This window comes from Streptomyces sp. NPDC002640 (genome assembly GCF_053592575.1).
On record NZ_JBSFVZ010000024.1, the window covers coordinates 1 to 53,396 of the forward strand.

Below are 53,396 nucleotides of genomic sequence, written 5' to 3' on the forward strand. Positions count from 1 at the left end.
CCGCTACGAGCGCAAGGCCGAGCACTTCCTGGCCTTCGTCGGTATCGCCGCGGCCCTCATCGGCTACCGCCGACTTACCAAGTGAAACGACGTCTTAGGGGAGGGGGAAACAGTGATAGAGCCATGACCGAATGTCAGCACACTGGAGGGCGTCAGTCACCGGTACGGCGGAACTTTCACGTTTCCGTCCAGGCGTCTCACGAGCTGTCGCCCTCCTCCTCCAGAGCCGCAGCAATTTTGGCGTTGGCCGCTTCCTCGTTGCCGTCGATGCAGCCGTGGTAACGGCGGTGGATCACTTCGGGCGAGTTGCCAACTCGTCTGACCACTTCGGCAATTGGCACCCCTGCGTTCGACCATCGGGTAATGCAGGCATGGCGGAGGTCATACGGACGGCCCGCCAGCGGCGAGGTGACCCGGCTGGGCGGGAGCACGTACTCCCGAGCTTCCTCCCACACCCGCCAGTAGGTGGACGATCCGACTACGCCACCGCGCTCGTTTCCGAACACCCGGCCTTCCCTGGCTGTCCCGAAGGTCTGCAAGTGGGTTCGAAGGATGGCGACCAAGACGGGCGGGATGGGCACTGGCCGGTCGCTGTTGGCCTCACGAGCCTGCAACCCTCGGCGATCGTGCCGCTCACCGGAATCGGTCCATTGCTTCCCCGAGACGGGACGCGTCTCCCTCAGGGTCAGCGCCCCCCAGCCGGACGCCGGAAGGTGGCAGTCGACGTGCGTGAGCCCCACCGCCTCAGCGGGGCGCAGGCCGGCGTAGTACAGGACCGCGTAGAAGGCCACCAGGCGCCGCCCTCGGCAACGATCCCACGATCCGACGTAGGAAACGGCCGTGAGCAACTGGCGGGCCTGTGTGGCGTTTACCAGGACGCGACGGTCGACTGTGTCGCTCGACCCGGCCTGCCGCCGCATGGTGCGCTGGAGGGGATTGTCCGGGAGCCCTCCTTCCTCACAGCCCTTGCACTACACGCCGGACGGTGGCCACGACTACAGTCCGTATCTAAGCACGGCTCGCGCCACGCACGGTAGCCGCTACATGCCGCCCATCCGCTACAGGAAACGCATCCCTGACCTGCGGTGTAGCGGATGTAGCGGATGTAGCGGCCTCTGGAGGGAGGAGAGGCCGGGTACGCCGCCCGTGACGCACAGCAATGACGACCGGCCCAGCGGTAGCCGCTACCGCTACCCGTTCCCGCTACCCCGATCAGGCCCCCTGACCTGCACGGTAGCGGCAGTAGCGGAAGTAGCGGCCCTCAGAGGGTGCCCCCGACTCCCGCGCCCGCAACCGCCCACAGTGGGGAGCTGCCCACCTCACCCCACACGGCACAAACGGAATGACCGCACCGGCTGTTCAGGGAGGCACGGACATGCCGTTCTCGATGCACCCAGAAGGGGTCTCCGGGGGGTCTGACCTGTATGCCTCCCCGCCTCCCTAGACCGTGATCTACGCAGGTCAGATACGGGGAGGCACGCAGGGAGAACTCCCTGCCTCCCCGGCACCTCCCTGCGCGCCTCCCCGTACAAGCGGAGCGTCTCCGACCTGTCGACGGCTGGACGCGCTCCCGCGACGCGGCCCACCCGCCGACAGGTTGGGAGCTCCCGCGCACTCGCACCTGTCGGGCGGAATAGGAGGTCGCAGTCAAGGGGGCGCTAACAGCTAACACCCTGGTCACCGCCAGTGCTGGACGCTAGCGGGGCCGCTAACGTTAGCGGGCCCTGCTGCTATCGGCTTCGGCAGCGCGCGGGCACGGCGACCGACCACAGCGTGCAGTGGCCACCGGCCAGCCGTCGAGTGGCCACACAGCCCCGCAGTCAACGTCGGTCCTGACAGCGAAGCGGGGGCGCAGTCGACCGCGCCGGCTCCTGCGCCCCATCTGCGATACAGCTACGCTCCGCGTCTCACTCGCGGTGGAAGAAACTGCTGCTCAGCGCCCGATCAGAGACCGAATACCGGACGGCCTCCGGAGCCGTGTGCGCAGGTTCGAAACCTGCCGGGGGCACCTTGCAGAAGGTGCCTAAGACCCCGCCATCAGCGCCAACGCTGAGGACGGGGTCTTTGCGTATGTGCAGATAGGTGCCGCCGGGAGCGGCTGTTACGGAGACCGGCTGTCTGACGAGCTGAGTCGAGCACCACCGAGTCCCCCCGGCCCGCTACCCAGAAACCCCGGTAGCGGGCGAGGATGCCTACCCGTACTCGTGGAGCACGTCTGCGATGCACCGATGCGCGATGCCCTGCTGTTCGGCGAGGCACTCCGCGCGGCAGGTCAGCGGGACTGCGGCGCTGTCGCCAGCGCGCTCGGCTACTTGGGTCCGGATGATGCCGACGTTGCGCCGTGTCGCCGGCGCCTCACGTCCCCGGGTCATTCTGTTCGATGACTGCTGGTCGCGATCGGGCCAGGCGCGGGCGTGCTGCCCACCCTCCCCTGCTGCAGCGCCCGAACGAGGCGCACGTACTTCGGCGGCTCCGCTTCATACGCACGAGCGCGGCCTAACAAGATCGGCCAAGTCAACAGGTAAGCAGCCTGGAGGCACTTCCCCGTGAGCAATGGGCGAGGGGCAGCTGTCCATCACGCCGGCCAGGCATCAGCGACCACGAAGGAGACGACCGTTCCGCCGAGGTGGCTGGGCCCGCAGTGCCAGGAGTCCGCGATGGAGTCGACCAGGAGCAGCCCTCGCCCGTGGGCCTCGTCCGCCTCTGGGTACCGCAGCCGCACGTTCGCCGGGAAGCCCGGGTTGTGCACGTCGACACGGAGCGAGTTTCCCTCGCGATACCACTCGACCCGCACCAGCCACGGATCATCCGCCTTCCCGTAGCAGATAGCGTTGGTCACCAGCTCCGAGATCATCAGCGTGCAGTCGTCGATGGAGCAGACCGGGCTGTACGGGGCGATGAACCTCCGAAACCAGCGCCGCGCACGAGAAACGGACTCAGGCTCCGGATGCAAGGTCATCGCTCCCAGCCGCGGCGCGTCCTCACAGGGGAAGCGGTCAATCGTGTAGGCCATACGTGCTCACTCCTCGCCGCTGCCGTCACGGTCGAGGCAGCACTGCTCCACGGCACGGTCACGGCCATTGGCTGCGGAGGGCGGCAGCCCCAGTCGGCAGCCGACGTGCTTCCATCCGCGTCTCCACCACCCGCAGCAAGCCGGCCGCGCAGCATGCATCGGCCGCCGAGTCGCCGCAACGTGCCCCTTTTCCAAGTGGCCTTAGCCACTTACTGGATGGTGGCATTAGCCACTTCGGGAAGCAAGCGGTTCGCTGGAACTGGCGAGTCGCCCTCAGGTGAGCGGGTAGCCCTGTTCGAACGCCCAGCGGTGCGGCGGGTAGGTGGCTTCGGCGAACTCCAGGGGCCGGTCCTGGAGATCAAAGACGACGTGATGCACGACGAGCACTGCGGCCCCCGGCTCCAGCCGCAGGTCGTCCGCCTCCTCGTCCGTGGCAGCCCGAGCACACATCCGGTCTTCCGCGTAACTGCCTTGGCGCCCCGTCATACGCTCGACGTACATGAGGGTCCCTTCCTGGATCCGCTCGGGGTCCAGGAGCTTCGGCGCCCGCTGCCCTACATCCGCGGCGAACCACGACGTGGACAAGTTGATCGGACCGTCCTGGTTGTTCGTCACCCGTCGGCGGTGCACGGCTCGGCGATCCTTCACCAGCCCCAGCGCCTCGGCGACGTAGTCCGGAGCCTCCAGCCAGCCGGTCGATGTGATCACCGCATACTCTCCGGGCGTGTAGATCTTCCCGGTCTGCCGTGCGCGTCCGTACAACTCGCGGGCCCGTCGGTTCACTTCGAGGCTGCGCACGTACGTCCCCGAGCCCTGACGCTTCTCCACCAGGCCCTGGTGGCTCAATGCCTCCAAGGACCGCGCAGCCGTGGGGCGGGACACCTTCCAGTCCGCGGCGAGCTGCCGTTCCGAGGGAACCTCGTCCCCCGGTCGCAGGTCACCCCGAAGAATCTGATCACGGATGTAGTGGGCGATCTGGAGATACTTCGGCTGGGCTTCTTCGATGTGCGGCATCTCCCCTCCCTTCCTCGTCCAAGTGGCTATGGCCTTTGGCCACTATAGGGTGAGTGGCCAACACGTGAATCCGTACTCTGAGCGCATGACGCGGTTGATCGTCGCAGCAGGAGGAGGGGGCGACGCAGTCGCCGCCGCCATGCTTCATGCCGCCCTCTACGGCGACGCGGGCCAGGCCGTGATCCTCACGTACGCATGGGATCGCCTCCTGGTCGACCCCCTCCCAGGACCGCGAGGAGCCGGCAGCTTCACGCGACTCGAACGCGTCACTCAATCCGTCTGGTCGGTGCCGGCCGAGGCGCAGCCGATGGCCCCGGCGGGCTCCACACTCCCCCGACTCGCGGCAGAGCTCCCGCACACACTGGCTCTGCTCGACCCGCACCACGGCGCCGAGGGCATCACCCGCCAGATCGAAGAGCTGGTGTCCCAACTGGCGCCGGCCTCGGTCGATCTGCTCGACGTCGGCGGTGACATCCTCGCCCAGGGTGGCGAACCCACCCTCAAGAGCCCACTCGCCGACGCCCTCACCCTCGCCGCCTGCTGCCAGGCCAACACCCCGATCCGCCTCCTGGTCGCAGGCCCCGGACTGGACGGTGAAATCTCCCCCGCCGACCTGCGCCCCCTGTTCGGCACTCCCGTCCACACCTTCACGGCCGAGGACGTGGAGGCGATCGGCAGCATCCTGGAATGGCACCCCTCAGAGGCCACTGCCATGCTCGCCGCAACAGCCAGAGGTGCCCGCGGGATCTGCGAGGTGCGCGACGCCGGCCTTCCCGTGCCCCTCACCGACGAAGGACCCACGGTCCACGAAGTCGATTTGGACGAGGCGGTCAGCCGCAACACTCTGGCCCGCGCCATCATGACAACCGCCACCCTGGACGAGGCCGAGGCACACAGCCGCGAGATCTGCGGCTTCTCGGAGATCGACTACGAACGCGACAAGGCAGCACGGCTCACCGAGCGGCCGCCGACGAAGCTGGACCCCGACGACGTACTGGCTCGACTCGACCAGTTCCAGAGGGAGGCGCGAGCCCGCGGAGTCACCCATACGACGTTCCGCCACATCACCGAGGCCCTGAACCTCAGCGGCTCCCACAGGGACGCCCTACGTCAACTGCTCATCAGCAGACGCCCGGAGCAGTACGCAGATCCCCTGTGGCGCGTCCCTTCCGACGACTGAGTTACAACCTTTTTCACGAGTTCGCGCCCGGCGGCGCTCCGCTACGCCGAAGCGCCCTCGATGGACTGGGTCATGGACAGCCCCTCCGGCATCCGCGCCCAGCGGCTCCCGGCCGAGGGCATCGAGGAACCGGTGCTCCTGAGTGGAGTGGTGGGCGTGCGACCCGGAGAGCAGCACGCAGGTTGGCGAAACTTTCGAGAAGTCCGAACACATTCTCGCCTCGCGTGGCACGGAATGCCACCTAGCGGAGATGCGGGGACGGTCGATTCTTTGCCTAAGCTGGGGTGATGCCGGTTCAGGGCATTGCGGCCGCGCTGGATACGTTTCCGAAAGAATGTCGAAAGCGTTGACAGGTCCATGCGGCTCTACGAAAACTGTGGCCCGCCGACGACCGAGGTCCGTCGTCCCGCTCGCCGCGTCGGGTGAGCGGGGACGCCTGTCGGTCGGTACCGCACGACGGCGGGTGCCCCCGCCACGTTCCACGCAAGGCCGCCGGGCGGCAACAGTCGTCCGGTCCCCCACCTGCCTTCATCCGGAGGACAGCATGCGCAAGGACGACGGCACGCAGCAGCAGGACCAGAGCCGGCAGAGCATCCTTCCCCCCGGCCTGAGCCGACGGGGCTTCCTCGGCGGTGGCGCCGCCGCACTCGCCACCGCCTCGGGGCTCCTGCTGCCCGGCACGGCCCACGCCGCCACCACCATCACCACCAACCAGACCGGCTACGACGGCATGTACTACACGTTCTGGACCGACGGCGGCGGCTCCGTCTCCATGACGCTCAACGGTGGCGGCAGCTACAGCACCCGGTGGACCAACTGCGGCAACTTCGTGGCCGGCAAGGGCTGGAACACGGGTGGCCGCAGGACGGTCCGCTACACCGGCTACTTCAACCCGTCGGGCAACGGCTACGGCTGCCTCTACGGCTGGACCTCGAACCCGCTGGTGGAGTACTACATCGTCGACAACTGGGGCAGCTACCGGCCCACCGGCACCCACAAGGGGACGGTCTACAGCGACGGCGGCACGTACGACATCTACCAGACGACCCGGTACAACGCCCCGTCCGTGGAGGGCACCAAGACGTTCCAGCAGTACTGGAGCGTCCGGCAGTCGAAGGTGACCAGCGGCTCCGGCACCATCACCACCGGGAACCACTTCGACGCCTGGGCCCGCGCGGGGATGAGCCTCGGCCAGTTCAAGTACTACATGGTCATGGCGACCGAGGGTTACCAGAGCAGCGGCAGCTCGACCATCACGGTCAGCGGCTGACGTCTGCCGGGTGATCGCACGCAGGGGCCGCGGGTCCCGTCCTGAGGGGGACGGGACCCGCGGTCCTTCGAGGGGTCCGACGACCGCCTCGCCGGCCCTCTTCTAAGCTGCTGCTCGGGGACGATCATCAGACTTGGGGGGGGTGGCCGTATGAGCCGGACGGCGGAGGTGTTCCAGCCGTTGAGGGCGGAGGACCCGGCAACGGTGGCCGGTTTCCGGCTGGCGGCGCGGCTCGGGGCGGGCGGCATGGGCGTGGTCTACCTGTCCCACACGCAGGGCGGGCGGCCGGTGGCGATCAAGGTCGTACGCCCCGAACTGGCGGACGACCCGGACTTCCGGCGCCGGTTCGGCCGGGAGATCAAGGCGGCCCGGCGCGTGCGGGGCGCGTACACCGCGGAACTGATCGACGGGGACGCCGACGGCACGCCGCCCTGGCTGGCCACCCTGTACGTGCCCGGGCCCTCGCTCACGGAGGCGGTCGCCCGGCGTGGGCCGCTGCCGGTGACGGCGGTGCTGTGGCTGATGGCGGGGGTGGCCGAGGCCCTCCAGGCCATCCACGGTGCGGGCATCGTGCACCGCGACCTGAAGCCGTCGAACGTGCTGCTGGCCGCCGACGGGCCCCGGGTGATCGACTTCGGCATCGCGATGGCCGCCGACGGCACCGCGTACACGGCCACGGGCGGCGCCATCGGGACGCCCACCTTCATGGCCCCGGAGCAGGCGGTCGGCGGGGAGGTCACGGCGGCGACGGACGTCTTCGCGCTGGGGCAGACGGCGGCGTTCGCGGCGCTGGGCAGACCGCTGTACGGCGAAGGGTCGGCCGTCAACCTGCTGTACCGCATCGTGCACTCGGAACCCGACCTGTCCCAGCTGCCCGAGCCGCTGCGCCCGTTGCTGGCGCGCTGCCTGGCCACGGATCCGGCGGAGCGGCCCACCCCGGCAGAGGTCGTGGAGTGGTGCCGGGAACGGCTGGACGCCGAGGACGCCGACGGTGCGGACGGCGCCGACGGCGTGGACGGCGGCGTCACGGCCGGGGCCGGGGCGCCCCTCGCCTGGCGGGAGATCGCCGGACCCGAGGTCGCCGTGCCGGCGCCCGCGTCCGAGCGGGTGCCGCTGGTCGCCACGCAGCGGCTGGACGGCTTTCCCCAGCCGACGGTGGCGTGGCCCGGACCCCCGCCGGGGTGGCAGCCGCCCCGTCGGCGCCGCTCCGCGCTGCTCACCGGTGTCGGTGTGACGGTGGGCGCGCTGCTGGTGGCCGCCCTGGCGTGGAAGGTCGTGGACGTGAGCGGCGGGTGGGGTCGCCTGGCCGTCGGGGAGGCCGCGGACTCGGGGGACGGGCGCGTCGAGGCGCGGGAGTCGGGGTCGCCGGAGGACGCGGCGGGTTCGGGCGGTTCGGCGGGATCGGCGGCCGACTCCGCGGCGGAGGGCGGCTCGAAGGCGGCCGACGGCAAGACCGTGGAGGGCGCCGGCGACGGCGCGGGCGACGGCTCGGGTTCCTTGCCGGGGACGCCGGAGAAGCCCGTAGCGACGCCGTACGCCCAGGTGTGGGTGGACGCCGAGAAGTCGGTCGACCTCGAAGACCCGAAGGAGCAACTGCCGGGTGACAAGGGCGAGATCCGGTTCGGCTGCAAGGAGGTCGGTTGTGAGCTGAAGAGCGACTCCGCGGTGTTCAGTTGGCTTCCGGGCGATCCTGGCCAGGGCAGCTTCGACACGTGCAGCATGATGCTGGAGCACGCGAAGGCCCGCACGCTCCCGCTGGCCGCGATGGCCAAGGGCTCCGAGATCTGCGTCAAGAACTCCGACGGAGACATCGCTTTGATGGTGATCCAGGTCAAGTCGACCGCGATGCCGGACCTCGCCTTCCTCACGGCGGACATGACCGTCTGGCGGAAGGCGGCCTGAGGCGGACTGAGGCGGCCGCCGCCGCTCCGGCTTCCGTTTCCGTCGCCCTAGGATCGGGCCATGGAGTACCGATGGTGACCGCGACGGTCCGCGAATGGCGTGACGAAGAGGGATGGGGCGTGCTCGACTCGCCGGAGACGCCGGGGGGTTGCTGGGGCCACTACTCGCACATCGAGCAGCCCGGCTTCCGGACACTGTCGCCGGGTCAGGTGGTGCTGCTCCGGTGGGAGGCCCCCGGTTTCCTGCAGGACGGGTACGAGTACCGGGCGCTGCGGATCGTTCCGCAGGCCGGGTGATGTGCGGGCCGGCCGGGCCGCTCTCGCGGACCCGACCGGTTCCCGTCGGCCGGGGCGGGCGTCAGACGCCCGCGGCGACCCCGGCCTCCGCCGCCGCGATCGCCGCCTCCGGGCGCTGGCCGGGGATGTGGTCGTCCACCACCAGCTTGCCCATCGCCGCGGCGATGTGTTCCTGCGGCACCTTCCGCCGGGCCTCGAAGAAGGCGTCGAAGTCGTCGCACCGGATCAGTTCCGGCTCGGCGAGGTGGGTCCGATGCGCACAACGCCTGCGGGGGCGCTCGGTCACCGGATCGGGGGTAACGGGCCGTCCGGGTCTCGCGGGTAGCCTGCTCGGCATGTCGGACCGTTCCGTTCCTCCCTGCCCCGAGTGCGGTGAGCCGCTCAAGGTCGGCGCCATGGCGCTCTGTCTGCGTAAGGAGGACGGTCGACGGGTGTGCCGTGCGGTATGGGGGTGCGCCCGTCGGCATGTCTGGTGGAAGTGGTCGGACCGTCCGGACGATCCGCTGGAGCCCTGCCCGTACCCGCAGTTGCTGTGACCGCCGGGTGGTGGGGCCTCGTGCTGGGTCAGCCGCGGCCCTTGCCGTTGCCGTTGTCCTTGCCGGCGCTGTTGCCCTTGCCGGCGCTGTCGCCGGGCTGGGCGGGCTTGTTCTCGGAGGTGTGTGGGCGGCGGGCTTCGGCGTCGCGCGTTTCACGGGCTGCCGGTGCCGCCGCTCGGGCGTCGGGGCCGCGTTCCACGGCCGGGGCGGCGCGGTGGGTTCGGGCGGTCCGGTCGGGGGTGTCGGGGGTGGCCTCGCCCGCGGTGGCGGAGGCGGGGCGGATACGGGGTGTCGGTGGGGCGGACACCGGGCTGCTTTCGGGGTCGGCGCCGGGTGAGGAGCGGCGCTCCGGGGCGGCGGCGGCCGAGGTGGGGTCCTCGGTGGTGCCACTGGTGCCCGGGGCGACGGCGACGGTGGTCCCCAGGGCCACGGTGAGGGCGGCGAGGACGGTGCCCACGGCCAGGCGGCGGTGGTGACGGGGGCCTCCGAGGCGGGAGCGCCGGGTGATCGCGTGCTCGGCGTCCGGGGCGGCCGCCCGCGGCGCATGCGCGAGCGGGGGCGATGCGGGCGGGGGCGATGCGAGCGCGGGCGCTGCGGACGGCGGCGATGCGAGTGCGGGCTCCGCGAGAGGGGGCGATGCGGGCGCGGGCGCCGCGAACGCGGGTGGCGCGAGCACCCCGGCCGCCGCGGCGGTCGGCGCGGGCGTCCCCGTCGGCGCGGGCGACGCGGTCGGTGCGGGCGACGCGGCAGGCGACGGGTGCGGGTCGGGTGCGGCCGTCAGGGCCGCGAGGGTCCGCGCGCACGCGTCGGCGTCGGGGCGGGCCGCGGGGTCCTGGGCGGTCATGGCCTGGAGGAGGGCCACGAGGTCGGCCGGGAGCCGGTCGGGGATGGCGGGCGGGCGGTGGAGGCGGGCGATGGCCGCCTCCAGCGGGGTGCCCGTGTACTCCGCCTTCCCCTTCAGGCACTCCAGCAGGACCAGGCCCAGCGCGTACACGTCCGCGGCGGGGCCGATGCGTCCGCCCTCGACCTGCTCGGGCGCCAGGTAGGCGGCGGTGCCGGTCAGCACGTCGGGGGCCGTGTGCTGGGTGGTGTCCACCAGGCGGGCGATGCCGAAGTCGGCGAGGTGCGGGGCGCCGTCCCGGTCGAGCAGCACGTTGGACGGCTTGACGTCACGGTGGACGATGCCGGACCGGTGCACGTGGGCCAGGGCCCGGGCGAGGGCCGCGCCGAGGGCGGTCACGCGTGCCCGGGGCAGGGCGCCGCCGGCCAGGAGGCCGCCCAGGGTGGGGCCGTCGACCAGCTCCATGACCAGGTAGGTGCGGTCGTCGCGGCGGCCGATGTCGTAGAGGGTGACCAGGCCGGGGCCGTGCAACTGGGCGAGGAGGACGGCCTCTTCGGCGAGCCGGTCCTCCGTCTGCGGCTGCGGGCCGGGGCGGAAGACCTTGACGGCGACGGGCCGTTGGAGGCGTGTGTCGACGCCTTCGTAGACGTCGGCCATGCCTCCCGCACCGATCTTCGCGCCCAGCCGGTACCGGTGGGAGAGGACGTGGTCGGCCCACGGATCCGCCGGAACCGGCGCGAGCGGCAGGTCTGCTGGGCGGCGGTCCTTCATCTGGATCTCCGTTGCTGTGGCCGCGTACCGGACTCGGCTCTGCGCCGTGGCGAGCGGGTACCCCGGGGTCCCGTCGAATATCCGGACGAAATCGACGCCACCTCAGGACCTTCACGAGACGGACGAACGGCTTCCGGGTCCGCGCCGCCGTCAGGACGCGCCCCGGCGTGGCCGCGGCGTGGCGGGCCCGGCGTGGCGGGCCCGGCGTTCTTGCGCGGAGGGCGTGCCGTCTCTCTAGCGTGGACGCCACGACGGGAACGGGGCGTGCGCGGCTCGCGGCGTCCCGATCGGACGAATGCCACGGAGGTATGGCACGGTGACTCTCGACAAGGTTCGCCTCGGCCCGGACGGCAGCGGCCCGGAGGTCGGTGTCCAGGGGCTGGGGTGCATGGGCATGAGCTTCGCGTACGGGCCGACGGACGTCGGCGAGGCGCGGGCGACGCTGGAGCGTGCGCTGGAACTGGGCGTGACGCTGTACGACACCGCGGACATGTACGGGATGGGGGAGAACGAGAGGTTCATCGCGCCGTTCGTCGCCGCGCACCGCGACGAGGTCACCGTGGCGACGAAGTTCGCGATCCAGCTCGACCCGGAGCGGCCCTCCTGGCGCGGGATCCGCAACGACCCGCCGTACATCCGGGAGGCGGTGGAGGGCAGCCTGCGCAGGCTCGGGGTCGAGGTGATCGACCTGTACTACATGCACCGGCGCGATCCCGCCGTGCCGATCGAGGAGTCGGTCGGGGCGATGGCGGAGCTCGTGCGGGAGGGCAAGGTCAGGCAGCTCGGCCTCAGTGAGGTCACCGGGCCGGAGCTGCGGGCGGCGCACGCGGTGCACCCGATCGCGGCGCTGCAGTCGGAGTGGTCGGTGTTCAGCCGGGACGTGGAGCGGTCCGCGGTGCCGGCGGCGGCCGAGCTCGGGGTGACGCTGGTGCCGTACTCGCCGCTGGGGCGCGGCTTCCTCACCGGCTCGTTCGCGTCGGCCGACGAACTGTCGGCCGACGACTTCCGGCGCACGCTCCCCCGCTTCACCTCGGAGAACGCGGCGCGGAACGCCGAACTGCTCGCCCCCGTGCGGGAGATCGCGGAGGCCCGCTCGCTCACCCTCGGGCAGGTGGCACTGGCCTGGGTGCACACGCAGGCGGAGGCGCACGGGGTGACCGCCGTGCCGATCCCGGGGACGCGCCGGCCCTCGCGGGTGGAGGAGAACACGGCGGCGGCCTCGGTGCGGCTGGACGCGGAGGAGCTGAAGCTGCTGGAGCCGGTGGCGGGGCGGGTCTCCGGGGACCGGTACCCGGGCATGAGCTCCACCTCGGCGGAACGGGAGGAGCGGGGGTAGTCACCGCGGCGGGACGAGGGGGACGGGCGCGAGGGCTGAGGCCGCTCCGGGCCCGGGGTCACCGCGGCGGGACCGGGCCCACGTCGGAGCGCCGGCCCGGGCGGGCGGCGGCGTGGCGTTGGCCGGGGCCGAGGCCGTCGCGGGCGGCGAGGGCGTCGGCGACGGCGCCGGTGGTGAAGGCGTAGACGGCCTTGTGGAGGAGGTCGACGGCGAGTTCCCGGCGGGGCCAGGTGGTGGGCGGGGCGCCCACGCCGGTCGCGTTCTCCAGGATCTGGTCCGTGGTGAGGCGCAGGACGGCGAACTGGGCGGAGGCGAGCGGTCCGCGCAGGCCTGCCTGGGACATGACCGAGCGCAGGACGCCCAGGAGGGCGGCCTGGCCGTGGTGCATGGCCCAGTTCGCCGCGAGCGACCGGGTGGGGGTGGGGTGTGCGGGCCGGCCGGTGAGGCGCTGGAGGACGCGGGCGGGGACGTACGAGTCGGGGCGGCCGGTGAGGGTCTGCTCGGCCTTCTCGCCGAGGGTCATCACGACAGCTCCGGCGGTGCCGGCGACCAGGCCCTGCCACAGTGCGCGCTGGATCATGGCGGGCGAGTACCCGTCGCCGGGGACCTCACCCACCACCGGGCACGGCGGCGGGGACGGCACCGGGGACAGCGGCGGTCCCGGCCGCCGCCCCCGCGCCGCACGGCCCCCGGGCGACCGGCCCCCGGGCGACCGGTCCGCGCCGCCCGTGCCCCGCGCCGCCCGTGCCCCGCCCCGGGCGGACGTCCCGGGCGGACGCCCCGCACGGGCGCCCCGCGCGTCAGTCCTCGGCCGCGGTCCCCGCCGGGACCTCGCCCGCGGTCGCTCCCGGCGCGTCGTCCCACTGCCGCAGGGCGATCTCGACATGGCCGTCGACGACGCGGGTGTCGAAGGCGGGCTGCGGTGCGGTGGCCGGGCCGCGGACGTTCCAGCCGTCGGAGAGACGGAAGACGCTGCCGTGCCAGGGGCACTCCACGCAGCCGTCGGCGACCGTGCCGCTGGCGAGGGGGCCCGCGAGGTGGCTGCACCGGTCGGAGAGGGCGTGGATCTGCCCGCCCGGCTCGCGGACGACGAGGACCGGCACGTCGTCGACCATCCGCCGCACCGCCCGGCCGACGGGGAGGTCCGCCACCGCGCCGACGCGGTGCCAGCCCGCGCCGATCAGGTGCGGGACCTCCTCCGCGTGGTTGGCGCCGGAGGCCTGGCGGTAGGCGAGGTGGCCGCCGAGCATGCCGCCGATCCCGACGGCGGTCAGGCCCAGGAAGCCGAGGACGCGGCCCGCGGTGCTCCGCCGCCCCGCGCCGTCCTTGGCCCGGCAGGCGTAGGAGGCGGCGTACAGGGCGACGGCCGCGTTGTTGGCCCAGGCGTGGACCAGGCCGACGCGCTGCTGCTGACGGTGCAGCTCGGCCCAGTCGACGGCGCCGGCGAGGGCGGCGGGGACGGCCGTGGCCAGGCCGACGCCGATCAGGAGGCGCGCGTCGCGGGAGCGGCCGGGGAAGAGGTCCAGGACGGCGGCGGACATCCAGCTGCCGATCGGCAGCTGCACCATCAGCGGGTGCACCGGGTGGCCCAGCCACCTGCCGTGCAGGGCGTCCCGGCCGCTGCCCAGCGGGAGTGCCTTGACGTTTCCGCGGATCTTCTCGATCAGCTGGTCCGCCCTGGGGTCGCGCTCCACGCGGTCCAGCAGCCACAGGATCCGGTTCTGCCGCAGCCTGCGGCGACGGGGGGTGGTCGTCATGGACCGGCGGGTCCCCTCCGGAACGTGCGGCAAACGGCGGCGGCGGGTGCGCCGGGCGGTCCGGCGGAGCCGCTCGCGGCCGCTCGGAAACGCCGTTTCCGGTGAGGTGGCCCATAGGGTCCAGGTCACGTACTAAGCGGCTTAGGGGACGGCTCGGCGGGCGGGAGCGGGCCGGGGCCGGGCGGGACACCCGCGATTTCCGGGGCTCGACCTGCGGGTTTCCGTTTTCTTCGCTTTTGACTGCTTATGCCCCTCTTCCCGAGTGTAGAGGCTGATTAACGAAGGAACGTAGTAGATCACACCTTTGTCAAGCCGCCGACCCCCCGGTTACCAATGAACCCGTCGCCGGGCACCGTCCTGGTTCACCGGCGGCAGTCCCGATCTCCGAGCCAAAGGGTTCCGCATGTTCCAGCGCGTCTCGCTCCGCTCCACCGGTACCTCCGCCCTCCGCACCCGCGCCGCGGTCGTCGCGGCCGGCCTGGGAGCCTCGGTCGTACTCGGCGCCGGAGTGGCGACGGCGGCCGGCGCCCCCGAGGCGGCCGCCCCGGCGGCCGGCACCCACGCGGTCGCCACGGCCAAGAAGGACGTGAAGCCGACCTGGGTCGACCCGGTCCAGCACTACAAGCTGTCCGCCAGCTTCGCCCAGAACGGTGGCATGTGGGCGTCGAAGCACTCCGGCCAGGACTTCGCCGTCCCGACCGGCACCAAGGTCTTCGCCACCCACGCCGGCACCGTCGTCAAGGCGGGTGGCTGGGGCGCCGGTGACGGCCCCGCCTACGGCAACGCCATCGTCATCAAGCACGGCAACGGCACCTACTCGCAGTACGCCCACCTGTCCAAGGTCCAGGTGAACGTGGGCGACACCGTGAAGACGGGCGAGCAGATCGCCCTCTCCGGCAACACCGGCAACTCCAGCGGTCCTCACCTGCACTTCGAGATCCGCACCACCGCCAACTACGGCTCGGCCATCGACCCGGCGAAGTTCCTCGCCTCCAAGGGCGTCAAGATCTGACGACCGCGGACCGGCGACGGGACGACCATGCACGGTCGGGCGGCGGGACGCCCCGCGGCATGTGAAACGAGGCCCTCCGGCACCACGCCGGGGGGCCTCGCGCATCTCACAGGGCGTAGGGGCTGCCGGGCGGGCCGGGACAGGCGCATACTGGCGGCAATGACTAAGTCAGCTGCACCCAAGCGCCATCTGCCGACCAGCCCCTTCAAGGCCCCGGCCGCGCCACCCCTGAAGCACTTCGCCGTCGGCGACCGCGTCACCCATGACCTGTACGGTCTCGGCCGGGTCGTCGGGATCGAGGACGGGATCGCCGCGCTCGTGGACTTCGGTCCCACGCAGGAGCGGATCCTGAGCCCCTACTCCAAGATGAGCAAGCTCTGAAGCCGTAGGCCCCTCGCCACCCTCGTCCTCCTCACCGCCGCAGTGCCCGGCCACGGCACCCGGGCCCGCGTCCGTGCGCGCCCGCCCACGAACGGGAGTCCCCTCATCGAATCGTCCTCGCTGTTCTCCGCCCCGGACGGGGCGGACCGGCGCCACACCGTCTCACCCTCGCCCCGCCCGGCGACCCAGCCGTTCCAGGCCCCGGACTTCGGGGAGGACGAGACGGCGTGGGACGAGGAGGCGCAGGTCTTCACGCCGGAGGCCTGGGCCACGCCCCAGCGGTCCGTGGAGCGCTAGGGCCGTCGCCCCGGCGCTACCAGTACATGCCCGCGGCCATGCTGTCGAAGAGGCGGACCCATTCGCTCTCCTCGTGGGCGAAGGGCAGCGGGTCGACGGCCTCGACGGTGGCCCGGCCCTGGTCCGACAGGGCGTTCCAGCGCTCGACCTCGTCGGGCAGGCGGGAGACCGCCGCGCATGCCCGGCCCGTCTCCGCGGCGACGACGATGGTCCGCAGGAACGAGGACAGGTCGGCGTGGATGCGCAACGGGACCGGCTCGGCCTCGGCGAGCTGGTACACCTCGCCGGTACGGGGGTCGACGACGACGTGGTCGGTCGGGAAGTAGCCGACGGAGACCCACGTGTCGGCCTCGGGGCCCACCTCCCACCCGTCCTCCCGCAGTTCCTCCGCCTTGTTCACCCACTCGGGGTCGAACTCCTCGGGGAGCTCGAACCGCAGCCCGTAGCGGTGGAGTTCCGGGATGCCGACCTCGGTGAGGAGCCGGGCCGTCTCCCCGGAGAAGCCGTAGCGGCGCGCCACGTCCGGGGAGAGGCGGTGGACACGGGTGTCGGCTGCCTGCTCGACGTCCTCGCGGGTGACCGGGAACAACATGGTGACGGGTCCTTCCTCTGCCCTGGCGTGCGGTCCGGCCCGGTGGGCGCGGAACGCAGCCGGATCCTTTCATGGCTGTGCGAGGGTGCGGATGCCACCCACGACGTGTTACGGCGGCGGCCCCGGGCGGGCCGGCCCCCTGCCGGCGGGGCGCGCGCTCACCGGGGGGCGAGGCAGAGCAGGGCCTGGTCCGTGCCCACCAGCACCGCTCCCCCGGGCGTACCCGCCAGGGCGCCGACCGGCGCGCCGACGTGCAGCGAGCGGTCGCCCCGGGAGGACGGCTCGATCAGGTCCACCCTGCCGTCGCCCCAGGCGACCACCGGCGCGGGACCGGCCGGGCCGAGGACCACGGTCAAGGCGGTGACGGGGCAGGGGCGGCGGGCGACCGGAGTGGCCAGGACGTCCACGCCCGGGGCCCAGGCCCGCACCTGGCCGTCCACGCCGCCGCTGTACAGCAGGGCCGCGGGGGACGGACCGCCGTCACCGCCGTCCGCGGCGGTGTCCAGCGGCAGCAGGGCCAGGGCGGTGACGGCGCCGGAGTGGAGCGCCTCCTGGTGGACCGCGGTTCCTTCCGCGGCTTCCCCGGCCCTTCCGGCGTGCCCGGTCTCCCTGGTCCCACCGGCCCCCTCGGCTTCCTCGGCTTCTTCGGCCCCTTGCAGGGGCAACGCCCTGACCGTGCCGTCCTCGAGCCCTACCGCGAGCAGGTTCCCGACGGCGTCCAGCGCGGTGACGTGCGCGGCGGGCAGGTGCCGTTCCAGTGCCCGCGCCGCCCGTTCGAACGGGCCGGACCGGTCCGCTCCCCGCAGGCCGTCGAGACCCGAACTCCGCTGCCGAGCCGCTTCCCGGGGGATGCCCCGCAGCCTGCCGGCGGTGTCGAGGGCCCAGAGGCCCCCGTCCGGCAGGCAGGCCACGGCCGCGGGCTGCGGCTCGACGCGTTGGGCGAGACGTCCCGCAGGTGATCCGTCGGCCAGGGAGACCAGCCGCAGCACTCCCTCGTGATCGGCGACCACGGCGTGTGCGTCCCACGCGCCGGTGCCCGTGCCGAGGGCGAAGGCGGGACCGGGCCAGGGCGGCAGCGCGTCGCCCCGCACCCGTCGCCACAGCAGCCGCCAGGGCGCGTCCGCGGCCAGGCGTTCCAGTGCGGGCGCCAGGCGCGGGTCGGCCTCGTCGCCCAGGGAGCAGAGCAGCGTCAGCGCCCGCTCCGCCGGTGTCTGTTCCCGCAGCAGCGCGCGCCCGGCACGCAGCCAGGCGGTCCGCAGTCCGCCCCGCGGGTCGGGGTCCGCCTCGTAGACGGACGTGACCGCGTAGGGATCCGCGAGGCAGACGGCCTCGGGGTCGTCGGTGCGGGGTGGCGGGGCGGTGCGGGGAGAAGGGGCGGCGGTTCCCTGCCCCGCCCGCCCGGCCGGCCCCGCCTGCTGTGTCTGCCCGGTCTGCTCCTCGAGCCACGCCGCGTGGCGGGCGGCGTCCCGCCAGACGGCGTCGTCGAGGTCCATCACGGCCGCGGGCCGCACCCGCAGCACCTCGGACGCCGGTGTCCCGGGACGGGCCTCGGCGACGACGCGGACACAGCTCACCTCGGCCAGGGCCGCGACCAGGCCGGCCACCCGTGCCGGGTCCTGAGCCGCGTGGACGTCCGGCAGGACGAGAACCGTCCGCCGCCCGTCGGCCTCGAGCGCGGCGACGAGTTCCGCCGGCGTGCGCGCGGCGAGCAGCAACTGCTCGGCCAGCGCCCACGTGACGGCGTACTCCCCCAGCCCTTCCAGCGGCACGACGGCGTGCACCCCGCGTTCGGCCGGAGCGTCGGCACGGGTGCCGTTGGACGCCAGCCAGGCGAGGAGCAGCGACTTCCCGCTGTCGGCGCCGCCCGTCACCACGCACAGACGCGGCGCCCTGGGGTCGGCGAGCCAGCTCAGCAGCGCGGTGGCGGCCGGTTCCAGTCCGGCGCCCGGGCGCGGCCACGCTCCTCCGGCGGTCACAGGCGGCCCGCCTTGCGCGCGGCTTCGGTGATCATCTCCTTCATCCCCGCCTCACGGGACTCGGCGTCCTCCCCGTAGTCGTGGCTGTGGGTGAACTCGGCGTGCGGGAAGAGCGTCTGCATCCACACCGCGCAGTAGTGCCCGGGCATCATGCACGGCTCGAGTTCGCAGTACACACGCCGGACGCGCTCGGGCTCGACACCCGCGGCGGCCAGCTTCTCCCAGATCAGTTCCTCGGGGTGCGCCTTGCCCGGGCCGGTGGCGTCCGTCACGACCTGCTTGGCGCCCTGGGCGTCCAGGTACTCGAAGGCGGCGGAGAAGGGGAAGTTGAGCGTGTGGCGCACGTCGTCCAGGACGCGGGGGAACCAGCCCTCGCGCTGCGCGAAGGCCTCCGCGTCGATCCGCCGGAGGTCGGCGTTGAGTTCGCGGAACGCCGCGGCGGCGAGGGAGAGTTCGTTCGCCGCGGCGATGACGGGCAACCGCCGGTCCAGCGCGGCGAGGGCGGCGGCGAAGCCGCTCACGTGGGAGGCGACGAACAGGTCGTCGGCGTCCCCGTCCGGGAAGACCGCCTGCACCGCACCGTCCGGACGTACGCAGAGGTGACCGAGTCCGTCGCCACCGAGGCGGAGCCAGGAGTCCCGGTCGTCCTCCGCACGCGACAGGCCGTGGTGCGTGAGCCAGGGGCCGAGGGTCAGCGCCTCGTCCTGGGCGGAGGCGAGGAAGTAGCGCGACACCCGTCGGGGGATGCCGGTCTCCGCCAGTGCGGCCCTGGCGGACTCCGGCAGACGCAGGTCGAAGGCCCCGGCCGTCCTGATGCGGCGTAGCCCGTCCTGCCCGAACTGAGCGACGAGCGGGTCCGGTTCTGCGGCGGACATGGAAGAACCTCACAGAGATCGGCGGCCTGACGGTACGACGATAGTCCGTCACTCCGTGACCGGGACAGGAGCGACGAGGCGACCGCGGGCCGCGGCAATCCCTCCCCGCGACGGCGGGCGTACGGCACAGGTCTGACACAGCAACCGCCCGCGCAGGTACGTAGTTGACGAACAGTCATGCGATGCAGCAGCGTGAAAGGACAGTTGACACGCCATCGCACGGGAGAGGCGCGCCACGTGGGGATCATGCTGCCCGACGAACTGGTGAAGGTCCTGGACATCATCGGCGTCGCCTGGCCGGACATCGACGAGGACGAGATCCGTTCCTCCGCCGACGACTACCGGGCTCTCGCCACCGGGCTGAGGGACGCCGTCAAGGACGGCAACACCGCCCACTCGCACCTGGTCGGCGGCCGGAGCAAGGGCAAGGCCGTCAGCGCCATCGACGCGAGATGGACCAAGCTCGCCGGCAAGGACCTGGGCCCCTTCGCCGACGCCCTGGACACGCTCGCCGGAGCCCTGGACGAGTGCGCGGGACTGATCGAGGGCTGCAAGTACGTCTGCATCGCCGAACTCACCGCGACGGCCGCGACCGCCACCGCGGGCATCGTCGGCGCGGTCTTCACCCTGGGCGCCAGCGCCGCCCTCAGCGCCGCGGCGGTGGCCGCGTGCCGGCTCGCCGTGAAGGAGGCGATCAGTTACGCGATCGGCATGATCACCGACATCGTCACCGAGAAGATCGAGGCGAAGGTGCTCGCCGAGCTGGAGCGGATCCTCGTCGAGCAGGTCGGCCCGCAGGCCCAGGACGGGATGCGGCTCAACGGGACGGACCCCGAGCCGGCGGCCGACGGCGGTCCTGACGACGAACTGTCCCTGGTCGAGGAGGAGTTCGATCTCGCGGCGGGTGATCTGGAGAAGGCGCGCGACGACTTCGACGGCAAGAAGAAGAACCACCGCACCGGCGGAGGCAAGCGACGCGGGTCGGTCAAGAAGGACAGCCGATTCCACAAGCTGGCCACGGTGATCGACAAGTGCGAGGACCTCGTCGACAAGAAGATCGACGACGTCTTCGACGCGGTCGAGAAGCACGGCAAGGACATCAAGCGCGCCAAGAAGGACCAGAAGGACCGGGACCTCGACACCAAGGAGGAGATCGACCGGCTGCGCACCCCCGAGCAGCGGATGTACCTCCTCAACGCCGACGGCTCGGTGGTCGAGCTGTACGACAACGGCACGACGTCCAAGCCGATCTCGAAGAGCGAGCCGCTGGTCGGGCAGATCCTCCAGGACGACGGGACCTACTGGAGGCCCACGGGCCGCCGGAACCGGAACTTCACCCTGCCCCGGTCGCACAAGGACAAGGTGCGGTCCCGCAAGCTGCCTCCGGGGAAGTACAACCCGCTCGCCCACGCCACCCAGCTGGCCCGGTACGCACGCAAGGACTACAACGGCGGAAACTACGCGGCGGCCCAGTACGTCGACGACAAGGGCAACCGCGTCATCCTGGTCGGCGACAGCGGCTCCGGCCCGCACTCGGAGCGCGTCCTGGGTTACCCCATCCTGCACAACGACAGACAACGGCAGGTCCAAGCGGTCTACACGGAGAGGGAGCCCTGTCAGAAGTCACCGCGCTGCGAGGGATGGCTGGACAAGTTCTTCGAGAACGACCCGAAGGTGATGCACCACGCCAGATACGACCAGGAGCACACCCCCTCGGGCGGCAAGGTCGACGACAGCCAGCACCGGACGTACCGGCGGGAGCTGGAGAAGTGGCACGCGAAGCACGGGCCGGGCGGCGGATCGATACCCATGATGAGCAGCTGGTGACCCCTGCGCCCTTGTTCACCGTGACCCGCGCGGAGGTCGAGCGGGCGGCCGGGGTCGACGGGACGGTGCACCGGATGCCCGCCGGGGTGGCCGAGCGGTACGGGTTCCACGGCGCCGACGTGGAGCTTCTCGCCACCGTGGGGGTGCCCGGGGTCGAGGAGTACGGCTTGGAGTTCCGGGTCCCCGTCGCTTACGACCCGGAACTCACCGGCGACTACGAAGAGTTGGCGGCGGCCGGCTGGGAGGTCGGGCCCGAGGTCGACGACTGGGTGCCGTTGGGGCACTTCTCCGTCAACACGGTGTGGGCCGACCCGCGTTCCGGCAAGGTCTACCAGTTCACCGAGGGCCCGCTGCGGCCCCTGCTCCTCCACGCCGACCTGTCGTCCTTCGTCAGGACGGTCGTCGTCGCCGTCGAGACCGCCCGCGCCTGTGAACCGGTCGTCGGGCGGCCCGACGAGGAGGAACGGCTGGCCGCGCTCGTCGAGGCCGGAAAGGCCCGCGTCCGGAACGTCGACCCGCTGCCCTTCGCCGACGAGCACAGCGAGTGGCACGAGGTCTTCGGCTGCATGGAGAACGCCGTGTACTGGTGACGCGGCGGGCGGAATTCGGACGCGGCTGTCGGCGACTCGGTCTAGTGTTCCCCCAGTTCGGGAGCCCGGAAGGGCGGATGGGGGGAAGACCCAGGTGAGTCAGAGTTTCCGCGTGGATCTCCGCGGGATCGTCGATCTGCTGAGCCACCACCTGTACACCAGCCCGCAGGTGTACGCGCGGGAGCTGCTGCAGAACGCGGTGGACGCCATCACGGCCGCGCACGGCGCCGACGCCGGGGAGCGGGGCGTGGGCCGGATCGCGCTGGAGTCGGCGGACAGCACGGGGGACGGTTCGCTGACCGTCACGGACAACGGCGTCGGCCTGTCCGAGACGCAGGTGCACGAGCTGCTCGCGACCATCGGCCGCAGCTCCAAGCGGGACGAACTCGGCTTCGCGCGGCACGAGTTCCTCGGCCAGTTCGGCATCGGGCTGCTGTCCTGCTTCATGGTGTCGGACGCCGTCGAGGTCACCACCCGCCGCGAGGGCGAGCCGACCGTGCTCTGGCACGGCAGGTCCGACGGCAGCTACACCGTCCGCACCGCCGGCCCCGGCGAGGAGCGCGCGGAGACCGGCACCACGGTCACCCTGCGCCCCCGGCACGGCAGCGAGCACCTGCTGACCCGCGCATCGGTGACCGAGCTGGTGACCCGCTTCGGCGGACGGCTGCCGCACGCGGTCACCGTGGACGGCGAGGCGGTCACCGGCGGCCCCGCGCCGTGGGACCGTCCCGCCGACGAGCCGCCCGCGCGGCGCCGGGACCGGCTGGAGGCCTACTGCCAGGAGGTCTTCGGCTTCACCCCGTTCGACGTGGTGGACCTGGAGACCGCCGAGGCCGGTCTGCGCGGCGTGGCGTTCGTGCTGCCGATGCCCGCCAACCCGTCGGTGCCGGCGGCCCACCGGGTGTACCTGAAGCAGATGCTGCTGTCGGAGCGCGCGGAACGGCTGCTGCCGGAGTGGGCGTTCTTCGTCCGCTGCGTGGTGGACACCGCCGAACTGCGCCCCACCGCCAGCCGGGAGGCCCTGTACGAGGACACCCTGCTGGAGTCCACCCGCGACGCCCTGGGCGACGTGCTGCGCGCCTGGCTGGTGCGGCTCAGCCGCCAGGACCCGGCGCGGCTGCGGGAGTTCCTGCGGGTGCACCACCTCGGCGTGAAGGCGCTGGCGCTGCACGACGACGACATGCTGCGCCTGGTCGCCGACTTCTGGCCGATGGAGACCAACGTCGGCCCGCACACCCTCACCGAGTTCCGCGAGCGGTACGGACTGGTCCGCTGGACTCCGCTGGTGGACGAGTTCCGCCAGCTCGCCCCGGTCGCCGCGGCCCAGGGACTGGCCGTCGTCAACGCGGGCTACGTGTACGACGCGCAGATCCTCGAACGGCTCGCCGCCCTGGAGCCCGCCCTGGAGACGGAGGTGCTGCGGGCCGGCGACCTCACCACGCACCTGGAGCGGCTGGAGGCCGAGGAGGAGAAGGCGCTGGCGCCCGCACTGGCGGCGGCCGAACAGGTACTGGCGAAGCTCGGCTGCGACCTGCTGGTCCGGTCGTTCCAGCCCTCCGGTCTGCCCGCCCTCTACCTCCTGGACGACGACACGGCGTTCCAGATGGACCTGCGGGAGACGAAGAGCCAGGTCGACGACGTGTGGGCGTCCATCCTGGGCAGCCTGGAGGACTCCGCCGAGCCCCGGCCGCGGCTGGTGCTCAACCACCGCAACCCGCTGGCCCGGCAGGTGCTCACCCTCGTCGACCCCGAACTGCGGGCCACCTGCCTGGAGGGGCTGTACGTGCAGGCCCTGCTGCTGGGCCACCACCCGCTGCGGCCGGCCGACACCGCCGTGCTCAACCAGTCCTTCCTCGGCCTGATCGGCCGGGCCGTGTCCGCGTCCGCCACGTCCCCGGGGGAGGACCGATGAGCCGTACCGAGCAGGAGGTCCGGCAGCTCTACGCCGACACGCACCGGATGCCCGCCGGGCCCGCGAAGTTCGCGGCACTGGAACAGGTGGCGCGGCACGCCGACGCCCTGGGGCTGGTCGAGTTCGCCTTCGACGTCCGGATGCACTCGACCTCGGTGTTCCACAACAACGGGGCGGCGCAGAAGGCGCTGGTGGCCTTCTCCTGGTGCCGGGCGGCCTACGACCGCGAGCCGCAGCGCTTCGGCGGCGGCCACGAGCGGAGCCTGCTCTGGAACATGAAGTGGATGATCTACAACGTCCACCAGTTCCCTGAGATCCCCCTGGAGCGGGCCCACGACCTGCTGGAGGACATGGAGCGCCGCTACCGGCTCGGCGGGCACAGCCTGCACGCCGTCCTCCAGCACCGGGGGCTGATCGCCGAGAGCGTGGGCGAGCTGGAGGCGGCCCAGGCCCACTACGAGCGGATGGCCCGCACCCCGCGCGACCACCTCTCCGACTGCTCGGGCTGCGTGCCGAGCAGCCAGACCCGCACCCTGGTGGCGCTCGGCCGCGACGAGGAGGCCATCGCGGTCGGGGAGCCGGCCCGCACCTCCTGGTGCACCGACCAGCCGCAGTGGATCAACTCCGAGCTGCTGCTGCCGTACCTGCGCACCGGGCAGCCCCACAAGGCGCTGGAGGCGCACCGCACCGCCTACCGGCTGCTGCGCGAGAAGCCGTACCACCTGGCGGAGCTGGGGCTGCACCTGATGTTCTGCCTGCACACCGGCAACCCCGAACGCGGCTTCGACCTGGTCGAACGCCACCTGCACTGGCTGGACCGGCCGCGCACGCCGCTCGCCGAGGCCGACTTCGCGGCGGCCGCGGTGGCGGTGCTGCGGACCCTGGAGGAGCGCGGCGAGGGCGACCGCCCGGTGCGCCCGCGCACCGCCGCGGAGCGGGGCGGGGGCCCGGTCACGGTGGCCTCGCTCGCCGCCGGGCTGCGGGAGCGGGTGCTGCGCCTGGCCGACCGCTTCGACGCCCGCAACGGCAACGGCTACCAGGGCGAACGCCTCCGGGAGCGGATGGCGGCGGGCCCGCTCGGTGAGCCGCTGCCGCTCGAGGTGTTCCACCCCGCCACGCACGCCGCCGCCGATCCGCGGGCACGGCGGATCAGGAAGCTGGTGGAGGACGTGGCCGCGCTGACCGCCGCCGGCGACGGCCCGGCCGCGGCCCTGGCCCGCCTGGAGGCCACCGAGGAACTGCTGGACGCCGACCGGTACGCCGAGGCGGCGGAGGCCGCCGAGGAGGCGGCCCGCGAGGTCGACCGGCTCGGCCTGGCCGACCAGGCACCGCGCGCCGCCTGGCTGCTCTTCCGCGCCCACCGGGCGGACGGCGACCCCGCCCGCGCGGCCGCCGCCCTGCGCGGCCTGCTGGAGGGCTCCGACGACGGGTTCCCCGGCCTGCCGCCCCGGCCCCGGCTGGAGGAGGAACTGGGCCGCGCGGAGACGACCCCCGCCGCGCGCCACCGCTGGTTCCTGTCCGCCTCCCGCCGGTACGCGGCCGAGGGCAGCACCGACCAGCGGCTCCAGGCCCTGCTCATGGCCGCGCACAACGCCGAGGGCCCGAAGGCGCTGACCGCGCTGACCGCGGAGGTCACGGCGGCCCTCGCCGAGCCCGGCGTGGACGCCGCGCGGGCCGCCGTCATGCGCCTCAGGATCGCCCACGTCCTGTACCGCGCCGGACGGTACGAGCAGGCCGCCGCGTACGTCGAGGCGGTGCCCGGGGCGTCCCCCGACGCCGACCCCGACGAGCGGGTCCGGTACGCCCGCGCCCTGGCCCTCCTCGCCAAGGCGCGGTACCGGCTGGGCGAGCGCGCGGCCGCGGAGGAGGCCGCCCGCGCGTCGCTCGCCCTCGGCTCCGAGGACGACTGGGAGGTGGCCGTGGCCCTGGTCCTCACCCTGCGCGCCCGGGGCGCCGCCGAGGAGGCCGCGAAGGTCATGGCCGCCCACGACCTGGACGAGGAAGACATCGACGACGACTACCTGGACGACTGACGGAGACGAGGCCGGCCCTTCCCGAAGCCACCGCCCCGCCCCGCCGGCACCGCGCGCCCCGACGGGGCGGGGCCGCCGTCGCCCGGGCGGGGCTCCGCTGACACCATCGGGGGGTGGGCGCGCGGGTGTCGCGCGCCCGGCTGACGTGGACGGAGGGCCGGCCGATGCCGCATGTGATCATCAAGCACTTCCCCCAGGACCTCGACGAGGAGACCCGGGCGCGGCTCGCGGCCCGGGTCTCGGAGGCCGTGCGGGAGGCGTTCGGGGTACGGGAGGGTGCCGTGTCCATCGGACTGGAGCCGGTGGAACGGGAGGAGTGGGACGCGGAGGTGTACCAGCCGGACATCGCCGGGGCGCGGGACCGGCTGATCCAGTTCCCGGACTACTGACCGAGGGGCCGCAGCCGGGCCCGCGGGCCCGTCAGCCCCTCGTTTCGCTCTCCTCGCACGGCAGGAACGCCTCGAGGACACGGCGGTCCCGGCGGACCTGGTAGGCCGTGGAGACGGCGATCAGCAGCAGGGCGGGGGCGACGGGGATCAGGTAGGGGGCCATCCGGTGCTCCTTTCGGTCACGGTCGTACGCGGGCGGGGTGTGCGGGGTGCGGGACCCGCGGACGACAGGTGTGTCCGGCGGCTCACCACGCGGGGCAGAGGCGGTCCAGGTGCAGCCTGGCACGTGCCTCCGACAGTGCGCCGACTTGAGGACGGCGCCCGTGGGCCCCGGTCCGGACACGGGCCGCACTGCCGGTGTCCGGAACCGGAGCCGTCCGTGGCGCTCCCTCCGGCCCCATCATGAACTCCGCGCCCGCGGCGCCGCATTGCCGGTTTCCGGCAGTGTTGGTTAGGGTCTGCCTGCCGGAGCGGCGTCAAGAACACGTCAAGACGCGGGGGTCGAACGATGTCGTCAGCAGGCGCGGAGCCCGCGGGGTACCTGGACGGCTTCGGCGGCATCCTCGTCGAGGTGGCCTCCACCGGACGCCGCCTGACCCGCGAGGAGTTGGAGTCCCGCCGCGACCTGGGCGAGCGGGCGGCGGAGGCCGGGCTGGGGCTCCGCCGGATGGTGAGCGCCCATCTCGCCGCGGCCCGCGACGCCTGGCCCGCCTCCCCCAACACCGGTTCCCGGAGCACGAATTCGGCCGACTGCGCGCTGGCGGCGGTGCAGCAGGCGGTCGACGCGTTCGCCGAGGGGTACGAGCGGGCGCAGCGCCAGGCCATCCGCCAGGAGGAGGCGGCGCGGCGGGAGTTCATCGACGACCTGCTGCTGGGCCGCAGCGACCTGGGCCGGCTGGCCGAGCGCGCCGGGCGGTTCGGGCTGCGGCTGGCCCGGGCGCACGCGGTGGCGGTGGCCGCGGGGCCCGCCGCCTACGACGAGGGCGACCCGGTGCCGCGGCAGGTGGCGCGGGCGGTGACCGCGCGGTTCGACAGCCGGCGGATCCTGGTCACCACCAAGGACGGGCGCCTGCTGTGCGTCGCGCCCGGGGACCAGGAGGAGGTCCTCACCTGGTTCGCCAAGCAGGCGTACGCGGCGACGGACGGCGGGCAGGTCGCGGTGGGGCGGGCCCATCCGGGGCCGGGCGGCGTCGTCCAGTCCTACGAGGAGGCGCTGAGCACGCTGGAGATGGCGGAGCGGCTGGGCTTCACGGGGCCGGTGCTGAAGGCGGCGGACCTGCTGGTCTACCCGGTGCTGGCACGTGACCGGCAGGCGCTGGCGGACCTGGTGGTGAGCGCGCTGGGGCCGCTGCGGGGCGCGCGGGGCGGGGCCCGGCCGCTGCTGGACACGCTGACGGCGTACTTCGACTCCGGGTGCGTGGCGGCCGAGGCGGCGCGGCGGCTCTCGCTGAGCGTGCGGGCGCTGACGTACCGGCTGGAGCGGATCCGGAAGCTGACCGGCGCGGACCCGTCCGACCCCGCGCAGCGGTACATGCTCCAGACCGCCGCCATCGGGGCCCGGCTCCTCGACTGGCCCGCCCAGGAGCTCTGACCCCACGGCCCACGGCCCACGGCCCACGGCCCACGCAGCCACGGCGGTCGGCAGCCACGGCGGCGCGGGAAGCGGGGGCGGAGGCGGGGGAGGCGCCTCAGGCGGAGCGCTTGCGCGAGGTGGCCTTCTTGGCCGGGGCCTTCTTCGCGGCGGTCTTCTTCGCCGTCGTGGACTTCTTCGTGGAGCCGGTTCCGGAACCGGAACCCGAACCCGAGCCCGAACCCGAGCCTCCGCGGGAGCCCGAGCCGCCGCCGGAGGACGCCGTCTTCTTCCCCGCGGTCTTCTTCGCCGTGGAGGTGGACTTCTTGCCGGAGGTGTCCTTCGGGTTCGTGCGGGAGCGGCCCATCGGACGGACCTCGCCGGCGCCCTCGCCCTCCCCGTCCCCCTCTCCCCGCGACTGCTGCGCCGCCCGCACGCTGTTCTCCAGTGCCGCCATGAGGTCCAGCACCTTCCCGCCGCCGGCCGGCGCCTCCGGCAGCGCGGGCGCCTCCTGGCCCGCCGCCTTGGCCGCGACCATCTCCTCGACGGCCTCCCGGTACTCGTCGTGCAGGTCGTCCATGTCGACCTCGCCCAGCGTGTCCATCAGCGCGTCCGCCAGGTCCAGCTCCTGGTCCCGGATCCGGACGTCGCCCTCCGGCGCGACCCCCTCCGGCCGGCGGATCTCGTCCGGCCAGAGGAGGCCGTGCATGACGATCGCCTCGTCCACGACCCGCAGCATCCCCAGCCTCTCCCGTCCCCGGAGCGCGAACTTGGCGATGGCGACCTTGTTGCTGCGCTTGAGCGCCTCCCGCAGCAGCGTGTACGGCTTGGCGGCCTGCGCGCCGCCGGCGGCGAGGTAGTAGGCGGACTCCATCTGCAGGGGGTCGATCCGCTCGTTCGGCACGAAGGCGACGATCTCGATGGTCTTGGCCGTGGGGATCGGGAGCTGCTGGAGGTCCTCCTCGGTGATCGGGATCATCGAGCCGTCCGACTCCTCGTACGCCTTGCCGATCTCCGACTGGCTGACCTCCTTGTCCTCCAGTTCGCAGACCTTGCGGTAGCGGATCCGGCCGCCGTCCTCGGTGTGGATCTGCCGGAAGGAGACGTTGTGGTTCTCGGTCGCGTTCACCAGCTTGATCGGGATGCTGACCAGGCCGAAGGAGATGGCGCCGTTCCAGATCGATCGCACGTTCAGCACCCTTTCGCCGGACTTCCACCGCTATGCCCATGATGCGTGGGATTCTTATCGTATGACGCCGATCACAGAGGTGGAGGGGCGAAGGATCCCGCTCTCCAACCTGGAGAAGGTGATCCATCCGGAGGACGGCTTCACCAAGGGGGAGCTGCTGCACTACTACGCCATGGCCGCCGGGGCGCTGCTGCCGCACCTGCGGGACCGCCCGGTGTCCTTCCTGCGGTATCCGGACGGACCCCACGGCCAGGTCTTCTTCGCCAAGAACGTGCCTCCGGGTACGCCCGACTGGGTCACCACGGCGGAGGTCCCCCGGTCGGAGGGGCCGTCCCGGATGGTGATGGTGCAGGACCTGCCCTCGCTGATGTGGGCGGCCAACCTGGTCACCGAGTTCCACACCCACCAGTGGCTCGCCCAGGACCCCGGGGAGGCGGACCGGCTGGTGTTCGACCTGGACCCGGGGCCGCCGGCCGGGCTCGCCGAGTGCTGCGAGGTGGCGCTCTGGCTGCGGGACCGGCTCGCCGGGGACGGGATCGAGGCGTACCCGAAGACCTCGGGCTCCAAGGGGCTGCACCTGCTGGCGGCGGTGCGGGGCGCGTCGTCGGAGCGGACCAGCGCCTACGCCAAGGCGCTGGCGGTCGAGGCGGAGGCGGCGATGCCGCGGCTGGTGGTGCACCGGATGACGCGGAGCCTGCGGCCGGGGAAGGTCTTCGTCGACTGGAGCCAGAACGCGGGACGGAAGACCACCGCCACGCCTTACACGGTCCGGGCCCGGCCGACGGCGGCGGTCTCGGCCCCCGTCTCCTGGGAGGAGGTCGTCTCCGCCTCGCCCGAACGGCTCACCCTGCGCGCCCCCGACGTCCTCGCCCGCCTGGACCGCGACGGCGACCTCATGTCCCCCCTCCTCGACCCCGGCCACGCCGCCCCCCTGCCGGACTGACCCCTCCGCCTCCGCCACCGGGCTCCGGCCCCGCGACACCCACGCCCCGTCTCCGCGTCGCCCCCGCCCCGCGTTGGCGACACCGCGGCCCCGGCACCCCCGCCCCGCGGCCGGTGGTCCCACCCGGACGGCGCTCCACGGCGGGCGGGGCAGGGCGGCGCGTGCCAGCGTGGCAGGACGAACGGGTCCCGACACACCGGAGGTTCGCATGGCCCTGCGCCGTTCCCTGTCCCGCGTCGCCATGGGCGCCGCCGCCACCGCCCTGCTCGCCGCCGCGGCCGCCCCCGCCGTCGCCGGGCAGGGCCACCCCACTCCGCCGACCCCGCCCGGCGAGACGTTCTACCAGGGGCGCGTGACCGCCCCGGGCGGACTGCGCCTGCACACCTCCCCCTCGACGGGCAGCGAGGTGATCGGCTTCGCCCCCAGGGGTTCCGTGGTCGACATCTTCTGCAAGGCGCCCGGCGACACCGTCGACGGCAACCCGCTCTGGTACCTGCTCGCCGACGGCACCTGGGCCTGGGGCCCGGCCCGGTACATCGACAACATCGGCAAGGCCCCGCGCTGGTGCTGACATAACGGGTGCTGACATAACGGGACATCCCGCCATCCGCTTGCTACGTTCCGACCCATGACCACCGAGGCCACCCGGGTCGGGCGGGAGCGGAAGGCAGCGGGCCCCCCACCCCCCACGGCGGCACCCGTCAGCCGCCGGGGCGCGGAGCTCGCCCTGATCGTCCTCGCCGTGTTCCTGTCCGTGTGCGGCTACTGCGCCGTCGGCCTGGCCCGCACCGGTCACGTCCCGCCCGACGCCGTCCGTCACGGCGCCGGGCTCGGGGCGCTGGCCCTGGTCGCGCACGTCGTCGTCCGGCGGCGCGCCCCCCGCGCGGACCCGCTGCCGCTGCCGATCGCCGTGCTGCTCAACGGCCTGGGCCTGGTGCTGATCCACCGCCTCGACCTGGAGACGCCCGGCGACCGGGCCGCGCCCGCGCAGCTGGTCTGGTCGACCCTCGGGGTGGGCCTGTTCATCCTGGTCGTCCACCTCCTGGACGACCACCGGACGCTGCGGCGCGCCACCCGGGCCTGCGGCATCGCCGCCCTCGTGCTGCTGGTGCTGCCCGTCCTGTTCCCCCCGGTGAACGGGGCCAGGATCTGGATCCGCCTGGCAGGCTTTTCCCTCCAGCCGGCCGAGTTCGCCAAGGTGCTGCTGGTGGTGTTCTTCGCCGGTCACCTGGCCGCCCGCCGCGAGGCGCTCGCGGGGGCCGCCGCCCGCCGGGCGCCGGGCCCGGTGGTGGCGATCTGGCTGCTGAGCGTCGGGGTCCTGGTGCTGGAGCGGGACCTCGGCACCTCGCTGCTCTTCTTCGCCCTGTTCGTGATCCTCCTCTACGTCGCCACCGGCCGCCTCGGCTGGATCGCGCTCGGCCTGGCGGCACTGTCGGCCGCGGCGGTGGCCGTGGCCCGGATCGAGCCGCACGTGCGCGGTCGGGTCGCGGACTGGCTGGACCCGTTCGCCTCCGTGGAGGCCGGGCACGGGGCGGGGCAGCTCGCCCAGTCGCTGTTCGCCTTCGCGGCGGGCGGCCTGTTCGGGGAGGGGCTGGGCCAGGGGCAGTCGAGCCTGATCGGCTTCGCCGCCAAGTCGGACTTCATCCTGGCGACCGCCGGCGAGGAGCTGGGCCTGGCGGGGCTCGGCGCGATCATCGTGCTCTACGCGCTGCTGGTCGAACGCGGCTACCGCGCGGCCGAGTTGACGCCCGACCCGTTCGGACGGCTGCTCGCGGTGGGGCTGTCCTCGCTGATCGCCGTGCAGGTCTTCGTGATCGCCGGCGGGGTGACCGGGCTGATCCCGCTGACCGGGATGGCGATGCCGTTCCTCGCGCAGGGCGGATCCTCCGTGGTCACCAACTGGGTGATCGTCGCGCTGCTGGTCCGGCTCGGGGACGCGGCCGACCGCGCCCCGGACGAGGGCGAACCGCTGGACGGGGAGGGGCGGCCATGACCCGCACCGTGCGCCACGCCGGACTGCTCTGCCTGCTGCTGCTGGCCGCGCTGCTGGTGAACGCGGCGCGGGTGCAGGTGCTGGAGGCCGGCGCCCACGAGCGCCACCCGGCCAACCGGCGGGCCGACATCGACCGTTACCACCGGCCCCGCGGCGACATCCTGGTCGGCGGACGCCCGGTGACCGGCTCGGTGGACACCGGCGACCGGCTGCGCCACGAACGCACCTACACGGACGGGCCGCTGTACGCGCCGGTCACCGGCTTCGCCTCGCAGGCGTACGGCACGACCCTGCTGGAGGCCGTCGAGGACGACGTCCTCTCCGGCCGCCACCCGCTGCTCGCCGCCCTCCCGCTGCTCGGCGGCCCGGCGGACCGCGGCGGCGACGTGCAGACCACCGTCCTGCCGGCGGCGCAGCGGGCCGGGTTCGCGGGGCTGGGCGGCCGGAAAGGCGCGGTGGTGGCGCTCGAGCCGGCCACCGGGCGGATCCTGGCAGTGGTGTCCACCCCCTCCTACGACCCGGCCGACCTGTCCGGCAACGGCCCCGCCGCGGCGCGGGCCTGGCGGCGCCTGCTGGGCGACCCCGACCAGCCGCTGCTCAACCGCGCCGTGCGGCAGACCTATCCGCCGGGCTCCACGTTCAAGGTGGTCACCGCCGCGGCCGCACTGGAGGCGCGGCTGGTCCGCGACCTGGACCAGCGGGTCGGCGAACCCGGCCCGTACCGGCTGCCGGGCACCGGTACCGAGCTGACCGACGAGCGCGCGGAGTGCGGGCGGGCGACCCTGCGGCAGGCCTTCGAGTGGTCCTGCAACACCGTCTTCGCCCGGCTCGGCGTCCGGGTGGGCGCCGGGCGGATGGCCCGCACGGCGGAGGCGTTCGGCTTCAACGACGACGGGCTGCGGGTGCCGTTCGGGGTGGCCCGGTCGACGTTCGACCCGGACGTCGACCCGGCGCAGCTCGCGCTGGCCTCGATCGGGCAGTTCAACACCCGGGCGACGCCGCTGCAGATGGCGCGGGTGGCGGCGGTGGTGGCGGGCGGCGGGACGACGCGCACGCCGTACCTCGTGGAGCGCACGACGACGGCCCGCGGCACGACCATCGGACGGGCCGGACCGCGGGGGCTGCGGCAGGTGCTGCGGCCGGCGACCGCGCGGCTGCTGCGGGAGCTGATGACGGGGGTCGTCACGGACGGCACGGGCGGCCAGGCGGCGATCGACGGGGCGGTGGTGGGCGGCAAGACCGGGACGGCGCAGCACGGGGTGGGGAACGCGGGGACGCCGTACGCGTGGTTCGTGTCCTGGGCGCGGGGCGAGGGGGAGCTGGAGCCGCGGGTGGCGGTGGCGGTGGTCGTCGAGGACGCGGCGGCGGACCGCGGCGACATCACGGGCGGTGACGTGGCCGCCCCCGTCGCCCGCGCGGTCATGCGGGCGGTCCTCACCTCCTGACCCTCCTGACCCTCCTCCCCCGCCGCCGCGGGGCGGAGCGTGCCGTTCCCGTCCGCGCGGGCTCCCGCGGAAGCCGGACGGGCGGCGGACGTCCGGCGCACTCGTGCCGTCCAGGGGATTGACGCTCTTGCTGACGCGCAGTCTCATAAGAGCAGTACCGTCGGTAACACCCCCCGCACCGCACGACCGACCGCACGACGAGGTGGAGAGCCATGACCGTGACGGAGACCGACACGCTCGCCGGACTGCGTGACGCACTGGGCCTGCTGAAGGACCGCGAACAGGTCGCCAAGCGGCTGCTCGACTCGTCCGCCAAGCACTCCTTCGACCCGGACAAGGAGCTGGACTGGGAGGCCCCCTTCGAGGAGGGCAAGTGGTTCTGGCCGCCGGAGCTGGTGTCGCTCTACGGCACCCCGCTGTGGAAGCGGATGAGCGAGGAGCAGCGCATCGAGCTCTCCAAGCACGAGGCCGCCGCGCTCTGCTCCCTCGGCATCTGGTTCGAGATCATCCTGATGCAGCTGCTCTGCCGGCACATCTACGACAAGAACCCGACCAGCAACCACGTCCGGTACGCCCTCACCGAGATCGAGGACGAGTGCCGGCACTCCAAGATGTTCGCCCGCTTCATCCAGCGCTCCGGCTGCCCGGAGTACCCCGTCAGCACCGTGCACCAGCACCTGGGGCGGCTCTTCAAGACCATCTCCACCACCCCCGGCTCGTTCACCGCGACGCTGCTCGGCGAGGAGATCCTCGACTGGATGCAGCGGCTGACCTTCCCGGACGAGCGGGTCCAGACCCTCACCCGCGGCGTGACCCGGATCCACGTCGTGGAGGAGGCCCGCCACGTCCGGTACGCCCGCGAGGAGCTGCGCCGGCAGATGGTGACCGCGCCCCGCTGGTCGCGTGAGTTCACCCGGCTCACCTCCGGGGAGTTCGCCCGGGTCTTCTCGGTCGCCTTCATCAACCCCGCGGTGTACACCAACGTCGGCCTCGACAAGCGGCAGGCGATGGAGCAGGTCAAGGACAGCGCCCACCGCCGGGACGTCATGCAGACCGGCGCCAGGAAGCTGACCGACTTCCTCGACGACATCGGCGTGCTCCGCGGCCCGGGCCGCAAGCTCTGGCAGTCCTCCGGCCTGCTGGCCTGACGCCCGCGGCCGTCCGGGGCCGCCACACTGGAGGGGTGAGAAGCGAAGAGACCCCCTTCGAGGGCGGCCCCCTGGACGGCCGGACGCTGCCCGTGCTGCTGGGGACGACCGGGCAGCCGCCGAAGTACTACAAGGTGCCGGTGCCCGACCCGGACGGCGCGCCGCCCACGGTGCTGGTGTACCGCCGAGAGCCCCGCGGCCACGGCCGCCGACTGGGACTGCCGGTCGGCTGGAAGTACGTCTTCGTGCCCGGCGCCACCGGCGACGAGGGCCGCCCCCGCTGGCCCTGGTCCCGCCCCTCGCGCACTCCGGGGACCACCGACGGGTGACCGGGTTGCGCCACTCGCCGACCCTCGGCGCGCGGCCCGGCGCGGGCCCACCCATCCTGCCGGTGCGGAGCGGAAGGACCGCCCCGCGCCGGAGGTGACGTCATGTCAGGACGCCTGTCGCGCGGTTCCGTTGCCCGCCTGCTGTGCGCCGCCGTGGTCGGGGCGGGCGCCCTCTCCCCCGCACCGGCCGCCCTCGCCGACGACGATCCCGCGCCGCCCTCGGGGGCGTGGCAGCGGCCGGTCGCCGTCCTCCTCGCGGACCTGCGCACCCTGCACCGGCAGGCCGACCGGGCCGCCGAGGAGTACCGGGCCGTCGACGAACGGCTCGCGGAGCAGCGCAGGCGGGTGGCCGCGCTGGACACGCGGCTGGCCACCACCCGGCTCTCCCTCGACGACAGCCGCGCGGCGGCCGGACGGTTCGCGCGGGCCCAGTACCGGGACGCCGCCGGGGCGGTGTCGCCCTATGTGCGGGTGCTGTTCGCCCGCGATCCGCAGACGGCCGTGGAGGAGGGCCGGCTGCTCGCCCGCGCGGCCCGCGAGCACGCGCGGTCGGTGGAGCGCCTGACCGGCGGCGAGCACCGGGTCCGCGACCTGGCCCGGCGGGCCCGCGCCGCGCTCGACGGTCAACTGGTGCTGGCGGAGCGGAGGAAGAAGGCGGACGCCAAGGTCCGCTCCCGGCTCCACCGCATCGAGGAGCTGCTCGCCTCGCTGTCGCCGGGGCAGTTGGAGGCGCTGGCCGCCTACGAGCGGCGCACCGGGAAGAGGATGACCGCCCCGGGTCCGGCCGGGACCGCCGCCGGGACCGCCGGTGGCGGCGCGGGGTCCGGCCGCGAGGCGGTCCGGGACGGGCCCGCCGCCCGGCCGGGAGGCGGGGCGGCGGGAACCAAGCGGGCGTTGGACGGTGTCGTCAGCCGCTGACGGAGGCCAGGTAGGCGTTGGCCTTGTCGGGCTCGAAGAAGAAGTTGTCGAAGTCCGCGGGGTCGTTGAACCCGTTGGCGAACCGGTCGGCGACCGGCTGGAGCTGGCCCGCGGCGCCGATCAGGTTGAGCACGTGCTCCGGCGGCGGCGCCAGCATGGCGTTGGTCCACCTGGTGACGTGCTGCGCGGTCGCCCAGTAGCGGTCGAAGGCGGACCGCATCCAGTCCTCGTCGAACGGCTTGTCGCCGTGCTCGAGGATGGCGTCCAGGTAGGCGGCGGCGCACTTGGAGGCGGAGTTGGAGCCCTGCCCGGTGATCGGGTCGTTGGCCACGACCACGTCGGCGACGCCGAGCACCGAGCCGCCGCCGGGCAGCCGGCCGATCGGGTTGCGCACGGTCGGGGCGTACCGGCCGGAGAGCGTGCCGCCCGCGTCGGTGAGCTCCACCTTGGTGGCCCGGGCGTACTCCCAGGGGGTGAAGCGCTCCATCAGTTCCAGGGTGAGCGCCAGGTGCTCCGACGGGTCCTTGACGCCCTGGAAGACGTCCAGCGGGCCGCCCGGGACGCCCTCCCAGAAGAGGATGTCGGCACGCCCGGAGAGCGTGTACGTCGGCATGATGAACAGCTCGCCGACGCCCGGCACCAGGTTGCAGCGGACCGCGTCGAACTCGGGGTGCTCGGGGCGCGGGCCCAGGCCGTGGACGTACGCCACGGCCAGCGCGCGCTGCGGCTCGGCGTAGGGGGAGCGCGAGGCGTCCCGCTCGAACATGGAGACCAGCTCGCCCTTGCCCGCCGAGACCAGCACCAGGTCGTACGTGCGGGAGAAGTAGTCGAGGTCGGAGACGGCGGCGCCGTGGATGACGAGCTGGCCGCCGCGCTGGGCGAAGGTCTCCATCCAGCCGGCCATCTTCACCCGCTGGTCGACGGACTGGGCGATGCCGTCCAGCTTGCCCACCCAGTCGATCACCCGCTGCGACTCCGGTCCGGCGACCGAGACGCCCAGGCCCTCGATCTTCGGCGCCTGGGACTCCCAGAAGTTGAGCTGGAGATCCCGCTCGTGCTGCAGGGCGGTGTGGAACATGCACTGCGTCGACATGACGCGGCCGGAGCGGATCTCGTCCGCGGTCCGGTTGGACATCAGGGTGACCTCGTACCCGTGCTGCTGGAGTCCGAGGGCGAGCTGGAGGCCGGACTGGCCGGCTCCGACGACGAGTATCTTCCGCATGCGGGATGTCTCCTACTCGGGACGCTGGGGGCGGGGCGTCTGGTTGCCCAGGCCTGACGGGCAGGCCGCGCGGGCCTACTCGGGGAGGGAGTCGAGCGCGTGGCCGACGAGGGCCAGCAGGGTGTCGACCACCGCGATCCGGCTGCGCGCATCCATGATCATGACAGGTACCGCCGGAGGTATGGACAGCGCCTCCCGGACGTCCTCCGGTTCGTACCGCTCGCTGCCCTCGAAGTGGTTGACGGCGACGACGTACGGCATGCCGCAGCTCTCGAAGTAGTCCAGCGCGGGCCAGCAGTCCTTGAGACGGCGGGTGTCGGCCATGACCACGGCGCCGACCGCGCCGCGGGCCAGGTCGTCCCACATGAACCAGAACCGCTGCTGGCCGGGCGTGCCGAAGAGGTACAGGACGAGGTCGTCGTCGAGGGTGATGCGGCCGAAGTCCATGGCCACGGTGGTGGTGGTCTTGCCGGGCGTGGCGGTGATGTCGTCGGTGCCGGCGCTGGCCTCGGTCATCAAGGCCTCGGTCTCCAGCGGCTTGATCTCCGAGACCGTCCCGACCAGCGTCGTCTTGCCGACGCCGAACCCGCCGGCCACCAGGATCTTGGTGGCCACGGGGGCGCGGTTGCGGTCGGTCTGCCACGGCTTGAGGACCTCCTCCTCCGCGTCGGTCACCGCTTCGTTCACGGCATCAGAGACGGCGAAGGCCATGGAGCACCCTTTCGAGCAGTGCGCGGTCGGGACGGCCGGAGGTGTGGCCGGTCCCGTACACGCGGATCTTTCCCTGGTCCGCGAGGTCGCTCAGCAGGACGCGGACGACACCCAGCGGCATCTTGAGCAGCGCGGCGATCTCCGCCACGGTGCGCATGCGGCGGCAGAGCTCGACGATGGCGCGCATCTCCGGCATGACCCGGGTCACCAGCGTGCCGTTCGGCAGCTCCTTGCGCTCCGGGGGCGCGTCCAGCGCCGCCACGAAGGTCTCCACCAGCAGCACGTGCCCGAAGCGGGTCCGGCCGCCGGTGAGCGAGTAGGGGCGGACCCGGGCGGGTTTGCGGTCCCCGCCACGGACCGGAAGCCTGGGGGCGCTCATCGTCCGCTCCTCACGGTGGCGTCCTTGCGTTCCATGGAGTCGCGCAGCTCGTCCCGGAGTTCGGGCGTCAGCACGTGTCCGGCCCGGCCGACGAAGAGCGCCATGTGGTACGCGATCACGCTCATGTCGCAGTCGGGCGCGGCGTGCGCGCCCAGGAGCGAGCCGTCGCTGATCGCCGTGACGAAGAGGCTCCCCTCCTCCATGGCGACCATCGTCTGGCGGACGCCGCCGAAGTCCAGCAGCTTGGCGGCGCCGACGGTGAGGCTGCCGATGCCGGACACCACCGTGGCCAGGTCGGCGGCCGAGCCGCGCGGGCCGGCCGGCGCCTTCCTGTCCTGTTCCTTCTCCTTGGGGGCGTGGTCCGCCGGGTCGGAGGAGAGCAGGAGCAGGCCGTCCGAGGAGACGACCGCCACCGACTGGAGTCCGGGTACCTCCTCCACGAGGTTGGTCAACAGCCAGTGCAGGTTGCGAGCCTCACTGCTCAGTCCGACGGTGCTGGGCGCGGTCAACTGCTTGCCTCCTCGACGGTTCCCCCCGTGGCCTGCTCGGATGCGATCCCCTCACGGGGGTGCGGCACGTCGGCCCCCTCACCCCGTTCCCCCTGCGGACCCGGCTTCCCCTCGCCCGGCCCGCCAGTCGTCGACGCCAGCTCCGCCTCCACGTCACGGCGGCCGGCCTGCGACCCCTTGTGGAAGCCGCCGAGCCTGCGGCGCAGCGCCTCGGCGTCCACCGCCTTGCCGTGCGCCCGCGGAGCCGGGGCGCTCACGATCTTGGGCGTGCGCTTGGGCAGGCCCTTGTCGGTCACCGGCTCGGCCCCGGCCTCGTCCGCCGCGCGCTCGTGGCGCTCGGGGCCGATGGCGTACGGGTCGGCGTTCCCGTCCCGGCCGGCCGTCCCGTCCCGGCCTGCGGTCCCTTCCCAGCCCGCGGCCAGGTGCTCCGCCTGCGCGCCGGTCATCTGCTCCGGGAGCCGCACGGCGGTGGTCTCCTCGGCCGCCGCCTCGTACCGGTCCCCACCGGTGCGGGCGGCGCCGGCGGCGGCCGCGGCGTCGGCCTCGGCTTCGCTTCCGGCTTCGGCGGGGGTCTCCGCGCGCGGCGCGGGCGCGGCGATCGTGAAGGCGGAGTCCCCGTCGGTGCTCACGGTCGGGGCCGCCGCGCGGTCGGCGCCGGCCGCGGTGGCGATGCCGTCGGCCGCGGTGGCCGTGCCGTCGGGCGCGGTGGCCGGTCCGTCGGCGCGGGCCTCGGCCGCGGTCCGGGCGGCCTGGGCCGCGATGGCCTGCTCGGCCGCCGCGATGACGACGTCGACCGGTTCCCCGGCGGCGGTCACGCCCGCGGCGGCGCCGTCGCCGGAGACCGTCTCCTCCCGCGGCGCGGGCACCGGCGCGGGTCCGGCCCCGACGGCCCCGGTGGCCGCCCGGCGGTCCCCGGCCGCGGCGTCCAGCTCCGCCGCGCTCCGCCGGGCCTGCGTACGGCCGGGCAGCACGTTGGAGTTGGCCTCCGCGTCCGCACCCGGCAGGGCGGTCGGGGCGCCGTGCTGCTTGAGCGGCGCGGTGGTGACCGGCGCGGCGGCCGGCGCGGCGGCCAGCAGCGAGGTGGGCAGCACCGCGACGGCGGTGACGCCGCCCTGCTTCTGCTCGCGCAGCCGCACCCGCACCCCGTGCCGGTGCGCGAGACGGGCCACGACGTACAGGCCGAGCCCCAGGCCGTCGTCCTCGTCCGGCCGGTGCGGCTGCTCCGGGTCGAAGTGGGCCAGCCGGTTGTTGAGGCGCTCCAGCCGGTCCCCGGTGACGCCGATGCCCTCGTCCTGGACGGAGAGCATCACCTCTCCGCTCTCCAGCAGCCAGCCGGAGACCTCCACCGGCAGCTCCGGCGGCGAGAAGGCGGTGGCGTTCTCCAGCAGTTCGGCCAGCAGGTGGCTGAGGTCGTCCGCGGCGAACCCGGCGAGGTGCGCGGCCGGCGGCAGCGCCCCGATCCGCACCCGCTCGTACCGCTCGATCTCGCTGACCGCGGCGCGCACCACGTCCACCAGCGGCACCGGTCCGGCGTGCTGCTGCCCGTGCTCGACGCCCGCCAGCACCAGCAGGTTCTCGCTGTGACGGCGCATCACCGTGGCGAAGTGGTCGACCTTGAAGAGCGTGGAGAGGCCCTCCGGGTCCTCCTCGCGGGCCTCCATGCCCTCGATGACGGTGAGCTGGCGCTCCACCAGGCCGAGGATCCGCAGCGCCAGGCTGACGTAGGCGCCCTCGACGGAGTCCTCCGACCGCTCCAGCTCCTCGCGGGCCGCGTCGAGCTCGGCGCGCAGTTCCTCGCGCGCGTCGGCCATCCGCTGCCGCTCGCCGATCAGGTGCTTGCGGTCGGCCTCCAGGGTGCCGATCCGCTCCTGGAGCGCCAGCGCGTGCGCGTGCAGGGTGTTGACCGAGCGGACGACCTGGGAGAACTCGTCCTTGCGGCCGGTGAACCGGATCGGCTCCTGGCCCTCCGGGTTCTCGGCGAGCCGCGCCGAGCCGAGCCGCAGCACCGCCAGCGGCCGGGTCAGCGAGCGGGCCAGCGCGGTGGCGATGCCGACCGCGACCAGCAGCAGCGCGACCAGCGCGGCGATGCGGATCTCCAGCTCGGTGACGTCGTTGTCACGGAGCTCGACCAGGTTCTTCACACGGCTCTCGTAGAGCGAGGACTCGGCGCCCCGCATCAGGTCGAGCCGGGAGGACAGCGCGGCCGCCAGCTTCTTCGGGTCGGTGCCCAGGTCCTTGTCGTTCAGCTGCGGCTGGTCGGTGAGGCGCTCCAGGTAGTCGCGGGCGGCCTCCGACTCCGGGCCGGTGACGGTCGACTCGAAGGCGGCCGCGGTGCGGTCCGGCGCCGTCTCGCGGAACTCGGCCAGCGAGGCGTCCGAGCGGACCTGGGCCTGCTGGGCGGCGGCGGAGAGCTCGTCACGCCGCTTCGCGTCGGCCTCGGTGGCCACGCGGCTGATCGTGGTGGCGCCGGTGACCGGGTCGTAGACCGGGGTGCTGGTGCTGGGCACGGCCAGCGCGGCCAGCAGCAGGCCGCGGGCGGCGGCGGCCTGCTGGACGGCCGAGTCCAGCTCGGCCAGCGCGTGGGCGCCCGCTCCGGCGCGCGGCGGGGTGTCGTCGGCCAGGGCGCCGGCGAGCCGGTGGAGCTCTGCGATGACCTGGGAGTACGCCTCGTGCGCTTCAAGAGCGGTGCTCTTGCCGGAGAGCGCCGCTCGCCGCACGGTCGCGATCTCGTCCAGGTCCGACCGCAGGGCGGCCGGGACGTCCGGGTCGCCGCGCAGATCCTCTATCTCCCGGTCCACGCGCGCGCCGCGCTGCTCGGAGGGGGCCCGGGACTCGGGCCGGCCCGCCGCGATGTAGGGGGTGACCTCGTCCCGTTCGTCGGCGAGGGCGTGGGCGAGGGTGAGGGCGTCCTGGGTCTGCTCGGTGAGCGTCACCAGGTCCCTGCTCTCGTCCAGCCGCCCCGCGGCGGAGAGGACGGAGGGGGTGCCGGCTGCCGCGACGGCGGCGGCCACCACGGCCACCGCGACGATGAGCCGGTTGCGTACGTGCGTGGGCCGGCCCCGGCCCACCTCGCCGCCGGCCGGGGCGGACGCGCCCGGGGTGCCGGTGGTGGTGGGCGAGTTCTCCGTGCCCTCGCGGGAGGCCTTCTTCTTGCCCGTACGCCGAGGCCGCGTCTTCTGCACCGGTGCTCGCATTCCTGACTCGTGTACCCAAGGCCCGGGTGACCTGCCGTCAACTGGGGCGACACTCACCCGGTACGGTTCCGGTTTTCGGTGTCCGACCCTCCCAGTGCCGGTGGGCGGTGACCGGTCATCAACCGTCCCGCCACCCGAAGGAGTGAACATCGGAGGGTAGTTGAGGGGCAAGTTACAACCCCCCACCCGCGCGGTCGTCCGAGCGGGGCCCCGGACCCCCGGGTGGACGGCCGACACGGACTTTGGCAGGATTCGCCGCCACGCCTTCACAATCACGCCGGATTCCCCACCAAGCGGGCACGACCCGGGAGTTCCGCCACCTGCCGCGCCTCGCCGCCGGTGTTCCCGCGCGACCGGCGACGCCGCGTGCAGACTGGCCGGATGCGTACCGAACTGGCCTCCGAGCCCTCCGAACTCGGCTTTCCCAACGAGGACTTCGTCTCCGTCGGACTCCCCGCCTCCGGCCTCGGCGGCGCGGTGGTGGTGCTCGACGGGGTCACTCCTCCACGCGGCGAAACCGGGTGTGTGCACTCCGTTCCCTGGTTCACCGCCCGGCTCGGCGGGGCACTGACCGAACTGTCCCTATCCCGGCGGGATCTTCCCCTGACGGAGGTGCTGGCCGCCGCGATCCGGCGCACGGCCGAGGCGCACGCGGACAGCTGTGACCTTTCTCACCCGCGGACGCCGCAGGCCACGGTGGTGGTCGCGCGGTGGGACGCGGAGACGGTGGAACACCTGGTGCTCGCGGACTCCGTGCTGCTGGTGGAACGGGCCGACGGGGAGGTGGTCGCGTGCACGGACGACCGGCTCGCGCGGATCCCGCGGGAGCGGCTGCGGTCGGCCGCGTACGTGGACGCGAACCTGCGGAACCGGGAGGGGGGCTTCTGGACCGCCGCGGCCGATCCCGGCGTCGCCGCGCGGGCCGTCGTCGGCTCGGTGCCGCGGGACGGGGTGCGCTCCCTCACCGCGCTCACCGACGGCGCGACGCGGTGGGTGGAGGTCTTCGGCCGCGGGGGGTGGGGGGACGCGCTCGCCGTGGTCCGCGACCGCGGGGCGGGCGCCCTCATCGCGGAGGTCCGCGCCCTGGAGTCCGCGGACGCCACCACCCGCGCCCACCTCGGCCCTTCCAAAACCCACGACGACGCCACCGTCGCCCACCTACGCCTCTGACACCTCCGGTCCCCTACGGGGGGGAGAGGCAGGCCGTGCAGCGCGCGGCGCGGCCGTGAGGCGTGCGGCGCGGCGGGACCGTGCGGGAGGCGGGGCGGCCGTGCGGGGAGGCGCGGCCGTGCGGCGTGCGGGGAGGCAGGGCCGTGCGGGGAGGCGCGGCCGTGCGGCGTGCGGGAGGCGGACCGTGCGGCGCGGCGCGGCGGGACCGTGCGGGAGGCGGGGCGGCGCGGCCGTGCGGTGTGCGGGGCGGCGGGACCGTGCGACGTGGGGGAGGCGAGGCCATGCGGGGAGGCGAGGCCGAACGCCGCGCGGCCATGCGGGGCGGCGCGGCCGTGCGGGAGGCGGGACCGTGCGGCGTGCCGGAGACGGGACCGTGCGACGTGCGGCGCGGCGCGGCCGTGCGACGTGCGGGGTGGCAGGGCCGTGCGGGGAGGCGGGGCCGGGCACTGCGCGGGGCGGGGAAGTCCCGCGTTGCGGGGGTTCCGGAGGGGGGTGAGCATGGCGGGAGGTTGCCCTGACGAGGGAAGGAACCCCGCGTGCGCAGACGCAGAGCCGTGACCGCCGCCCTCACCGTTCCGTTCCTCCTCGCGGCCGCCCCCGCCCCGCCCCCCGAGGACCCCGCGGCCGCCCCGGCCCTCGCCGCCCGCCTCGTCACCCGCGCCGACGCGCGGGACGCCCACCGCCACCTCGTCGCGTTCCAGCGCATCGCCGACGCCAACGGCGGCAACCGCGCCGCCGGCACCCCCGGCGCGGACGCGTCCACCGCCTACGTGCGGGACGCCCTCCGCCGGGCCGGCTACCGGGTCACCACGGTCCCCTTCGCGTTCACCTACGCCGAGGCCCTCGCCGAGAAGCTCCGCCTCACCGCTCCGGGCGCCGCCCCGCGCGACGTCGGCGTGAAGCTGATGACCTACACCGTCTCCACCCCCGAGGGCGGCCTCACCGCCTCCCTCGCCGCCCTGCCCGCCCGCGGCGACGACACCCCCGGCTGCGAGGCGTCCGACTACGCCGCCCACGCGGTGCAGGGCAAGGTCGCGCTGGTCCCCCGCGGCGCCTGCTCGTTCGCCGAGAAGCAGCGCGCCGCCGCCGAGGCCGGCGCCGCCGCCGTCCTGATCGCCAACAACGAGGACGGCCCGCTGCACGGCACGCTCGGCGACCCCTCCGCCGCCGTGATCCCGACCGGCGGGGTGAGCCGCGAGGACGGCGCGGCGCTGTCCGCCGCGGCGGAACGGGCCGGGAAGGCGGGGGCCACCGTCACCCTCGACCTCCGCGAGCGCCGCGAACGGCGCACCGCCCACAACGTGATCGCCGAGACCCGCGGCGGCGACCCCGCCCGCACGGTGATGCTCGGCGCCCACCTGGACTCCGTGACCGAGGGCCCCGGCATCAACGACAACGCCTCCGGCTCGGCCGGCCTGCTGGAGGTCGCCCTGGAGCTGGCGCGGGCCGAGCACCGCCCGGCCCACCGGGTGCGTTTCGCCTGGTGGGGCGCAGAGGAGTTCGGCCTCCTCGGCTCCACCGAGTACGTCGGCGGCCTCTTGGCCGAGGAGCGCGAGCGGATCCGGCTCTACCTGAACTTCGACATGATCGCCTCGCCGAACTACGCGCTGTTCGTCTACGACGGAGACGACTCCGACGGCCTCGGCGCGGGCCCCGGCCCGGCGGGCTCGGCCCAGCTGGAGCGGCGCATCACCGCGTTCCTGGACCGCCGCGGCCTGCCCCACCTGGGGACCGACTTCACCGGGCGCTCGGACTACGGCCCGTTCGTCGAGGCGGGCATCCCCTCCGGCGGCACCTTCACCGGCGCGGAGGAGGCCAAGAGCGAGCAGGCGGCCGCCCTCTTCGGCGGCGAGGCGGGGAAGCCCTACGACCCCTGCTACCACCAGGCCTGCGACGACCTGGACAACATCGCGCGGCCCGCCTTCGAGGCCAACATCGACGTCATCGCGGACGCCGTCGGCACCTACACGCACGACCTGGCGTCCCTGTCCGCCCCCGCACCCGCCCCGGCGGCCGCCGCCCCCGCGCCCGCCGCCGCGACGACCGGCGGCGGCCTGCGCCCGGGGCACGCGGGCGTCACACGCTGAGCAGCCGGGCGACCGAGGAGCTGAGCAGCCGAGCGGCCGAGGCCGCCGTCCGAGGGCCCGCGGGACCCGGACCCGGGCCCGGTCCCGGGCCCCCGAACGGCGGCACGCCGCGCCGCGCCGCGTCAGCCGAGCGCCAGCGCCTGCACCCGGTCGTACGCCCCGTTGAACCGGTTGTGGTCCCCGACGATCGGCCCGGTCGAGGTGTACTGCCACATCGTGTAGTACGGCCACCCGGCCGGCAGCGTGCCCACGGTCGAGGCGTAGCGGGCGATCCAGAGCGGGTTGCTCGCGCCGAACCCGCTGTAGTTGCCGGTGCACTCGGTCCACCAGCTGGTGGCGGTGTAGATCACCGCGTCCCGCCCGGTCCGGGCCTTGTAGGTGGTCAGGAAGTCGCGGATCCAGGCCACCATCTGGCTCTGGGTCTTGCCGTAGCAGGACGCCCCGTACGGGTTCCACTCGATGTCCAGCACGCCCGGGAGGGTCCTGCCGTCGCGGGACCAGCCGCCCCCGTTGTCGACGAAGTAGTGGGCCTGGGCGGCGCCGGTCGTGGTGTCCGGGGTGGCGAAGTGGTACGCGCCGCGGATCATGCCGACGTTGTACGACCCGTTGTACTGCTGCGCGAAGTACGGGTTCTTGTAGTAGGTGCCCTCGGTGGCCTTCGCGTAGGCCCACCGCACGCCGCTGGTCCACAGCCCCGACCAGTTCACGTTGCCCTGGTGGCTGCTGACGTCGACGCCCTCGGTCTGGGTCACGGCGGCGGCCCTGCCGCTCGGCGGCTCGCCGTGCCGGCCGTCGTGGGCCGGGACGCCCATGCCGAGGTGGGCGGAGCCCCGGGCGGGCGGCTTTCCGGCCGCGGTGCCCTCGGCGGCCTGGGCGGGGGTGACGGTGAGGGCGGCGAGGGCCGCGAGGAGCGCGCCGGCGAGTACGGCGCGCGAGGGTCTGAGCACGGACATGCGGAACCTCCGGTGGGGAGCTCGAAAGCTGTTTTGCCGCGAACATGTCAGTGGTGCCGGGCACCGAAGCTACGCCCGTAGAGCTCCCCCGGAAAGAGCGCCTGCCCCCCGCGGGGCCGCGCCGGTTCCCCCGTTCGCCGATATCCGGCCACCGGGCTTGGCAGGATGGACGGCATGTCCGCCACGTACACCCCCGTGCAGGCGGGGGACGCCGAGCCCCCCGTCGTCGTGGACCGCCGCACCGGCCCCCACGGCGAGATCGTCCTGCGCCGCCACGGACCGTTGCTGCAGATCATCGCGAACGGCTGCTTCCTGATGGACACCTCGGACGGCCGCTCCGAACGCCTTCTGGTCGACGCCGCCGCCCGCCGGCTCGAGGAGACCGGCGGCCGCGCGGCGCCGCGTCTGCTGATCGGCGGCCTGGGGGTCGGATTCTCGCTCGCACACGCCGTCGCCGACCCCCGCTGGGAGCGGATCACGGTGGTCGAGCGCGAGCCCGCGGTGATCGACTGGCACCGTTCGGGCCCCTTGACCCACCTCACCGCCGAGGCCCTCGCCGACCCGCGCACGGAGATCGTCGAGGCCGACCTGACGCGTTATCTGAATGTGACTTCCCACACCTGGGACGCCCTGTGCCTGGACATCGACAACGGCCCCGGGTGGACGGTTGACGAGGGCAACGACAGCCTCTACGCACCGGCCGGACTGGCATGCTGCGCAAGGGTTTTGCGCCCCGACGGGGTGCTGGCGGTCTGGTCGGCCCAGCCGTCCCCGGAATTCGAAGGTACCTTGCGGAATGCCGGGTTCCGACAGGTCCGTACCGATGAGGTCCCCGTTGCCCGAGGAGTCCCCGACGTGATCCACCTGGCTCTGCGGCCCGGGATGGCTCTTGACGGGTGACTCCCCGTACGCTGCCCCTGGCGCCGATCATCGGCGCCGTGACCGCAGGCATGGGAATCACCCCACGGATTCCGGAAAGCACACCAGGGGCGGGCGATGGAGCAGACACACACCTCGCACAGCGGAAGCACGGCGACGCAGGGCGCTCAGCGCAGAGTCCTGGTGGTCGAGGACGACCCGACGATCGTCGACGCCATCGCGGCCCGCCTGCGCGCCGAGGGGTTCCTGGTGCAAACAGCGGGTGACGGACCGGCCGCCGTGGACACCGCGGAGGCGTGGCAGCCCGACCTGCTGATCCTCGACGTGATGCTGCCCGGCTTCGACGGCCTGGAGGTCTGCCGCCGCGTCCAGGCCCAGCGCCCGGTGCCCGTGCTGATGCTCACCGCGCGCGACGACGAGACCGACATGCTGGTCGGCCTCGGCGTGGGCGCCGACGACTACATGACCAAGCCGTTCTCCATGCGGGAGCTGGCGGCCCGGGTCCACGTGCTGCTGCGCCGCATGGAGCGCGCCGCGCTGGCCGCCGCCACGCCGCGCTCGGGCGTGCTGCGCCTGGGCGAGCTGGAGATCGACCACGCCCAGCGCCGGGTGCGGGTCCGCTCCGAGGACGTCCACCTGACGCCCACCGAGTTCGACCTCCTGGTGTGCCTGGCCAACACCCCGCGCGCGGTGCTCTCCCGTGAGCAGCTGCTGGCCGAGGTGTGGGACTGGGCCGACGCCTCCGGCACGCGGACCGTCGACAGCCACATCAAGGCGCTGCGCCGGAAGATCGGCGCGGAGCGCATCCGCACGGTGCACGGCGTGGGCTACGCCCTGGAGACGCCGACGCCATGACCAGCGACCCGGTGGCCGGGCGCCCGGTGAACGGGCGCGGACCGTACGGGCCGACGTGCCCCCGGCGCGGGATGCGTCCGTTCTCGATCAAGACCAAGCTGTGCGCGCTGGTCGTGATCTCGGTGCTGATCACCACGGGGTTCCTGCTCATAGCCCTGCGCACGGACACCGAGCTGCGGTTCGTCATGGTCTTCTCCATGATCGCGACGCTGCTGATCACCCAGTTCGTCGCGCAGTCGCTCACCGCCCCGCTGGACGCCATGACCGGCGTGGCCCGGTCGATAGCGCACGGCGACTACGGCCGCCGGGTCAGCGAGAACCGGCGCGACGAACTCGGCGACCTCTCCCGGGCGATCAACCGGATGGCCGACGAACTCGACGCGCAGGACCGCCAGCGCAAGGAACTGGTGGCGAATGTCTCGCACGAGCTGCGCACCCCCATCGCCGGGCTGCGCGCCGTGCTGGAGAACGTGGTGGACGGCGTCTGCGAGGCGGACCCGGAGACGATGCGGACCGCCCTGCGGCAGACCGAGCGTCTGGGCCGGCTGGTGGACACCCTGCTGGACCTGTCCCGCCTGGACAACGGCGTGGTGCCGCTGAAGGCCCGCACCTTCGAGGTCTGGCCGTACCTCTCGGGGATCATCAAGGAGGCCGGCATGGTCGCCGCGGCCCGCCCCGGCCTGGCCTCCGGCTCCGGCACGCACACCCGCAGCGACGTCCACCTGCACCTGGACGTCCAGCCCACCGGGCTGACCGCGCACGCGGACCCGGAGCGGCTGCACCAGGTGCTCGCCAACCTGATCGACAACGCGATGAAGCACAGCCCGTCCCGCGGCCGGGTCACCGTGCGCGCCCGGGGCGGCCCGTACCCGGGCTCGCTGACGCTGGAGGTCCAGGACGAGGGTCCCGGCATCCCGCGCGCCGAGTGGCACCGCGTCTTCGAGCGCTTCAACCGCGGCTCCGCACCGTCGCACGGCCCGGGCAGCGACGGCGGCACCGGGCTGGGGCTGGCGATCGCCCGCTGGGCCGTGGAACTGCACGGCGGACGCATCCGCGTGGCCGAATCCGAGCGCGGCTGTCGCATGCTCGTCACCCTTCCGGGAAACATCCCGGATGAGGGTTGACGTAAAGTTCGGACCAAGACCTCTTCAAGATCGACCGACGTCCGCGCCGGTGGACCACGTGTCAGCACGTGGAAGGGGGGAACAGGCTCGTACGGAGGCCGTGCGCGGCTTCCGTCGTCGCACCCGTACACACCTGTTTCATAGGGGAACCCCGGTTGTTTCCCGCCATTTCCGCCGCCGAAACACGCTCGCGGATGTGATGTGCGCGACGATGACCGGGCCCGGCCTGACCATCCCTGCCGGGGAGGCGTAGCCTTTGTTCCCGCTGTCCATAACCTTGTGAAGCGGAAGAGGGCGGTTGCCGCCGTGTCGCCACAGTCCCCCAGTAACTCGAGTGTCTCGACCGACGCAGGTTCGGCGGGTAAGAACCCCGCGGCCGCGTTCGGTGCCAATGAGTGGCTCGTCGACGAGATCTATCAGCAGTACCTCCAGGACCCGAATTCGGTAGACCGCGCCTGGTGGGACTTCTTCGCCGACTACAAGCCGGGCTCCTCCGCCCAGCAGTCCGCCGCGCCGGCCCCGGCCGCCCCGGCCCAGCCCGCAGCCCCGGCCCCGGCCGCCGCTCCGGCGCAGGCCGCCGCTCCCGCCGCCCCGCAGCAGGCCGCCGCTCCGGCCGCCCCCGCGAAGCCCGCGGCCCAGGCCGCTCCCGCCCCGGCGAAGCCCGCCGCCGCCCCGGCTCCGGCCGCGGCCCCGGCGAAGGCCCCCGCCAAGGCGAAGGCCGAGCCCGCGACCGAGGCGAAGGCGGGGCCCGAGTACGTCACCCTGCGTGGCCCCGGCGCCGCCGTCGCCAAGAACATGAACGCCTCCCTGGAACTGCCGACCGCCACCTCGGTCCGCGCCGTCCCGGTGAAGCTGCTGTTCGACAACCGCATCGTCATCAACAACCACCTCAAGCGCGCCCGGGGCGGGAAGATCTCCTTCACGCACCTCATCGGGTACGCGATGGTGCAGGCCGTCAAGGCCATGCCGTCGATGAACTACTCCTTCGCGGAGAAGGACGGCAAGCCGACGCTGGTCAAGCCGCCGCACGTCAACCTCGGTCTGGCCATCGACCTGGTGAAGCCCAACGGCGACCGCCAGCTGGTCGTCGCGGCCATCAAGAAGGCCGAGACGCTGAACTTCTTCGAGTTCTGGCAGGCCTACGAGGACATCGTCCGTCGCGCCCGCGACAACAAGCTGACGATGGACGACTTCACCGGCGTGACGGTCTCCCTCACCAACCCCGGCGGCATCGGCACCGTGCACTCCGTGCCGCGCCTGATGCCCGGCCAGTCGGTGATCATGGGCGTCGGCGCCATGGAGTACCCCGCCGAGTTCCAGGGCACCTCCCAGGACACCCTGAACAAGCTGGGCATCTCCAAGGTGATGACCCTCACCTCGACCTACGACCACCGGGTCATCCAGGGCGCCGCCTCGGGCGAGTTCCTGCGGATCGTGTCGAACCTGCTGCTCGGCGAGAACGGCTTCTACGACGAGATCTTCGAGGCGCTGCGCATCCCCTACGAGCCGGTCCGCTGGCTCAAGGACATCGACGCCTCGCACGACGACGACGTCACCAAGGCCGCCCGCGTCTTCGAGCTGATCCACTCCTACCGGGTCCGCGGCCACGTCATGGCCGACACCGACCCGCTGGAGTACCAGCAGCGCAAGCACCCCGACCTGGACATCACCGAGCACGGGCTCACCCTGTGGGACCTGGAGCGCGAGTTCGCCGTCGGCGGCTTCGCCGGCAAGTCGATGATGAAGCTCCGCGACATCCTCGGCGTGCTCCGCGACTCGTACTGCCGCACCACCGGCATCGAGTACATGCACATCCAGGACCCGAAGCAGCGCAAGTGGCTCCAGGACCGCATCGAGCGCCCGCACTCCAAGCCGGAGCGCGAGGAGCAGCTGCGGATCCTGCGCCGCCTGAACGCCGCCGAGGCCTTCGAGACGTTCCTGCAGACCAAGTACGTCGGCCAGAAGCGCTTCTCGCTGGAGGGCGGCGAGTCCGTCATCCCGCTGCTCGACGCGGTGATCGACTCGGCCGCCGAGTCCCGCCTGGACGAGGTCGTCATCGGCATGGCCCACCGCGGCCGCCTGAACGTCCTCGCCAACATCGTCGGCAAGTCCTACGCGCAGATCTTCCGCGAGTTCGAGGGCAACCTCGACCCGAAGTCGATGCACGGCTCCGGCGACGTGAAGTACCACCTGGGCGCCGAGGGCACCTTCACCGGCCTCGACGGCGAGCAGATCGCCGTCTCGCTGGTCGCCAACCCCTCGCACCTGGAGGCGGTGGACCCGGTCCTGGAGGGCGTCGCCCGCGCCAAGCAGGACATCATCAACAAGGGCGGCACGGACTTCACCGTCCTGCCGATCGCCATCCACGGCGACGCGGCCTTCGCGGGCCAGGGCGTGGTGGCCGAGACCCTGAACATGTCGCAGCTGCGCGGCTACCGCACCGGCGGCACGGTCCACATCGTCATCAACAACCAGGTCGGCTTCACCGCGGCCCCCGAGTCCTCGCGTTCCTCCATGTACGCGACGGACGTGGCCCGCATGATCGAGGCCCCGATCTTCCACGTCAACGGCGACGACCCCGAGGCCGTCGTCCGGGTCGCCCGGCTCGCCTTCGAGTTCCGCCAGGCGTTCAACAAGGACGTGGTCATCGACCTCATCTGCTACCGCCGCCGCGGTCACAACGAGTCGGACAACCCGGCCTTCACCCAGCCGCTGATGTACGACCTGATCGACAAGAAGCGCTCGGTGCGCAAGCTGTACACCGAGTCCCTCATCGGTCGCGGCGACATCACGCTGGAAGAGGCCGAGCAGGCGCTGCAGGACTACCAGGGCCAGCTGGAGAAGGTCTTCACGGAGGTCCGCGAGGCCACCGCGCAGCCCGTCCCCTCCGAGGCCTACGACCCGCAGGCCGGCTTCCCGGTCCCGGTGACCACCGCGATCTCCTCCGAGGTCGTCAAGCGGATCGCCGAGTCGCAGGTCAACATCCCCGACCACATCACCGCGCACCCGCGCCTGCTGCCGCAGCTGCAGCGCCGCGCCGCGATGGTCGAGGACGGCACCATCGACTGGGGCATGGGCGAGACCCTCGCCATCGGCTCGCTGCTCCTCGAGGGCGTCCCGGTCCGCCTCGCGGGCCAGGACTCGCAGCGCGGCACCTTCGGCCAGCGTCACGCGGTCATCATCGACCGCGAGACCGGCGAGGAGTTCACGCCGCTGCTGTACCTGTCGGACGACCAGGCCCGCCTGAACGTCTACAACTCCCTGCTCTCCGAGTACGCGGCGATGGGCTTCGAGTACGGCTACTCGCTGGCCCGTCCCGAGGCGCTGGTCATGTGGGAGGCGCAGTTCGGCGACTTCGTCAACGGCGCGCAGACGGTGGTGGACGAGTTCATCTCCTCCGCCGAGCAGAAGTGGGGCCAGACCTCCGGCGTCACCCTGCTCCTGCCGCACGGCTACGAGGGCCAGGGCCCGGACCACTCGTCCGCCCGCCCGGAGCGCTTCCTCCAGATGTGCGCGCAGAACAACATGACGGTTGCCATGCCGACCCTGCCGTCGAACTACTTCCACCTCCTGCGGTGGCAGGTGCACAACCCGCACCACAAGCCGCTGGTGGTCTTCACCCCGAAGTCGATGCTGCGGCTGAAGGCCGCCGCGTCGAAGGCGGAGGAGTTCACGACGGGCAGTTTCCGCCCGGTCATCGGCGACGAGTCGGTCGACCCGACCGCGGTGCGCAAGGTCGTCTTCTGCGCCGGCAAGGTCTACTACGACCTCGACGCCGAGCGGAAGAAGCGCGGCGACACGGAGACGGCGATCATCCGCCTGGAGCGGCTGTACCCGCTCCCGGGCGAGGAGATCCAGGCCGAGCTCGCCAAGTTCCCGAACGCCGAGAAGTACCTCTGGGTGCAGGAGGAGCCGGCGAACCAGGGCTTCTGGCCGTTCATCGCTCTGAACCTGATCGACCACCTCGACCTGAAGGTCGGCGCGGACGTCCCCGCCGCCGAGCGCCTGCGCCGCATCTCGCGTCCGCACGGCTCGTCGCCGGCCGTCGGCTCCGCGAAGCGCCACCAGGCCGAGCAGGAGCAGCTGGTCCGTGAGGTCTTCGAGGCGTAAGGCCCCGCAGTCCTCCTGGTGAGGGCCCGGTCCAGGTTTCCCCGGCCGGGCCCTTACCCTTTCCCCGTACCGTCCACCGTCCACCGTCCTGACCGTCCGGTCCACCGCAGGAGAGACACCACCGCCATGTACTTCACCGACCGCGGCATCGAGGAGCTGGAGAAGCGGCGCGGCGAGGAGGAGGTCACCTTCGAGTGGCTCGCCGAGCAGCTGCGCACGTTCGTGGACCTCAACCCCGACTTCGAGGTCCCCGTCGAACGCCTCGCCACCTGGCTCGCCCGCCTCGACGACGAGGACGACGACTGACCTTCCCGGCGGGCCTCGCTGGTCCGCCGCGCGAGCGGTACGCGGCTGCCGTACCGCCCCGCCCTTCGGGCACTGCAGCGCCCTTCCCGGCCGAGAGCACAGGGGAGGGTGCCGCCCGCAACGAGCGTCCCGCTCCACCTCCGGCAGGCCGACGACACCGGCACCGTCCGCACGCGACCCCCGCCGCAGCACTGCGCAGTACACCCTGCGTAGACGGCACCGAGCCCCCTCACCGAGGGGCAACACCGACGGCCGCCGGGCCGCACCACCCCGCCGAGCGGCCCGCACCACCTGACCCGAACCGACGACACCGTCCGCACGCGCCCCCGCCGCGGCACCGCGCAAGTACACCCTCAGCGGACCGCACCGAGCACTCCCACCGTGGGACGGCACCAACGGGACGCGGGGCCGCGCCTCCCCGCCGAGCGGCGCGCACCACCTGACCCGAACCGACGACACCGTCCGCGCGCGCCCCCGCCGCGGCACCGCGCAAGTACACCCTCAGCGGACCGCACCGAGCACTCCCACCGTGGGACGGCACCAACGGGACGCGGGGCCGCGC

Annotated in this window: 46 protein-coding genes and 1 tRNA gene; 29 read left to right on the forward strand and 18 right to left on the reverse strand. The window is 73.2% G+C overall.

What is annotated here, in order from left to right:
* Window positions 1-197: 197 nt before the first annotated feature.
* Complete coding sequence (locus ACWD3O_RS26850) at window positions 198-791, reverse strand: tyrosine-type recombinase/integrase (RefSeq protein WP_451417662.1); 594 nt, start codon at window positions 789-791, stop codon at window positions 198-200.
* A gap of 1,145 nt (window positions 792-1,936) precedes the next feature.
* On the opposite strand from ACWD3O_RS26850, the gene ACWD3O_RS26855 reads away from it, so the two are divergent.
* A tRNA-Arg gene (locus ACWD3O_RS26855) sits at window positions 1,937-2,008 on the forward strand.
* Between the two features lie 567 nt (window positions 2,009-2,575).
* On the opposite strand, the gene ACWD3O_RS26860 is transcribed toward ACWD3O_RS26855, so the two are convergent.
* Together ACWD3O_RS26860 and ACWD3O_RS26865 are read right to left on the reverse strand one after the other, a co-directional pair.
* On the reverse strand, window positions 2,576-3,013 hold the full coding sequence (locus ACWD3O_RS26860) for an ATP-binding protein (RefSeq protein WP_451417663.1): 438 nt from the start codon (window positions 3,011-3,013) through the stop codon (window positions 2,576-2,578).
* A 273-nt stretch (window positions 3,014-3,286) separates the two neighbouring features.
* Window positions 3,287-4,027 carry a GntR family transcriptional regulator gene (locus tag ACWD3O_RS26865; protein WP_451417664.1) on the reverse strand — a complete coding sequence of 247 codons (741 nt, stop codon included), beginning with the start codon at window positions 4,025-4,027 and terminating at the stop codon, window positions 3,287-3,289.
* 85 nt (window positions 4,028-4,112) lie between these two features.
* Between ACWD3O_RS26865 and ACWD3O_RS26870 the strand changes: the two genes are divergently transcribed.
* The 4 genes from ACWD3O_RS26870 (at window position 4,113) to ACWD3O_RS26885 (ending at window position 8,675) form a co-directional block, all read left to right on the forward strand.
* Complete coding sequence (locus tag ACWD3O_RS26870) at window positions 4,113-5,207, forward strand: DUF1152 domain-containing protein (RefSeq protein ID WP_451417665.1); 1,095 nt, start codon at window positions 4,113-4,115, stop codon at window positions 5,205-5,207.
* Window positions 5,208-5,751: 544 nt separating this feature from the next.
* Window positions 5,752-6,477, forward strand: coding sequence for a glycoside hydrolase family 11 protein (locus ACWD3O_RS26875; RefSeq protein WP_356130586.1), 726 nt, complete (start codon window positions 5,752-5,754; stop codon window positions 6,475-6,477).
* 150 nt (window positions 6,478-6,627) lie between these two features.
* The gene (locus ACWD3O_RS26880) at window positions 6,628-8,379 is read left to right on the forward strand and encodes a serine/threonine-protein kinase (RefSeq protein WP_451417666.1); all 1,752 of its coding nucleotides are present in this window, start codon (window positions 6,628-6,630) and stop codon (window positions 8,377-8,379) included.
* A 71-nt stretch (window positions 8,380-8,450) separates the two neighbouring features.
* Window positions 8,451-8,675, forward strand: coding sequence for a cold shock domain-containing protein (locus ACWD3O_RS26885; protein ID WP_451410404.1), 225 nt, complete (start codon window positions 8,451-8,453; stop codon window positions 8,673-8,675).
* Between the two features lie 61 nt (window positions 8,676-8,736).
* Here ACWD3O_RS26885 and ACWD3O_RS26890 read toward each other — a convergent pair whose 3' ends face one another.
* Window positions 8,737-8,961: a hypothetical protein gene (locus ACWD3O_RS26890; protein WP_451417667.1), complete on the reverse strand. Its 225-nt coding sequence runs from the start codon at window positions 8,959-8,961 to the stop codon at window positions 8,737-8,739.
* Window positions 8,962-9,239: 278 nt separating this feature from the next.
* On the reverse strand, window positions 9,240-10,823 hold the full coding sequence (locus ACWD3O_RS26895; RefSeq protein ID WP_451417668.1) for a protein kinase domain-containing protein: 1,584 nt from the start codon (window positions 10,821-10,823) through the stop codon (window positions 9,240-9,242).
* 295 nt (window positions 10,824-11,118) lie between these two features.
* Here ACWD3O_RS26895 and ACWD3O_RS26900 point away from each other — a divergent pair, with 295 nt between their 5' ends.
* Window positions 11,119-12,159 (forward strand): aldo/keto reductase, encoded by a 1,041-nt coding sequence (locus ACWD3O_RS26900; RefSeq protein ID WP_451417669.1) that lies wholly within the window; start codon window positions 11,119-11,121, stop codon window positions 12,157-12,159.
* A 58-nt stretch (window positions 12,160-12,217) separates the two neighbouring features.
* Here the strand turns inward: ACWD3O_RS26900 and ACWD3O_RS26905 are convergent, their stop codons facing one another.
* Together ACWD3O_RS26905 and ACWD3O_RS26910 are read right to left on the reverse strand one after the other, a co-directional pair.
* Window positions 12,218-12,739, reverse strand: a complete 522-nt coding sequence (locus ACWD3O_RS26905; protein WP_451417670.1) for a hypothetical protein — start codon at window positions 12,737-12,739, stop codon at window positions 12,218-12,220.
* A 220-nt stretch (window positions 12,740-12,959) separates the two neighbouring features.
* The gene (locus ACWD3O_RS26910) at window positions 12,960-13,916 is read right to left on the reverse strand and encodes a Rieske 2Fe-2S domain-containing protein (RefSeq protein WP_451417671.1); all 957 of its coding nucleotides are present in this window, start codon (window positions 13,914-13,916) and stop codon (window positions 12,960-12,962) included.
* A 403-nt stretch (window positions 13,917-14,319) separates the two neighbouring features.
* Between ACWD3O_RS26910 and ACWD3O_RS26915 the strand changes: the two genes are divergently transcribed.
* The 3 genes from ACWD3O_RS26915 to ACWD3O_RS26925 all read left to right on the forward strand — a co-directional run bounded on the left by ACWD3O_RS26915 (window position 14,320) and on the right by ACWD3O_RS26925 (window position 15,606).
* Window positions 14,320-14,928 carry a M23 family metallopeptidase gene (locus ACWD3O_RS26915; RefSeq protein WP_451410399.1) on the forward strand — a complete coding sequence of 203 codons (609 nt, stop codon included), beginning with the start codon at window positions 14,320-14,322 and terminating at the stop codon, window positions 14,926-14,928.
* A 159-nt stretch (window positions 14,929-15,087) separates the two neighbouring features.
* Window positions 15,088-15,309, forward strand: coding sequence for a hypothetical protein (locus ACWD3O_RS26920; RefSeq protein WP_451410398.1), 222 nt, complete (start codon window positions 15,088-15,090; stop codon window positions 15,307-15,309).
* Window positions 15,310-15,351: 42 nt separating this feature from the next.
* On the forward strand, window positions 15,352-15,606 hold the full coding sequence (locus ACWD3O_RS26925; protein WP_451417672.1) for a hypothetical protein: 255 nt from the start codon (window positions 15,352-15,354) through the stop codon (window positions 15,604-15,606).
* Window positions 15,607-15,622: 16 nt separating this feature from the next.
* On the opposite strand, the gene ACWD3O_RS26930 is transcribed toward ACWD3O_RS26925, so the two are convergent.
* The 3 genes from ACWD3O_RS26930 to ACWD3O_RS26940 form a co-directional block, all read right to left on the reverse strand.
* On the reverse strand, window positions 15,623-16,198 hold the full coding sequence (locus ACWD3O_RS26930) for an SUKH-4 family immunity protein (RefSeq protein ID WP_356130567.1): 576 nt from the start codon (window positions 16,196-16,198) through the stop codon (window positions 15,623-15,625).
* Window positions 16,199-16,356: 158 nt separating this feature from the next.
* Complete coding sequence (locus tag ACWD3O_RS26935) at window positions 16,357-18,174, reverse strand: hypothetical protein (RefSeq protein WP_451417673.1); 1,818 nt, start codon at window positions 18,172-18,174, stop codon at window positions 16,357-16,359.
* A complete protein-coding gene (locus ACWD3O_RS26940) occupies window positions 18,171-19,049 on the reverse strand; it encodes a nucleic acid/nucleotide deaminase domain-containing protein (RefSeq protein WP_451417674.1) in 879 nt (292 codons plus the stop codon). Before ACWD3O_RS26940 ends, ACWD3O_RS26935 begins: the two co-directional genes overlap by 4 nt.
* Window positions 19,050-19,295: 246 nt before the next feature.
* On the opposite strand from ACWD3O_RS26940, the gene ACWD3O_RS26945 reads away from it, so the two are divergent.
* The 5 genes from ACWD3O_RS26945 (at window position 19,296) to ACWD3O_RS26965 (ending at window position 25,800) form a co-directional block, all read left to right on the forward strand.
* Complete coding sequence (locus ACWD3O_RS26945; protein WP_451417722.1) at window positions 19,296-20,876, forward strand: WXG100-like domain-containing protein; 1,581 nt, start codon at window positions 19,296-19,298, stop codon at window positions 20,874-20,876.
* Window positions 20,873-21,466 (forward strand): SUKH-4 family immunity protein, encoded by a 594-nt coding sequence (locus ACWD3O_RS26950; protein ID WP_451417675.1) that lies wholly within the window; start codon window positions 20,873-20,875, stop codon window positions 21,464-21,466. The genes ACWD3O_RS26945 and ACWD3O_RS26950 overlap by 4 nt, the downstream gene beginning before the upstream one ends.
* Window positions 21,467-21,560: 94 nt before the next feature.
* Window positions 21,561-23,378 carry an HSP90 family protein gene (locus tag ACWD3O_RS26955; protein ID WP_451417676.1) on the forward strand — a complete coding sequence of 606 codons (1,818 nt, stop codon included), beginning with the start codon at window positions 21,561-21,563 and terminating at the stop codon, window positions 23,376-23,378.
* Window positions 23,375-25,411 carry a hypothetical protein gene (locus ACWD3O_RS26960; RefSeq protein WP_451417677.1) on the forward strand — a complete coding sequence of 679 codons (2,037 nt, stop codon included), beginning with the start codon at window positions 23,375-23,377 and terminating at the stop codon, window positions 25,409-25,411. Before ACWD3O_RS26955 ends, ACWD3O_RS26960 begins: the two co-directional genes overlap by 4 nt.
* A 164-nt stretch (window positions 25,412-25,575) precedes the next feature.
* Window positions 25,576-25,800 carry a tautomerase family protein gene (locus tag ACWD3O_RS26965; protein ID WP_451417678.1) on the forward strand — a complete coding sequence of 75 codons (225 nt, stop codon included), beginning with the start codon at window positions 25,576-25,578 and terminating at the stop codon, window positions 25,798-25,800.
* A 31-nt stretch (window positions 25,801-25,831) separates the two neighbouring features.
* Here the strand turns inward: ACWD3O_RS26965 and ACWD3O_RS26970 are convergent, their stop codons facing one another.
* On the reverse strand, window positions 25,832-25,963 hold the full coding sequence (locus ACWD3O_RS26970; RefSeq protein WP_451417679.1) for a hypothetical protein: 132 nt from the start codon (window positions 25,961-25,963) through the stop codon (window positions 25,832-25,834).
* 345 nt (window positions 25,964-26,308) lie between these two features.
* On the opposite strand from ACWD3O_RS26970, the gene ACWD3O_RS26975 reads away from it, so the two are divergent.
* Window positions 26,309-27,391 carry a PucR family transcriptional regulator gene (locus ACWD3O_RS26975; protein WP_451417680.1) on the forward strand — a complete coding sequence of 361 codons (1,083 nt, stop codon included), beginning with the start codon at window positions 26,309-26,311 and terminating at the stop codon, window positions 27,389-27,391.
* 97 nt (window positions 27,392-27,488) lie between these two features.
* On the opposite strand, the gene ku is transcribed toward ACWD3O_RS26975, so the two are convergent.
* Window positions 27,489-28,559, reverse strand: coding sequence for a non-homologous end joining protein Ku (gene ku, locus ACWD3O_RS26980; protein ID WP_451417681.1), 1,071 nt, complete (start codon window positions 28,557-28,559; stop codon window positions 27,489-27,491).
* Window positions 28,560-28,620: 61 nt separating this feature from the next.
* On the opposite strand from ku, the gene ligD reads away from it, so the two are divergent.
* The 7 genes from ligD to ACWD3O_RS27015 all read left to right on the forward strand — a co-directional run bounded on the left by ligD (window position 28,621) and on the right by ACWD3O_RS27015 (window position 35,335).
* A complete protein-coding gene (ligD, locus tag ACWD3O_RS26985; protein WP_451417682.1) occupies window positions 28,621-29,502 on the forward strand; it encodes a non-homologous end-joining DNA ligase in 882 nt (293 codons plus the stop codon).
* 208 nt (window positions 29,503-29,710) lie between these two features.
* Window positions 29,711-30,073 carry an SH3 domain-containing protein gene (locus ACWD3O_RS26990; protein WP_451410387.1) on the forward strand — a complete coding sequence of 121 codons (363 nt, stop codon included), beginning with the start codon at window positions 29,711-29,713 and terminating at the stop codon, window positions 30,071-30,073.
* Window positions 30,074-30,130: 57 nt separating this feature from the next.
* Entirely contained in the window at window positions 30,131-31,495 is a 1,365-nt protein-coding gene (locus tag ACWD3O_RS26995; RefSeq protein ID WP_451410386.1) for an FtsW/RodA/SpoVE family cell cycle protein, read from the forward strand.
* Window positions 31,492-32,940, forward strand: a complete 1,449-nt coding sequence (locus ACWD3O_RS27000) for a penicillin-binding transpeptidase domain-containing protein (protein ID WP_451417683.1) — start codon at window positions 31,492-31,494, stop codon at window positions 32,938-32,940. Before ACWD3O_RS26995 ends, ACWD3O_RS27000 begins: the two co-directional genes overlap by 4 nt.
* Before the next feature lie 212 nt (window positions 32,941-33,152).
* Window positions 33,153-34,088 (forward strand): AurF N-oxygenase family protein, encoded by a 936-nt coding sequence (locus ACWD3O_RS27005; RefSeq protein WP_451410384.1) that lies wholly within the window; start codon window positions 33,153-33,155, stop codon window positions 34,086-34,088.
* A 35-nt stretch (window positions 34,089-34,123) separates the two neighbouring features.
* Window positions 34,124-34,417 (forward strand): hypothetical protein, encoded by a 294-nt coding sequence (locus ACWD3O_RS27010; protein WP_451410383.1) that lies wholly within the window; start codon window positions 34,124-34,126, stop codon window positions 34,415-34,417.
* Between the two features lie 102 nt (window positions 34,418-34,519).
* Window positions 34,520-35,335: a hypothetical protein gene (locus tag ACWD3O_RS27015; RefSeq protein ID WP_451417684.1), complete on the forward strand. Its 816-nt coding sequence runs from the start codon at window positions 34,520-34,522 to the stop codon at window positions 35,333-35,335.
* Here the strand turns inward: ACWD3O_RS27015 and ACWD3O_RS27020 are convergent.
* From ACWD3O_RS27020 to ACWD3O_RS27040, 5 genes are all read right to left on the reverse strand, one after another.
* Window positions 35,325-36,557, reverse strand: coding sequence for a styrene monooxygenase/indole monooxygenase family protein (locus ACWD3O_RS27020; RefSeq protein ID WP_451410381.1), 1,233 nt, complete (start codon window positions 36,555-36,557; stop codon window positions 35,325-35,327). The genes ACWD3O_RS27015 and ACWD3O_RS27020 overlap by 11 nt on opposite strands.
* 75 nt (window positions 36,558-36,632) lie before the next feature.
* Entirely contained in the window at window positions 36,633-37,268 is a 636-nt protein-coding gene (locus tag ACWD3O_RS27025) for a GTP-binding protein (RefSeq protein ID WP_451410380.1), read from the reverse strand.
* Window positions 37,249-37,647 (reverse strand): DUF742 domain-containing protein, encoded by a 399-nt coding sequence (locus tag ACWD3O_RS27030; protein WP_356130529.1) that lies wholly within the window; start codon window positions 37,645-37,647, stop codon window positions 37,249-37,251. Before ACWD3O_RS27030 ends, ACWD3O_RS27025 begins: the two co-directional genes overlap by 20 nt.
* Window positions 37,644-38,156 carry a roadblock/LC7 domain-containing protein gene (locus ACWD3O_RS27035; protein ID WP_451410379.1) on the reverse strand — a complete coding sequence of 171 codons (513 nt, stop codon included), beginning with the start codon at window positions 38,154-38,156 and terminating at the stop codon, window positions 37,644-37,646. Before ACWD3O_RS27035 ends, ACWD3O_RS27030 begins: the two co-directional genes overlap by 4 nt.
* Entirely contained in the window at window positions 38,153-41,338 is a 3,186-nt protein-coding gene (locus ACWD3O_RS27040) for a sensor histidine kinase (protein WP_451417685.1), read from the reverse strand. The genes ACWD3O_RS27035 and ACWD3O_RS27040 overlap by 4 nt, the downstream gene beginning before the upstream one ends.
* Before the next feature lie 393 nt (window positions 41,339-41,731).
* On the opposite strand from ACWD3O_RS27040, the gene ACWD3O_RS27045 reads away from it, so the two are divergent.
* Window positions 41,732-42,520 carry a hypothetical protein gene (locus ACWD3O_RS27045; RefSeq protein WP_451417686.1) on the forward strand — a complete coding sequence of 263 codons (789 nt, stop codon included), beginning with the start codon at window positions 41,732-41,734 and terminating at the stop codon, window positions 42,518-42,520.
* Between the two features lie 536 nt (window positions 42,521-43,056).
* Complete coding sequence (locus ACWD3O_RS27050; RefSeq protein WP_451417687.1) at window positions 43,057-44,607, forward strand: M28 family metallopeptidase; 1,551 nt, start codon at window positions 43,057-43,059, stop codon at window positions 44,605-44,607.
* Between the two features lie 122 nt (window positions 44,608-44,729).
* On the opposite strand, the gene ACWD3O_RS27055 is transcribed toward ACWD3O_RS27050, so the two are convergent.
* On the reverse strand, window positions 44,730-45,560 hold the full coding sequence (locus ACWD3O_RS27055; protein WP_451417688.1) for a lysozyme: 831 nt from the start codon (window positions 45,558-45,560) through the stop codon (window positions 44,730-44,732).
* Window positions 45,561-45,725: 165 nt separating this feature from the next.
* On the opposite strand from ACWD3O_RS27055, the gene ACWD3O_RS27060 reads away from it, so the two are divergent.
* From ACWD3O_RS27060 to ACWD3O_RS27080, 5 genes are all read left to right on the forward strand, one after another.
* Window positions 45,726-46,460, forward strand: a complete 735-nt coding sequence (locus ACWD3O_RS27060; protein WP_451417689.1) for a spermidine synthase — start codon at window positions 45,726-45,728, stop codon at window positions 46,458-46,460.
* Window positions 46,461-46,556: 96 nt separating this feature from the next.
* Complete coding sequence (locus ACWD3O_RS27065; RefSeq protein ID WP_151771308.1) at window positions 46,557-47,294, forward strand: response regulator transcription factor; 738 nt, start codon at window positions 46,557-46,559, stop codon at window positions 47,292-47,294.
* Window positions 47,291-48,418 carry a sensor histidine kinase gene (locus ACWD3O_RS27070; protein ID WP_451410373.1) on the forward strand — a complete coding sequence of 376 codons (1,128 nt, stop codon included), beginning with the start codon at window positions 47,291-47,293 and terminating at the stop codon, window positions 48,416-48,418. Before ACWD3O_RS27065 ends, ACWD3O_RS27070 begins: the two co-directional genes overlap by 4 nt.
* 306 nt (window positions 48,419-48,724) lie before the next feature.
* A complete protein-coding gene (locus tag ACWD3O_RS27075; RefSeq protein WP_451410372.1) occupies window positions 48,725-52,528 on the forward strand; it encodes a multifunctional oxoglutarate decarboxylase/oxoglutarate dehydrogenase thiamine pyrophosphate-binding subunit/dihydrolipoyllysine-residue succinyltransferase subunit in 3,804 nt (1,267 codons plus the stop codon).
* Between the two features lie 126 nt (window positions 52,529-52,654).
* Complete coding sequence (locus tag ACWD3O_RS27080; RefSeq protein ID WP_030049542.1) at window positions 52,655-52,834, forward strand: DUF6104 family protein; 180 nt, start codon at window positions 52,655-52,657, stop codon at window positions 52,832-52,834.
* The last annotated feature ends 562 nt before the right edge of the window (window positions 52,835-53,396 follow it).

Excerpts from the sequence above, each read along its gene's own strand:
- ACWD3O_RS27070 (WP_451410373.1), top strand. The coding sequence starts at position 47,291 with ATGACCAGCGACCCGGTGGCCGGGCGCCCGGTGAACGGGCGCGGACCG.
- ACWD3O_RS26965 (WP_451417678.1), top strand. The coding sequence starts at position 25,576 with ATGCCGCATGTGATCATCAAGCACTTCCCCCAGGACCTCGACGAGGAG.
- ACWD3O_RS27060 (WP_451417689.1), top strand. The coding sequence starts at position 45,726 with ATGGACGGCATGTCCGCCACGTACACCCCCGTGCAGGCGGGGGACGCC.
- ACWD3O_RS26995 (WP_451410386.1), top strand. The coding sequence starts at position 30,131 with ATGACCACCGAGGCCACCCGGGTCGGGCGGGAGCGGAAGGCAGCGGGC.
- ACWD3O_RS26865 (WP_451417664.1), bottom strand. The coding sequence starts at position 4,027 with ATGCCGCACATCGAAGAAGCCCAGCCGAAGTATCTCCAGATCGCCCAC.
- ACWD3O_RS27055 (WP_451417688.1), bottom strand. The coding sequence starts at position 45,560 with ATGTCCGTGCTCAGACCCTCGCGCGCCGTACTCGCCGGCGCGCTCCTC.
- ACWD3O_RS26875 (WP_356130586.1), top strand. The coding sequence starts at position 5,752 with ATGCGCAAGGACGACGGCACGCAGCAGCAGGACCAGAGCCGGCAGAGC.
- ACWD3O_RS27015 (WP_451417684.1), top strand. The coding sequence starts at position 34,520 with ATGTCAGGACGCCTGTCGCGCGGTTCCGTTGCCCGCCTGCTGTGCGCC.
- ligD (WP_451417682.1), top strand. The coding sequence starts at position 28,621 with ATGACGCCGATCACAGAGGTGGAGGGGCGAAGGATCCCGCTCTCCAAC.
- ACWD3O_RS26860 (WP_451417663.1), bottom strand. The coding sequence starts at position 3,013 with ATGGCCTACACGATTGACCGCTTCCCCTGTGAGGACGCGCCGCGGCTG.
- ACWD3O_RS26885 (WP_451410404.1), top strand. The coding sequence starts at position 8,451 with ATGGTGACCGCGACGGTCCGCGAATGGCGTGACGAAGAGGGATGGGGC.
- ACWD3O_RS26940 (WP_451417674.1), bottom strand. The coding sequence starts at position 19,049 with ATGTCCGCCGCAGAACCGGACCCGCTCGTCGCTCAGTTCGGGCAGGAC.
- ACWD3O_RS26895 (WP_451417668.1), bottom strand. The coding sequence starts at position 10,823 with ATGAAGGACCGCCGCCCAGCAGACCTGCCGCTCGCGCCGGTTCCGGCG.
- ACWD3O_RS26905 (WP_451417670.1), bottom strand. The coding sequence starts at position 12,739 with ATGATCCAGCGCGCACTGTGGCAGGGCCTGGTCGCCGGCACCGCCGGA.
- ACWD3O_RS27025 (WP_451410380.1), bottom strand. The coding sequence starts at position 37,268 with ATGGCCTTCGCCGTCTCTGATGCCGTGAACGAAGCGGTGACCGACGCG.
- ACWD3O_RS27045 (WP_451417686.1), top strand. The coding sequence starts at position 41,732 with ATGCGTACCGAACTGGCCTCCGAGCCCTCCGAACTCGGCTTTCCCAAC.
- ACWD3O_RS27030 (WP_356130529.1), bottom strand. The coding sequence starts at position 37,647 with ATGAGCGCCCCCAGGCTTCCGGTCCGTGGCGGGGACCGCAAACCCGCC.
- ACWD3O_RS27020 (WP_451410381.1), bottom strand. The coding sequence starts at position 36,557 with ATGCGGAAGATACTCGTCGTCGGAGCCGGCCAGTCCGGCCTCCAGCTC.
- ACWD3O_RS27005 (WP_451410384.1), top strand. The coding sequence starts at position 33,153 with ATGACCGTGACGGAGACCGACACGCTCGCCGGACTGCGTGACGCACTG.
- ACWD3O_RS26990 (WP_451410387.1), top strand. The coding sequence starts at position 29,711 with ATGGCCCTGCGCCGTTCCCTGTCCCGCGTCGCCATGGGCGCCGCCGCC.
- ACWD3O_RS26960 (WP_451417677.1), top strand. The coding sequence starts at position 23,375 with ATGAGCCGTACCGAGCAGGAGGTCCGGCAGCTCTACGCCGACACGCAC.
- ACWD3O_RS26945 (WP_451417722.1), top strand. The coding sequence starts at position 19,296 with ATGCTGCCCGACGAACTGGTGAAGGTCCTGGACATCATCGGCGTCGCC.
- ACWD3O_RS26910 (WP_451417671.1), bottom strand. The coding sequence starts at position 13,916 with ATGACGACCACCCCCCGTCGCCGCAGGCTGCGGCAGAACCGGATCCTG.
- ACWD3O_RS27065 (WP_151771308.1), top strand. The coding sequence starts at position 46,557 with ATGGAGCAGACACACACCTCGCACAGCGGAAGCACGGCGACGCAGGGC.
- ACWD3O_RS27080 (WP_030049542.1), top strand. The coding sequence starts at position 52,655 with ATGTACTTCACCGACCGCGGCATCGAGGAGCTGGAGAAGCGGCGCGGC.
- ACWD3O_RS26900 (WP_451417669.1), top strand. The coding sequence starts at position 11,119 with ATGCCACGGAGGTATGGCACGGTGACTCTCGACAAGGTTCGCCTCGGC.
- ACWD3O_RS26880 (WP_451417666.1), top strand. The coding sequence starts at position 6,628 with ATGAGCCGGACGGCGGAGGTGTTCCAGCCGTTGAGGGCGGAGGACCCG.
- ACWD3O_RS26870 (WP_451417665.1), top strand. The coding sequence starts at position 4,113 with ATGACGCGGTTGATCGTCGCAGCAGGAGGAGGGGGCGACGCAGTCGCC.
- ACWD3O_RS27000 (WP_451417683.1), top strand. The coding sequence starts at position 31,492 with ATGACCCGCACCGTGCGCCACGCCGGACTGCTCTGCCTGCTGCTGCTG.
- ACWD3O_RS26930 (WP_356130567.1), bottom strand. The coding sequence starts at position 16,198 with ATGTTGTTCCCGGTCACCCGCGAGGACGTCGAGCAGGCAGCCGACACC.
- ACWD3O_RS26915 (WP_451410399.1), top strand. The coding sequence starts at position 14,320 with ATGTTCCAGCGCGTCTCGCTCCGCTCCACCGGTACCTCCGCCCTCCGC.
- ACWD3O_RS26920 (WP_451410398.1), top strand. The coding sequence starts at position 15,088 with ATGACTAAGTCAGCTGCACCCAAGCGCCATCTGCCGACCAGCCCCTTC.
- ACWD3O_RS26975 (WP_451417680.1), top strand. The coding sequence starts at position 26,309 with ATGTCGTCAGCAGGCGCGGAGCCCGCGGGGTACCTGGACGGCTTCGGC.
- ACWD3O_RS26970 (WP_451417679.1), bottom strand. The coding sequence starts at position 25,963 with ATGGCCCCCTACCTGATCCCCGTCGCCCCCGCCCTGCTGCTGATCGCC.